The sequence below is a fragment of the Tenacibaculum soleae genome (genome assembly GCF_001693415.1).
GTDB classification, from domain to species: Bacteria; Bacteroidota; Bacteroidia; order Flavobacteriales; family Flavobacteriaceae; genus Polaribacter; species Polaribacter soleae.
Map to the genome: position 1 here is coordinate 173,015 of NZ_MAKX01000024.1, position 57,671 is coordinate 230,685.

General features: G+C 29.3%; 59 protein-coding genes, 1 other RNA gene and 1 riboswitch (2 of these 61 running past the window's edge). Of the genes, 31 read left to right on the forward strand and 29 right to left on the reverse strand.

Annotated elements, in window-relative coordinates; all coding sequences use genetic code 11:
- Together BA195_RS11845 and BA195_RS11850 are read left to right on the forward strand one after the other, a co-directional pair.
- Nucleotides 1-522, forward strand: partial view of a hypothetical protein gene (locus BA195_RS11845; RefSeq protein ID WP_068705747.1) — the 3' portion only. 675 nt of this gene lie to the left of the window's left edge; 522 of the gene's 1,197 nt are visible here — the last part of the coding sequence; its start codon lies beyond the left edge, outside the window; it ends in the stop codon at nt 520-522.
- Between the two features lie 54 nt (nt 523-576).
- Nucleotides 577-1,191 carry an alpha-ketoglutarate-dependent dioxygenase AlkB family protein gene (locus BA195_RS11850; RefSeq protein WP_068705749.1) on the forward strand — a complete coding sequence of 205 codons (615 nt, stop codon included), beginning with the start codon at nt 577-579 and terminating at the stop codon, nt 1,189-1,191.
- A gap of 4 nt (nt 1,192-1,195) precedes the next feature.
- Here BA195_RS11850 and BA195_RS11855 read toward each other — a convergent pair whose 3' ends face one another.
- Genes BA195_RS11855 through BA195_RS11875 form a run of 5 tightly spaced genes read right to left on the reverse strand, consistent with a single transcriptional unit; the run spans nt 1,196 to nt 5,149 of the window.
- On the reverse strand, nt 1,196-2,311 hold the full coding sequence (locus tag BA195_RS11855) for an ABC transporter substrate-binding protein (RefSeq protein WP_068705750.1): 1,116 nt from the start codon (nt 2,309-2,311) through the stop codon (nt 1,196-1,198).
- A 5-nt stretch (nt 2,312-2,316) separates the two neighbouring features.
- Nucleotides 2,317-2,844 carry an alpha-ribazole phosphatase family protein gene (gene cobC, locus BA195_RS11860; protein WP_068705751.1) on the reverse strand — a complete coding sequence of 176 codons (528 nt, stop codon included), beginning with the start codon at nt 2,842-2,844 and terminating at the stop codon, nt 2,317-2,319.
- Nucleotides 2,829-3,596, reverse strand: a complete 768-nt coding sequence (locus BA195_RS11865; RefSeq protein ID WP_068705752.1) for an adenosylcobinamide-GDP ribazoletransferase — start codon at nt 3,594-3,596, stop codon at nt 2,829-2,831. Before BA195_RS11865 ends, cobC begins: the two co-directional genes overlap by 16 nt.
- Nucleotides 3,597-3,600: 4 nt before the next feature.
- Nucleotides 3,601-4,641, reverse strand: coding sequence for a nicotinate-nucleotide--dimethylbenzimidazole phosphoribosyltransferase (gene cobT, locus BA195_RS11870; protein ID WP_068705754.1), 1,041 nt, complete (start codon nt 4,639-4,641; stop codon nt 3,601-3,603).
- A 4-nt stretch (nt 4,642-4,645) separates the two neighbouring features.
- The gene (locus tag BA195_RS11875; RefSeq protein WP_068705755.1) at nt 4,646-5,149 is read right to left on the reverse strand and encodes a bifunctional adenosylcobinamide kinase/adenosylcobinamide-phosphate guanylyltransferase; all 504 of its coding nucleotides are present in this window, start codon (nt 5,147-5,149) and stop codon (nt 4,646-4,648) included.
- Between the two features lie 99 nt (nt 5,150-5,248).
- Between BA195_RS11875 and BA195_RS11880 the strand changes: the two genes are divergently transcribed.
- The 3 genes from BA195_RS11880 to BA195_RS11890 all read left to right on the forward strand — a co-directional run bounded on the left by BA195_RS11880 (nt 5,249) and on the right by BA195_RS11890 (nt 9,408).
- Entirely contained in the window at nt 5,249-6,187 is a 939-nt protein-coding gene (locus BA195_RS11880; RefSeq protein ID WP_068705757.1) for an ABC transporter substrate-binding protein, read from the forward strand.
- A 12-nt stretch (nt 6,188-6,199) separates the two neighbouring features.
- Nucleotides 6,200-6,397, forward strand: a riboswitch (cobalamin riboswitch).
- Nucleotides 6,398-6,427: 30 nt separating this feature from the next.
- The gene (locus tag BA195_RS11885; RefSeq protein ID WP_084443197.1) at nt 6,428-8,308 is read left to right on the forward strand and encodes a TonB-dependent receptor plug domain-containing protein; all 1,881 of its coding nucleotides are present in this window, start codon (nt 6,428-6,430) and stop codon (nt 8,306-8,308) included.
- A 5-nt stretch (nt 8,309-8,313) separates the two neighbouring features.
- The gene (locus BA195_RS11890) at nt 8,314-9,408 is read left to right on the forward strand and encodes a YncE family protein (protein ID WP_068705761.1); all 1,095 of its coding nucleotides are present in this window, start codon (nt 8,314-8,316) and stop codon (nt 9,406-9,408) included.
- A gap of 97 nt (nt 9,409-9,505) precedes the next feature.
- Here the strand turns inward: BA195_RS11890 and BA195_RS11895 are convergent, their stop codons facing one another.
- Complete coding sequence (locus BA195_RS11895) at nt 9,506-9,919, reverse strand: thiol-disulfide oxidoreductase DCC family protein (RefSeq protein WP_068705766.1); 414 nt, start codon at nt 9,917-9,919, stop codon at nt 9,506-9,508.
- 141 nt (nt 9,920-10,060) lie between these two features.
- Here BA195_RS11895 and BA195_RS11900 point away from each other — a divergent pair, with 141 nt between their 5' ends.
- Genes BA195_RS11900 through BA195_RS11915 form a run of 4 tightly spaced genes read left to right on the forward strand, consistent with a single transcriptional unit; the run spans nt 10,061 to nt 14,357 of the window.
- Nucleotides 10,061-10,750, forward strand: coding sequence for an ABC transporter ATP-binding protein (locus BA195_RS11900; protein WP_068705767.1), 690 nt, complete (start codon nt 10,061-10,063; stop codon nt 10,748-10,750).
- A gap of 2 nt (nt 10,751-10,752) precedes the next feature.
- Entirely contained in the window at nt 10,753-11,982 is a 1,230-nt protein-coding gene (locus BA195_RS11905; RefSeq protein WP_068705768.1) for an ABC transporter permease, read from the forward strand.
- 2 nt (nt 11,983-11,984) lie between these two features.
- A complete protein-coding gene (locus BA195_RS11910; protein WP_068705769.1) occupies nt 11,985-13,205 on the forward strand; it encodes an ABC transporter permease in 1,221 nt (406 codons plus the stop codon).
- A 36-nt stretch (nt 13,206-13,241) separates the two neighbouring features.
- The gene (locus BA195_RS11915; RefSeq protein ID WP_068705771.1) at nt 13,242-14,357 is read left to right on the forward strand and encodes an efflux RND transporter periplasmic adaptor subunit; all 1,116 of its coding nucleotides are present in this window, start codon (nt 13,242-13,244) and stop codon (nt 14,355-14,357) included.
- Between the two features lie 73 nt (nt 14,358-14,430).
- Here the strand turns inward: BA195_RS11915 and gcvT are convergent, their stop codons facing one another.
- Nucleotides 14,431-15,513: a glycine cleavage system aminomethyltransferase GcvT gene (gene gcvT, locus BA195_RS11920; protein WP_068705773.1), complete on the reverse strand. Its 1,083-nt coding sequence runs from the start codon at nt 15,511-15,513 to the stop codon at nt 14,431-14,433.
- Nucleotides 15,514-15,748: 235 nt separating this feature from the next.
- Between gcvT and BA195_RS11925 the strand changes: the two genes are divergently transcribed.
- The 3 genes from BA195_RS11925 to priA all read left to right on the forward strand — a co-directional run bounded on the left by BA195_RS11925 (nt 15,749) and on the right by priA (nt 19,391).
- Nucleotides 15,749-16,294 (forward strand): TlpA family protein disulfide reductase, encoded by a 546-nt coding sequence (locus BA195_RS11925; protein WP_068705775.1) that lies wholly within the window; start codon nt 15,749-15,751, stop codon nt 16,292-16,294.
- Between the two features lie 30 nt (nt 16,295-16,324).
- Nucleotides 16,325-16,543, forward strand: a complete 219-nt coding sequence (locus BA195_RS11930; protein WP_068705777.1) for a VF530 family protein — start codon at nt 16,325-16,327, stop codon at nt 16,541-16,543.
- Nucleotides 16,544-16,943: 400 nt separating this feature from the next.
- Entirely contained in the window at nt 16,944-19,391 is a 2,448-nt protein-coding gene (gene priA, locus BA195_RS11940; RefSeq protein ID WP_176714998.1) for a replication restart helicase PriA, read from the forward strand.
- 8 nt (nt 19,392-19,399) lie between these two features.
- On the opposite strand, the gene BA195_RS11945 is transcribed toward priA, so the two are convergent.
- From BA195_RS11945 to ruvX, 6 genes are all read right to left on the reverse strand, one after another.
- Entirely contained in the window at nt 19,400-19,795 is a 396-nt protein-coding gene (locus BA195_RS11945) for a VOC family protein (protein WP_068705781.1), read from the reverse strand.
- A 30-nt stretch (nt 19,796-19,825) separates the two neighbouring features.
- Nucleotides 19,826-20,551, reverse strand: coding sequence for an SDR family NAD(P)-dependent oxidoreductase (locus BA195_RS11950; protein WP_068705783.1), 726 nt, complete (start codon nt 20,549-20,551; stop codon nt 19,826-19,828).
- 147 nt (nt 20,552-20,698) lie between these two features.
- Nucleotides 20,699-21,478 carry a nucleoside triphosphate pyrophosphohydrolase gene (gene mazG, locus BA195_RS11955; protein ID WP_068705784.1) on the reverse strand — a complete coding sequence of 260 codons (780 nt, stop codon included), beginning with the start codon at nt 21,476-21,478 and terminating at the stop codon, nt 20,699-20,701.
- Between the two features lie 3 nt (nt 21,479-21,481).
- Nucleotides 21,482-21,907 carry a DUF5606 family protein gene (locus BA195_RS11960; protein ID WP_068705785.1) on the reverse strand — a complete coding sequence of 142 codons (426 nt, stop codon included), beginning with the start codon at nt 21,905-21,907 and terminating at the stop codon, nt 21,482-21,484.
- Between the two features lie 28 nt (nt 21,908-21,935).
- Complete coding sequence (def, locus tag BA195_RS11965) at nt 21,936-22,523, reverse strand: peptide deformylase (protein WP_068705786.1); 588 nt, start codon at nt 22,521-22,523, stop codon at nt 21,936-21,938.
- A gap of 54 nt (nt 22,524-22,577) precedes the next feature.
- Nucleotides 22,578-22,988 (reverse strand): Holliday junction resolvase RuvX, encoded by a 411-nt coding sequence (gene ruvX, locus BA195_RS11970; RefSeq protein ID WP_068705787.1) that lies wholly within the window; start codon nt 22,986-22,988, stop codon nt 22,578-22,580.
- A gap of 116 nt (nt 22,989-23,104) precedes the next feature.
- On the opposite strand from ruvX, the gene BA195_RS11975 reads away from it, so the two are divergent.
- Nucleotides 23,105-23,920 (forward strand): 2,3,4,5-tetrahydropyridine-2,6-dicarboxylate N-succinyltransferase, encoded by an 816-nt coding sequence (locus BA195_RS11975; protein ID WP_068705788.1) that lies wholly within the window; start codon nt 23,105-23,107, stop codon nt 23,918-23,920.
- A gap of 38 nt (nt 23,921-23,958) precedes the next feature.
- Here the strand turns inward: BA195_RS11975 and BA195_RS11980 are convergent, their stop codons facing one another.
- The gene (locus tag BA195_RS11980) at nt 23,959-24,720 is read right to left on the reverse strand and encodes a glycosyltransferase family 2 protein (protein WP_068705790.1); all 762 of its coding nucleotides are present in this window, start codon (nt 24,718-24,720) and stop codon (nt 23,959-23,961) included.
- A gap of 44 nt (nt 24,721-24,764) precedes the next feature.
- Between BA195_RS11980 and BA195_RS11985 the strand changes: the two genes are divergently transcribed.
- The 5 genes from BA195_RS11985 (at nt 24,765) to BA195_RS12005 (ending at nt 30,643) form a co-directional block, all read left to right on the forward strand.
- Nucleotides 24,765-25,523 carry a glycosyltransferase family 32 protein gene (locus BA195_RS11985; protein WP_068705792.1) on the forward strand — a complete coding sequence of 253 codons (759 nt, stop codon included), beginning with the start codon at nt 24,765-24,767 and terminating at the stop codon, nt 25,521-25,523.
- Between the two features lie 33 nt (nt 25,524-25,556).
- Nucleotides 25,557-26,399 carry a glycosyltransferase gene (locus BA195_RS11990; RefSeq protein WP_068705794.1) on the forward strand — a complete coding sequence of 281 codons (843 nt, stop codon included), beginning with the start codon at nt 25,557-25,559 and terminating at the stop codon, nt 26,397-26,399.
- Nucleotides 26,400-26,663: 264 nt separating this feature from the next.
- Nucleotides 26,664-28,661 carry an LTA synthase family protein gene (locus BA195_RS11995; RefSeq protein WP_068705795.1) on the forward strand — a complete coding sequence of 666 codons (1,998 nt, stop codon included), beginning with the start codon at nt 26,664-26,666 and terminating at the stop codon, nt 28,659-28,661.
- Nucleotides 28,662-28,671: 10 nt separating this feature from the next.
- Nucleotides 28,672-29,220, forward strand: a complete 549-nt coding sequence (locus BA195_RS12000) for an L-threonylcarbamoyladenylate synthase (RefSeq protein WP_068705796.1) — start codon at nt 28,672-28,674, stop codon at nt 29,218-29,220.
- A gap of 4 nt (nt 29,221-29,224) precedes the next feature.
- Nucleotides 29,225-30,643 (forward strand): CCA tRNA nucleotidyltransferase, encoded by a 1,419-nt coding sequence (locus BA195_RS12005; protein WP_068705801.1) that lies wholly within the window; start codon nt 29,225-29,227, stop codon nt 30,641-30,643.
- 39 nt (nt 30,644-30,682) lie between these two features.
- Here the strand turns inward: BA195_RS12005 and BA195_RS12010 are convergent, their stop codons facing one another.
- The 4 genes from BA195_RS12010 to BA195_RS12025 form a co-directional block, all read right to left on the reverse strand.
- A complete protein-coding gene (locus BA195_RS12010; RefSeq protein WP_068705802.1) occupies nt 30,683-32,512 on the reverse strand; it encodes an ABC transporter ATP-binding protein in 1,830 nt (609 codons plus the stop codon).
- On the reverse strand, nt 32,513-34,222 hold the full coding sequence (locus tag BA195_RS12015; RefSeq protein ID WP_068705803.1) for a phospho-sugar mutase: 1,710 nt from the start codon (nt 34,220-34,222) through the stop codon (nt 32,513-32,515).
- A gap of 32 nt (nt 34,223-34,254) precedes the next feature.
- The gene (locus BA195_RS12020; RefSeq protein ID WP_068705805.1) at nt 34,255-35,211 is read right to left on the reverse strand and encodes a glycosyltransferase family 2 protein; all 957 of its coding nucleotides are present in this window, start codon (nt 35,209-35,211) and stop codon (nt 34,255-34,257) included.
- A 79-nt stretch (nt 35,212-35,290) separates the two neighbouring features.
- Complete coding sequence (locus tag BA195_RS12025) at nt 35,291-35,812, reverse strand: DUF4199 domain-containing protein (RefSeq protein WP_068705806.1); 522 nt, start codon at nt 35,810-35,812, stop codon at nt 35,291-35,293.
- A gap of 164 nt (nt 35,813-35,976) precedes the next feature.
- Between BA195_RS12025 and ffs the strand changes: the two genes are divergently transcribed.
- An RNA gene (gene ffs / locus BA195_RS12030) (signal recognition particle sRNA small type) lies at nt 35,977-36,075 on the forward strand.
- A gap of 28 nt (nt 36,076-36,103) precedes the next feature.
- On the opposite strand, the gene BA195_RS12035 is transcribed toward ffs, so the two are convergent.
- The gene (locus BA195_RS12035) at nt 36,104-37,036 is read right to left on the reverse strand and encodes a tyrosine recombinase (RefSeq protein WP_068705808.1); all 933 of its coding nucleotides are present in this window, start codon (nt 37,034-37,036) and stop codon (nt 36,104-36,106) included.
- Between the two features lie 113 nt (nt 37,037-37,149).
- Between BA195_RS12035 and BA195_RS12040 the strand changes: the two genes are divergently transcribed.
- The 4 genes from BA195_RS12040 (at nt 37,150) to aroQ (ending at nt 39,584) form a co-directional block, all read left to right on the forward strand.
- Entirely contained in the window at nt 37,150-37,635 is a 486-nt protein-coding gene (locus BA195_RS12040; RefSeq protein WP_068705809.1) for an outer membrane beta-barrel protein, read from the forward strand.
- Nucleotides 37,636-37,853: 218 nt separating this feature from the next.
- On the forward strand, nt 37,854-38,327 hold the full coding sequence (locus BA195_RS12045) for an outer membrane beta-barrel protein (protein WP_068705810.1): 474 nt from the start codon (nt 37,854-37,856) through the stop codon (nt 38,325-38,327).
- A 180-nt stretch (nt 38,328-38,507) separates the two neighbouring features.
- On the forward strand, nt 38,508-39,092 hold the full coding sequence (locus tag BA195_RS12050; RefSeq protein ID WP_068705812.1) for a porin family protein: 585 nt from the start codon (nt 38,508-38,510) through the stop codon (nt 39,090-39,092).
- A 75-nt stretch (nt 39,093-39,167) separates the two neighbouring features.
- Entirely contained in the window at nt 39,168-39,584 is a 417-nt protein-coding gene (gene aroQ, locus BA195_RS12055) for a type II 3-dehydroquinate dehydratase (protein WP_068705814.1), read from the forward strand.
- Here aroQ and BA195_RS12060 read toward each other — a convergent pair.
- Nucleotides 39,561-40,745 (reverse strand): lipoprotein N-acyltransferase Lnb domain-containing protein, encoded by a 1,185-nt coding sequence (locus BA195_RS12060; RefSeq protein ID WP_068705815.1) that lies wholly within the window; start codon nt 40,743-40,745, stop codon nt 39,561-39,563. The two genes, aroQ and BA195_RS12060, sit on opposite strands and share 24 nt — an antisense overlap.
- A gap of 35 nt (nt 40,746-40,780) precedes the next feature.
- Nucleotides 40,781-41,755, reverse strand: coding sequence for a YheT family hydrolase (locus tag BA195_RS12065; protein WP_068705817.1), 975 nt, complete (start codon nt 41,753-41,755; stop codon nt 40,781-40,783).
- 101 nt (nt 41,756-41,856) lie between these two features.
- On the opposite strand from BA195_RS12065, the gene BA195_RS12070 reads away from it, so the two are divergent.
- Nucleotides 41,857-42,591, forward strand: coding sequence for a CDP-alcohol phosphatidyltransferase family protein (locus tag BA195_RS12070; RefSeq protein WP_068705821.1), 735 nt, complete (start codon nt 41,857-41,859; stop codon nt 42,589-42,591).
- Between the two features lie 71 nt (nt 42,592-42,662).
- Here the strand turns inward: BA195_RS12070 and lptB are convergent, their stop codons facing one another.
- The 4 genes from lptB to BA195_RS12090 form a co-directional block, all read right to left on the reverse strand.
- Entirely contained in the window at nt 42,663-43,397 is a 735-nt protein-coding gene (gene lptB / locus BA195_RS12075; protein ID WP_068705822.1) for an LPS export ABC transporter ATP-binding protein, read from the reverse strand.
- A gap of 73 nt (nt 43,398-43,470) precedes the next feature.
- Nucleotides 43,471-43,821, reverse strand: a complete 351-nt coding sequence (locus BA195_RS12080) for a carboxymuconolactone decarboxylase family protein (RefSeq protein ID WP_068705823.1) — start codon at nt 43,819-43,821, stop codon at nt 43,471-43,473.
- Nucleotides 43,796-44,620 carry a twin-arginine translocase subunit TatC gene (tatC, locus tag BA195_RS12085; protein ID WP_068705825.1) on the reverse strand — a complete coding sequence of 275 codons (825 nt, stop codon included), beginning with the start codon at nt 44,618-44,620 and terminating at the stop codon, nt 43,796-43,798. The genes BA195_RS12080 and tatC overlap by 26 nt, the downstream gene beginning before the upstream one ends.
- Nucleotide 44,621: 1 nt before the next feature.
- On the reverse strand, nt 44,622-45,590 hold the full coding sequence (locus BA195_RS12090) for a KpsF/GutQ family sugar-phosphate isomerase (RefSeq protein WP_068705827.1): 969 nt from the start codon (nt 45,588-45,590) through the stop codon (nt 44,622-44,624).
- 144 nt (nt 45,591-45,734) lie between these two features.
- On the opposite strand from BA195_RS12090, the gene BA195_RS12095 reads away from it, so the two are divergent.
- Nucleotides 45,735-47,933, forward strand: coding sequence for a RecQ family ATP-dependent DNA helicase (locus BA195_RS12095; protein WP_068705829.1), 2,199 nt, complete (start codon nt 45,735-45,737; stop codon nt 47,931-47,933).
- Between the two features lie 569 nt (nt 47,934-48,502).
- On the opposite strand, the gene BA195_RS12100 is transcribed toward BA195_RS12095, so the two are convergent.
- From BA195_RS12100 to porX, 4 genes are read right to left on the reverse strand one after another with little or no spacing between them, the layout of a single operon-like run.
- Entirely contained in the window at nt 48,503-48,874 is a 372-nt protein-coding gene (locus BA195_RS12100) for a DUF4258 domain-containing protein (RefSeq protein WP_068705831.1), read from the reverse strand.
- A 39-nt stretch (nt 48,875-48,913) separates the two neighbouring features.
- The gene (locus BA195_RS12105; protein ID WP_068705833.1) at nt 48,914-50,110 is read right to left on the reverse strand and encodes an alanine dehydrogenase; all 1,197 of its coding nucleotides are present in this window, start codon (nt 50,108-50,110) and stop codon (nt 48,914-48,916) included.
- Between the two features lie 6 nt (nt 50,111-50,116).
- Complete coding sequence (tsaE, locus tag BA195_RS12110; protein WP_068705835.1) at nt 50,117-50,530, reverse strand: tRNA (adenosine(37)-N6)-threonylcarbamoyltransferase complex ATPase subunit type 1 TsaE; 414 nt, start codon at nt 50,528-50,530, stop codon at nt 50,117-50,119.
- Nucleotides 50,531-50,569: 39 nt separating this feature from the next.
- Nucleotides 50,570-52,117, reverse strand: coding sequence for a T9SS response regulator signal transducer PorX (gene porX, locus BA195_RS12115; protein WP_068705837.1), 1,548 nt, complete (start codon nt 52,115-52,117; stop codon nt 50,570-50,572).
- 150 nt (nt 52,118-52,267) lie between these two features.
- Here porX and BA195_RS12120 point away from each other — a divergent pair, with 150 nt between their 5' ends.
- The 6 genes from BA195_RS12120 to BA195_RS12145 all read left to right on the forward strand — a co-directional run.
- Nucleotides 52,268-53,494, forward strand: coding sequence for an HD domain-containing protein (locus BA195_RS12120; RefSeq protein ID WP_141677710.1), 1,227 nt, complete (start codon nt 52,268-52,270; stop codon nt 53,492-53,494).
- 67 nt (nt 53,495-53,561) lie between these two features.
- Nucleotides 53,562-54,602 (forward strand): UDP-3-O-(3-hydroxymyristoyl)glucosamine N-acyltransferase, encoded by a 1,041-nt coding sequence (lpxD, locus tag BA195_RS12125; protein ID WP_068705841.1) that lies wholly within the window; start codon nt 53,562-53,564, stop codon nt 54,600-54,602.
- Nucleotides 54,595-55,986, forward strand: coding sequence for a bifunctional UDP-3-O-[3-hydroxymyristoyl] N-acetylglucosamine deacetylase/3-hydroxyacyl-ACP dehydratase (locus BA195_RS12130; RefSeq protein ID WP_068705843.1), 1,392 nt, complete (start codon nt 54,595-54,597; stop codon nt 55,984-55,986). Before lpxD ends, BA195_RS12130 begins: the two co-directional genes overlap by 8 nt.
- 2 nt (nt 55,987-55,988) lie before the next feature.
- Nucleotides 55,989-56,774 (forward strand): acyl-ACP--UDP-N-acetylglucosamine O-acyltransferase, encoded by a 786-nt coding sequence (lpxA, locus tag BA195_RS12135; protein ID WP_068705845.1) that lies wholly within the window; start codon nt 55,989-55,991, stop codon nt 56,772-56,774.
- Between the two features lie 52 nt (nt 56,775-56,826).
- Nucleotides 56,827-57,393 carry an elongation factor P gene (efp, locus tag BA195_RS12140; RefSeq protein ID WP_068705847.1) on the forward strand — a complete coding sequence of 189 codons (567 nt, stop codon included), beginning with the start codon at nt 56,827-56,829 and terminating at the stop codon, nt 57,391-57,393.
- 36 nt (nt 57,394-57,429) lie between these two features.
- Nucleotides 57,430-57,671, forward strand: partial view of a UDP-3-O-(3-hydroxymyristoyl)glucosamine N-acyltransferase gene (locus BA195_RS12145; RefSeq protein ID WP_068705849.1) — the start only. 685 nt of this gene lie beyond the right edge of the window; the window shows 242 of its 927 coding nt (coding positions 1-242); its start codon is at nt 57,430-57,432; its stop codon lies beyond the right edge, outside the window.

Sequence of the window (57,671 nt, forward strand, 5' to 3'; positions counted from 1 at the left end):
TGGACAGTATATCATTCTGAAAAAATAAGACAGATTAAGTATGATTTTGATTTGGAATTAAACATTAGAAGAATTGATATTTCTCCTGAACAAATTCGTGAAAAAGAAATTATTAAAGAAAAACAAATTAAAGATGGCTTTAAGTATTTAAAAAATAACAAAGGTATTTATGTAAAAGACAGTTTAGGAAATAAAATTAAAGTTGATAAATTTAGAAAAATAAGATGTAAATTATATCGTTTTACTCAATTTAAAAGTAGTAGAGTATCTGGGGTTGTTAAATATTTTAATAATACTACAAATCAATTATTAGAGAGTTACCCTATAGAAAGTGAATTTATTTTTGAACATAGCTATGCTGATTACGATGGAGATAGAAGAGCTTTAGATAAAACTTTTTATGGTTTAACAAAACTAAAATCTGTAGGTTTTCCATCAAATGAACAAATGGTTTATGATACTGGTAGTGATTTAAAAGAAAAATTAAAATATATTATTACACGAAATAAATTTAGGAATTAATAATAAATAAAAAATCTCCTATTATGAACAGGAGATTTTTTATTTTTAGTCATTATGGATTTATTTTCACAATTTGATAAAGAGCCTCAAAATTTACTTCCTAAAGATGGAACAGTAAATTATTATGGGATTGTTTTATCTAGAAAAAAAGCTGACAAATATTATAATCATCTTTTAAGTACAATTGCATGGAAAAATGATGAAGCTATTATTTTTGGAAAATTGATAATAACTAAACGTAAAGTAGCATGGTACGCTGAAATACCTTTTGAGTATTCATATTCTAATCGTACAAAAACAGCTTTAATTTTTACTAAAGAACTACTAGAATTAAAAAAAATAGTAGAAAAAGAAACAAACGAAACCTACAATTCATGTTTATTAAATTTATATCACGATGGTTCAGAAGGTATGGCATGGCATAGTGATGGAGAAAAAGACTTAAAAGAAAACGGCGCAATTGCATCATTAACCTTGGGAGCTGAGCGTAAGTTTGGTTTTAAACATAAAACAACCAAAGAAACAGTTTATAAGGTGTTAGAACACGGATCTTTGTTGGTGATGAAAAACGAAACACAATCGCATTGGTTACACCGTTTACCACCAACAAAAAAAGTACATCGACCTCGAATTAATTTAACTTTTCGAACCATTGAAGAAAATAAATAATAGATTATTTCATTTTCTCAAAAAAAGTTAATTCGTAATTAGGTAGTAATTCTGGATTGGTAATCTTAATCATATCTTTTAAAACTAAATCTGGTCTTATAGGTGCTAATTCAAAATAAATAAGCCCACCAGTTTTTCCTTTTTTTGTTCCAATAGTAAAAACTTTATACTTGTTTACCGCATCAAACTCTTTGTAATGTTTGTTAGCACTTAAAAGCTGTTCTTTTGTTTCGTATAAACCACAACCAATCCAAAAATCAGCATTTTTACCTTTGTCTAAAACACTTTCAAAACTTAATTGTAAACTTCCAGTTCCCTTAGTATCTTCCCATAAATATTTTAAGTTAGCATCCCTAAAAAAAGTAGCAACAAAACTTTCGCCTCCAGGAACATTCCATATATCTTTAAACATACTTCCTGATAATATTGTTGGAGAATTAATTTTTTTAGCTGCAATTTTTTTAGCTTTCAGATAATTTTTTTCAATAGCATTAAAAATACTATCAGCTTCTTTCTCTTTATTAAGAAGGACACCAAAAAATTTAATCCATTCAGCTCTACCTAACGGAGTTTCTTCAAGCCATTCGCCGTTAAAAACTACAGGAATTCCTGCTTTCTTAATATTATCATATAATTTACTGTTAGGATGTAAAGAAAAACCAACAACTAATTCTGGCTGTAAATCCATTAGTTTTTCGGTATTCATACTTTGTTCAGATCCAAGTTCAACTACTTTACCAGCTTCAATTCTTTTTCTAGTTTTTTCTGATGAAATGTATTTAGCATGTGGAAAACCAATCAACTTACCTTCACTATTTAAAAGTTCTAACATTGGCACGTGAGTTGTGCTGGTGACTACTAATTTATTTACAGGAACTTTAATTTGATTCTTAGCAATATTAGTTTTGTTGGTAAGTGTAAATTTAAACTGCTTTTCGGAGTTTTGAAATACTTTTTTAATGATTAATTTCTTTTGATTATTTTCAGAAACAATATCAAAACCTTTGGCATATTTTATAGTATATGAAGAGGTTTTTATGGCTAAATTTTCTTTTTTTTCTGATTTTTTACATTGAATAAAAAATAAAGAAAAAATTATTAAGGATAATAAATATTTCATGGTTGTTATAAGGTAAATTTTATGATAGCCCCGTAATTTAGTTTTAAATCAAAAGAATTTTCTAAAGCACTTTTATTAATGTATGACCATAAGCTTCTAATAATTCCTGCATGAGTAATTATTACAACGCGTTTTTTGTTTAAAGTTTTTATTTCTTCTAAAAACTTAACAGCTCTAGCGTGTAAATCTAAATAAGATTCGCCATTTGTGGTAGTAACATTCACAAAATCTTTCATCCAAATATCTAATTCTTTTTTGTTGATGTCATCCCATTTTTTAAACTCCCAATTTCCAAAATCAAGTTCTTTAAGTCTGTTATCATAAATAATAGTGTCAGAAAGTTTTTCAGCTAAGAGTTTACAGCGCTGTAACGGACTTGAATAATAAGGTGTTTCTATATCGTTTACAGGAATTTCTTTTAAAATAGGTTTAATTTCATCATTAAAAGTATTAGTAACACCAATATTGGCTTGTCCGTAGCAAATACCTTTTTCAATATCGGGAGTGGTATGTCTAACTAAAATAATTTCCATATAGCAAGTAATGATAAATAAAATATAACTTCAGAAGCTTGTTGTAAAGCTCCTGCACAATCGCCTGTTTGTCCGCCAATCCATTTTTTAAATAAACGACTCATATATAAATAAGTTAAAAATAACGGAATTAAAACTCCGAATACTTTAACATCTTGAAAGAAGATTAGAGGAGTTATTCCGAAAACTCCAGAAATAACCAGTGCTTTTGTGCTCATTTTTTGTGTTGTAGGCTTCACTTTAGCAGTGTCAATATCTCTAACATATTCATGAGTATATAGTAAAAAAGTGGCTACAAACCGACTAATAGCATGACCAGAGATAAGTATTAACGGAATTTTATTTAAGTGATTATGCAACTCGTTTAAACTGACTATTTTTATTGATAAAATAGAAATTAAGCCTATAACACCATAAGTTCCTAAGCGAGAGTCTTTCATGATGGTTAATATTTTCTCTTTCGTCCATCCGCCACCAAAACCATCGCAAACATCAGCAAAACCATCTTCATGAAAAGCACCAGTTGTCCAGATAGAAGTGATACAACTTAAAATAATAGCTATTAGAGGATTAAAAATAAAAGAAGCTCCGTAAAAAGTAAGTGCTGAAATTGTACCTACAAGAATACCTACTAACGAGAAATAACGACTACTTTTATTTAAAATTTCAGGAGAATGATTTACCCATTTAGGGCAAGGTATTCTTGTAAAAAACAAAACAGCAGTTAAAAAATAATGGATTTGATTTTTCATAAAATTAAGCTTCAGATACATTTGCACTTTTAAAAGTAGCCATTTCATTTAAAAAATTTACAGCTGCTTGTACTATCGGAAAAGCAATGGCACTACCAGTTCCTTCACCTAAACGTAATCCAATATTTAATAATGGTTTTGCATTTAAAAAAGACAACATTTGTTCATGGCCTTGCTCACCAGAAGTATGGCAGAATAAGCAATAATCTACAATGTTTTTATTAATGGCTTGAGCAGCTAATAAAGCGGCAGTAACAATAAAACCATCAATTAAAATAGTCATTTTTAAAGATGCAGCTTCTAACATGGCTCCGCACATCATTACAATTTCAAAACCACCAAAAGTAGCTAAAGCATCCATCGGGTTTTTAATGTTTTTTTCATGTAAATCTAATACACCTCTAAGAATTTGTCCTTTTTTAGTAACACCATCATCATTTAAGCCTGTTCCTTTACCAACACAATCTTCAATTGGCGTATAGGTAAAATAACTCATTAATAAAGCAGCAGATGAAGTGTTACCGATTCCCATTTCGCCAAAACCAATGGTATTTGTACCTTCTTTAAATAATTTAGCTACTATTTGTTTCCCTTTATTTAAAGCTAACAAACAATCATTTGTTGTCATGGCTTGTGTAATACTATAATCTTTTGTGCCTTTTGCTATTTTAGCATGTATTAGATTCTCATTTTCCTTAAAATCAGCATTTACACCAGCGTCAACAATAGTTAAATCAATATTATTTTGATTACAAAACACGTTAATAGCAGCTCCGTTATTCAAAAAATTTAACACCATTTGTTGGGTTACCTCTTGTGGATAAGGACTTACAGATTTTGATTTTACAATTCCATGATCTCCTGCAAAAACAACAATACTAGGTTTCTTTAAAATAGGGGTAAGGGTGTTTTGAATTTGCCCAACTTGTAAAGCAATCGTTTCTAAAGCTCCTAAAGAGCCGATTGGTTTCGTTTTAAAATCTATTTTTTCTTGTAGTGCTTTTTTTATGGTTGCAGAAACTGGTAATATGCTAGTAGAATACATGTTTTTATTTTAAAGTTAAAGGTAATCCAGATACCATAAAAGTAGCCTTATTTGCTTTTTTAGCAATGTATTGATTTACCCAACCTTGTAATTCAGTAAATTTTCGGCCAATTTTAGTATCAGCATGCAAACCCATTCCTATTTCATTAGAAATAATAATAATATTGGCATCTATTTCAATCAATTTATCTATTTCATCGGTCGCTAAACGTAAACTTTCTTCTACATTATTTTTAGTGTCTACATAAAAATTTGTTAGCCATAAAGTAACACAATCAATAACTACGGTTGCTTTTTTAGGAATTACGGTACTTATATTTTTTTCCTCTTCAATAGTTGTCCAACGTTCATCTCTGTCCGAAACATGTCTATCTACACGTTTTTTAAAATCAGCATCCCAAATTCTTGAAGTAGCTAAGTAAAAAGGTGAATCCGATAATGATTCAGCCAACTGTTGTGCGTAACTACTTTTTCCTGAACGCTCTCCGCCACTTATATAATACATCATAATAAAGAAGTAATTTAAAAGCAAAGATTAGAAAGATTTTTTAGAAAAAGAAAATAATACTAGATAACTATGTATTTTAGCAGCTTAAAATATTTTTTTATGAAAGTTTCTTCATTTATGCCTGCAGTAACCCAAATGATTTATGATATGGGATTACAAGATTATTTACAAGGTATTACCTTTGAGTGCCCTGCAATTGCGCTTGATGAAAAACAAGTTGCTGTGCGTTATAAATTAGAAGGACAAACCTTAACTAGTGAAGAAATAAATACTATTTTTTCTAAAACTAAAGCTGAAGGAGGTACTTTATATTATGTTGATGAACCTGTTTTAGAAAGCATCGCACCTGATATTATTTTTACACAAGATGTATGTGATGTTTGCCAGATTGATACAGAGTCTGTAGCTAAATCTGCATTAAAATTAGCTAAAACACCAGAGTTAATTTCTATTACACCAAATTCTTTAGAAGATGTTTTTGATAATGCTTTAACAATTGCAAAGGCAATGAACAAAGAGGAGATAGGTGTTAAATATGTGAATGATTTAAAAGAACGTATTTATAAAATAGTAGATACACAACGCGCAAACAGACTGCAATCTAAAAGTGTGATGCTTTTAGAATGGATAGATCCTTTATTTAACTGCGGACATTGGATTCCGCATCAAATTGGGTATGCTGGTGGAGTTGATTTATTATCGCATCCATCAGGAGATAGTATTGTTATTTCTTGGGATAAAATTGTAAAATATAATCCTGAAGTTTTAATTATTGCTCCTTGTGGTTATGGTATTGAAAGAACCATGGAGGATATGCGTTTTTTAGAAGATAAACCTGAATGGAGTTCTTTAAGAGCTGTAAAAAATGGCGAGGTTTATATTGCCGATTTTGCCATGTTTACGCAATCGTCTGCAAGTACTTTAGTTGACGGAATAGCGTGTTTAGCAGCAATGATTCATCCTAAGAACTTTAATATACCAGACAATTTAAAAGTTAAATTTTCTAATTATAATGATTTATTGGTATTAGATAATTAAAAAAATAACATACATTTGCGCAAAATTTTAGGTTTTGATGTTTAGCAACATAGCATCAAATTAAAAGGGAATTCGGTTAAATACCGAAGCTGTTCCCGCAACTGTAAGCTATTAAGCTTGTAATTAATCTTTAAGTCACTGTTTATTTATAAATGGGAAGACCAATTACAAGACGCAAGCCAGGAGACCTGCCTAGATTTTAAATAATTCAAACTTTCGGGATAAAGGTTTAATATATTTATGAAAACAATATTAAGTATCTTCTTGTTATTTTTTGTTAACACTCTTTTTTCTCAAAAAGACACAATTTCTGTCAATAAACTTAAAGAAGTTATTGTAAACGGAAAAATAAGAACAATTGGAAAACGTATTGGTGCAGAGTCAATTACAATTGATGAAAAACAAGTAGTTAAAAACCCAATTAATTTTACAAATCTTTTACGTTATAATAGCCCTATTTCATTTAGAGATTATGGTAATGGAGGAGTTAGCACAGCTAGATTTAGAGGAACTTCAGCTTCTAATACCTTAGTGTTATGGAACGGGATACCCATTAATGCAATAGGAAGCGGACAAACAGATTTTAATTCTTTATCAGCCAATATTAGTGATAATATAATTGTTCAAAGTGGTGGTAATAGTACCGAATTTGGTTCGGGAGCTATTGGTGGAACAGTTCGTTTAAATGATGAGTTAAATTTTAAAAAGCATAAAAAGTTCCATTTATTTTCTTCTTTCGGAAGTTACAATACAACGTCTAATTTTTTTAAAAGTTCTTTTGGAGATGAAAAATGGAGTGTAAAATTAGCTTCTACCGTTAATTATTCTGATAATAATTATACTTTTATTGACGATAGATATAAAGATAATAATGGAGATTTATTAAAAAACGAAAACGGGACTTATAAAAATTATGGTGTTAGTTTTAATATAGCTCATAAATTTAGTTCAAAAAATACATTAGCCTTTTACACAACAGGCTATTATGGTAATCGTTTATTTTCAGACGGATTACCTAATCCATCAGCTGGTAGTGAAAGAAATGAAGATTTTAATCAACGTAATTTATTACAGTGGAATTATAGTTATTCATCACAATTTAAACAACTAATAAATATTGCTTATTTAACACAAGAGTATCGATATTATGATAATAAAAATGCTGACAATTTTAGTTTTGGGAAATCTAAAACCATTCACGCTAATTATTCATTAACTTACAAACCTTCTAACATAATATCTTTTAATTACAAAACAACTTTTGAAAACATAACAGGTAGTAACTCTCAAATAACTACTAAAAAAAGAAATTCGGTAGCTTTTATTGGAAATATAAAATATAAACCGTTTGAAAAGTTACTTACAAACTTACAAGTAAGAAAAGAATTAAACTCTGATTTTAATGTGCCAACTTCAATATTTATTGGAAGTGAATATAAAGTATCACCCAAATTTACTGTTTTAAGTAATTTTTCTACAAATTATAGAACACCTACTTATAATGAAAGTTACTGGCCTATTGTAGGTAATTTAAATTTAAAACCAGAAAATTCACTTCAGGGAGAAATAGGTATTTCATATAAAAATAAAAACGTAGTATTAAAATCAACCGTATTTTATATACATACAAATGATAAAATCCTTTGGTTGCCAGCAGGAGGAAGTAATTTATGGATACCAAAAAATGTAAGTGATGTAGTAAATAAAGGGGTAGAATCTTTTATTAGTTATCAAAAAAAAATAGGAGAACATATTATTGATATTTCATCTAATTACACTTATACAAAAGCGACAAATAAAGAAACGGCTAAAATATTACCATATGCTCCTTCGCATTTGTTAAACTATACTGTCAATTACAAATACAAACGAGCAACTATTTTTTTACAAGGTTTATACCAAAGTAAAACATATACTAACGAAACAAATTTAAGTTTTTATTCTCTAGAACCTGTTAATGTACAGAATATAGGAATGACTTATAATTTGTCAACAAAAAAAATAAAATTACCAATAATTGGGCTAACCGTAAATAATATATTTAATAAAGTATATTATTTTTCAAATTTACGCCCTATGCCTGGTACAAACTTTAACATCAACATAAATTATAAATTTTAAACAAAATGAAAATTACAAAATTAATTTTACAACTTTTTTTAGTTAGTATACTTGTTACTTCTTGTTCTGATAATGAGAAAATAGTTGAAGTGCTAAAAGATGAATATACCAAAGGGATTATAATTAGCGCAGAAGGTGTTTTTAATGATAAAGATGGTTCAATTTCCTATATAAACAATGAATTAACTGAATCTCAAAACTTTATTTATGCAGGTAAAAATGGGGCTTTATTAGGAGGTTTAATACAATCAATTACGTTTACAGATACAGATGCTTATATTATTTTAAATGATGTGAACACAATTGTAGTTGCAGATAGATATACTTTTGAGAAAAAAGGGCAAATTACTACTGACTTAAAAAACCCTAGATATATGACAATTGTTAATGGAAAAGGATATGTTACGAATTGGGGAGAAACAAAATGGGGAGATGATATAGATGATGATTATGTAACAGTTATTAACTTAAACACATTAGAAGTTGATTCTAAAATAGATGTAGCTATTGGTCCTGAACAAATATTAAATAAGAGCAATAAATTATATATTTCACATAAAGGAGCTTATGGTTCAAACAATATTGTTTCTGTAGTAGATTTAAATGCTAATAATAGTATTTCAACGATTACTGTTGATGATAATCCTGATGAAATGGTTTTTGACAATGCAGGTAATTTAATTGTTTTATCGGAAGGTAATACAACTTATGATGCAGATTTTAATGTTGTTGATAAAACAACATCTGCTATTTCTTTTATTGATTTATCAAGTAATACTATTTCTAAGAAATTAGAATTTCCTTCAATGGAAAGCGCTGCTTATATGACTTACCAAAATGGAAAAGTATATTATTATAAAGGAGCTGATAGTAAGGTATATACAATTGATGAAAGTGCTACAGTTTTAGCAACCGAAGGTATAGATGTAGGAGGTATTTATGGAATGAATGTTAGAGATAATAATCTTTTTACTGTTAGTTACGAGTTTTCTACAACTACAACTTTATCTAAATTTAAAGTTCATGATTTAAATACAAAGTCAGAAGTTTATACTTCTTTAGTAGGTATTGGAGCCTCAAAAATTTATTTTAATAATTAATTATAAACAATATTACCAGTTTATAATTAAAGGGAGAATTGCAAGCATAAACATAGAAAAAGAAGAAAAAATCCTACCTTATTTGGTGGGATTTTTTTTATAAAAATTTGTCGCTTATGTTTTTAGTAGGAACCATACACGCATCTTTTTTACCAAACCATCTATAACGATTTTTAGCAATAAAATCATAAATAAAGTTTCTAAAACTTTCAGGAAATAGCCAAAAAATTGATGTTAGTTTCCATAAGCCATTAAAATGATTCATAATTTTTATAGCTGCAGACGATTTTATATCATAACTAATATTTGGTTCATATAAAATGATAGAATCAACTTTAGCAGTATCAATGCCTAAATAATCAATAATTTCTTTTCCTTTTTTAGATTGTATGGAAGCAAAAATAAATAAATTCTTTTTATCAAGAGTAATAATTTTTAATATCGCTTGGTTACAAAAATTGCATACTCCATCAAATAAAATTATTTTTTTATCTCTTGGTAAATCAGTCATTATATTTTTTTTAAAAAGATTAAAACAAAAATATAGATAAATTATGTAACATTTTAAAACAAGAAGCGTCTAGTAGGTAAGTAAATAAAGATTTTAAATATAAAATCAATATTTATTTTGATATAACAATTAACCAATACTATGATTCGAATAGAAAACCTACACAAATCTTATCCAATAGGAAAAGATAAACTTCATGTTTTAAAAGGATTAGATTTACACATTAAAGAAGGTGAATTTGTATCGATTATGGGATCTTCAGGATCTGGAAAATCTACCTTATTAAATATAGTAGGGTTATTAGACACACACGATGAAGGTAATTATTATTTAAACGGACAATTAATTGAAAATTTAAATGAAAAAAAAGCCGCTATCTTGCGTAATAAATTTTTAGGTTTTATTTTTCAATCATTTAACTTAATATCCTATAAAACAGCTTTAGAAAACGTTGCGTTACCCTTATATTATAAAGGAGTAGCTAGAAAAGAACGTTTAGAAATAGCCTTAAATTATTTAGATAAAGTAGGTTTAAAAGATTGGGCACATCATTTACCAAATGAACTTTCAGGAGGACAAAAACAGCGTGTAGCAATTGCCAGAGCTTTGGCAACCAAACCAAAAGTAGTATTGGCAGATGAGCCAACAGGAGCTTTAGATTCATCAACAACCGACTCGGTAATGGATTTGTTGAAAGAAATTAATGATGAAGGAATGACGGTTTTTGTAATTACTCACGAAGAAGAAGTAGCAGAGCAAACAAACAGAATTGTACGTTTAAAAGATGGTGTAATTATTAGTGATGAGTACACCAATGCAAAAGCAATTTAATTATGTTTGATATAGATACTTGGAGAGAAATTTTTCAAAGCATTAGCAAAAATAAACTACGCTCTATTTTATCAGGATTTACAGTAGCCTTTGCTATTTTATTGTTTACATTACTTTTTGGTATTGGTAATGGACTTCAAAATACATTTAAAAATGAATTTGCAAAAGACGCTATAAATTCAATCTACATCAGTTCAAACCTAACAACAAAGGCATATAAAGGACATCAGGTAGGACGTAGAATTCAATTTAAAAATGATGATTTTGAATTTATAAAGGAAGAGTATTCTGATAAAATTCAAATGATCAGTCCGCGTATTCAAAGAAGTTCAAAAGTTGTTTACAAAACAGAAGAAGATAATTATACAATTAGAGGTGTATATCCTAAATATGACATATTAGAATCTGCCGAAGTAACTGAAGGACGTTTTTTAAACATAAGAGATTTAAAAGAAAAAGCAAAAGTTGTGGTTATTGGTCGTATGGTTGAAAAAGATTTATTCGGTCAATTAAGTGCTTTTGGCAAGCAATTAAATATTGGTGGAATTATGTATAAAGTTATCGGTGTTTTTTCTGATCCAGGGGGCGATAGTGATGAGCGTTATATTTATATGCCATTTACCACCATACAACAAATTTATGGTAATAACGATTATATTGGAGATTTTGGATTAACATATAATCCTAAATTAAGTATAGATGAAGCTATTGCATTTGGAAATAAAATGCGAAGAGAATTAAAAAAGAAGCACGAAATAGATCCAAACGATCAAAGAGGAATTAGAGTAAATAATTATGCCTCAGATAATAAAGAGGTATCTAGTATGATGGTTGGTTTAGGTATTCTAATTTTAATCATCGGTTTAGGAACTTTAATCGCAGGAGTAGTTGGTATTAGTAATATAATGGTATACGTTGTAAAAGAACGTACTAAAGAACTAGGAATTAGAAAAGCAATTGGAGCTAAACCAAAATCGATTATTACAATGATTATGTTAGAGTCAATTTTAATAACAGCTTTGGCAGGTTATTTAGGATTGGTGATTGGTGTAGGTATTTTAAAAATAGCCGGACCAAGTTTAGAACAATATTTTATTTTAAACCCAGGTGTTTCACAACCCGTAGTAATAGGTGCTACAATTACTTTGATATTAGCAGGTATGATAGCTGGATATTTACCAGCAAAAAGAGCAGCACAAATTAAACCAATAGTAGCTTTAAGAGCAGATTAGTTATGAAATTTCTATTTGATAAAGATGTATGGCAAGAAATTTACGAAAGTATTCGTAAAAATAAAACAAGAACTGCAATTACTATTTTTGGAGCTTTTTGGGGGATTTTACTTCTTGTAGGGTTATTAGGAGCCGCCAAAGGAATTGAAAATGGTTTTAATAGCATGTTTGGTGATTTTGCCACTAACAGTGTTTTTATGGCTGGTGGCAGAACCTCTAAAGCTTTTAAAGGTTTTCAAGAAGGACGACAAATACAATTAACCACTAGCGATGTTGAAAAAATTAACAGTGAGGTTAAAGGTGTAGAGTTTGTAGTGCCAAGAAACGCTACAGGAGGTTTAGTTGTAAACGGATTAAAAACAGCAAATCTTACTATTTTTGGAGATTACCCGTTACTAGATAAAGTACAAAAGAAAAACTTAATTGAAGGACGTTTTATTAACCAAAATGATATTAACCAAAACAAAAAAGTTTGTGTAATTAGTGATGATGTTTATGAACAGTTATATGATAAAGATGAAGAGGTTTTAGGCACTTATTTAAAAATAAATAACATTGGTTATAAAGTTATAGGTGTTTATAAACCTGGTAGAATTGGAGGTAGAGGAAATACAGTTCACATTCCATTTAGTACCTTTCGTTTAGTATACAACACAGGTAATAAGTTTGAGTGGATGATGGTAACAGGTAAAGCTGGTTTTGACATTGAACAAGTTGAAATAGATATAAAAGGTTTGTTAAAAAGTATTCATAAAATTCATCCAGATGATACTAGAGCTTTTAACGGATTTAACTTAGGTAAAGAAATTGCTAAAGTCACAGGTTTTTTAACCGGAATGCAATTTTTAACATGGTTTGTTGGTATAGCTACCTTAATAGCAGGAGTATTTGCTATTGGTAATATATTATTAATTACGGTAAAAGAACGTACTAAAGAAATAGGAATACGAAGAGCATTAGGAGCAACACCTATTATGATTCGTCAACAGATTATACTAGAATCAATTTTTTTAACCTTATTAGCAGGGTCATTAGGTATTATTGCAGGAGGTTTAATTTTAATGATTATCGATAAAGCAGATATTTTAACAAACCCAACAGTAAATATACCAATTGTGTTAATTGCTTATGCAGTATTAATTATATTAGGAACCTTTATAGGGTTTATACCTGCATACATGGCAACAATCATACAACCAATTGAAGCATTAAGAGAAGAATAAAACAAAATCAATTAACAAGAATATAAATAGATAAAAATGAAAAAAGTAATCATCTTTGGCGGAATAGCGTTAGCATTAATACTAGTGTTAGTATGGTTTGGAAAAAAGAACAGCGCTTCACCAATAGAATATAAAACTGAAAAAGCATTTAAAGCAACGATTGTTAAAAAAAGTGTAGCAACTGGTAAAGTTGTTCCTTTAGAAGAAGTTGAAATTAAACCACAAATAGCAGGTATTATAGATAAAATAGTTGTTGAAGAAGGGGCAATTGTTAAGGCAGGTGATTTAATAGCTACGGTAAGAGTTGTACCAAATGTAGCATCGTTAAACAGAGCAAATGGAGTTGTAAAAAATGCAAAATTGTCATTTAATAATGCAAAAACACAATTTCAGAGAACAAAAAATTTATTTGATAAAGGAGTAATTTCTCGCCAAGAATTTGAAAATGCAGAATTAAGTTATAACAATTCAAGACAAAACTTAGCCAATGCACAATCTGATATGGATATTATTAAAAAAGGTACTACATCAGGTTTAGGGAATGCAGCAAACACTAGTATTAGAGCTACCACATCAGGTATGATTGTTGAAATTCCTGTTAAAAAAGGATATCAAGTAACACAAACAAACGATTTTAATGCAGGTACAACTATTGCCCGCATTGCAGATATGACTAAAATGATTTTTGAAGGTCAAGTTGATGAGTCAGAAGTTGGTAAACTAGTAAAAGGAACAAATATTGAAGTAGCTTTAGGAGCTATTGAAGATAAAAAGTTTCCAGCAGTTTTAAACTTTATTGCACCTAAAGGAACTGATGAAGGAGGAGCTGTACAGTTTAAAATTAAAGCAGATGTTACTTTAGATGAATCTCATTTTATTAGAGCTGGTTACAGTGCAAATGCAGAAATAGTTTTAGCTAAAAAAGATAGCGTTTTATCAATTAAAGAAGCATTATTACAATTCGATAGGAAAACTGAAAAACCTTATGTTGAAATAAAAACTGGCGATCAGGAATATGAAAAGAAAGATGTGAAATTAGGATTGTCTGACGGAGTTAATGTTGAAATTTTAGAAGGAGTTACCGCTACAGATGAGATAAAAATATGGAACAAAGTTTCTAAAGAAGAAAATAAAACAAATAGAAATAACTAGTGATTTTAGTTTAATATCATAAAAAAAGCAACTCAAATGAGTTGCTTTTTTTATGATATTAAATATTTTAAATTTATCCTTTGTAAAAAGGTAATTTAACTACTTTAGCAGGTATTTGTTTTTTACGAACTTGAATAAAAATTTCAGAATCTACTTTAGAGTTTTCTTTAGTAACGTATCCTAAACCGATTCCTTTACCTAAAGATGGACTCATAGTACCAGAAGTAACACGACCAATTACAGTACCTTCACTATTAACAACATCATAACCTTGGCGAGGAATTCCACGCTCTGTCAATTCAAAAGCAACTAATTTTTTAGTAACACCAGCTTCTTTTTGAGCCTTTAAAGCTTCAGCGTTTACAAAATCTTTGGTAAACTTGGTAATCCAACCTAAACCAGCCTCTAAAGGAGAAGTAGTATCATCAATATCATTACCATATAAGCAATAACCCATTTCTAAACGTAAAGTGTCTCTTGCTGCTAAACCTATTGGTTTAATACCAAAATCTTTACCAGCCTCAAAAACTTTTTTCCATACAGCTTCTACATCTTCATTTTTAACATAAATTTCAAACCCACCAGAACCTGTATAACCAGTTGCCGATACTATAACGTTTGGTAAACCAGCAAAATCAGTAATTTCAAAAGTATAAAATTTAATAGTTTCTAAATTTACTGAAGTTAACGATTGCATTGCTTCAACAGCTTTAGGCCCTTGAATAGCAAGTAACGACCATTCTTCTGAGCGGTTTTCCATTTCAACCTTTAAGTCATTATGAGAAGAAATCCAGTTCCAATCCTTTTCAATATTAGACGCATTTACAACTAGCATATACTCATTTTCGGCAATCATATAAATAATTAAATCATCTACAATTCCGCCATCAGCATTTGGCATACAGCTATATTGAGCCTTTCCCGGTGTTAATTTTGAAGCATCATTAGAAGCTATTTTTTGAATTAAAGCCAATGCATTTTCTCCTTTTAAAAAAAACTCTCCCATGTGGCTTACATCAAAAACACCAACACCGTTTCTTACGGTTTCGTGTTCTAAATTTACACCTTCGTATTGTACAGGCATGTTATAACCCGCAAATGGAACTAGTTTAGCACCTAATGCTTCATGTATATGTGTTAATGCAGTATTTTTCATTTTAAAATTGTTTGTTTTAAAGTAATTGCTAAAATATTGAAAATATGACAAACAAATAGCGTGATTTTGTTTAATATTTTGATGATTTATTAACCAAAAAAGTGCTAATATTTTCTAGTTCTTGTTAAAGAGTCTTATTTTTGAGTTCTAATTAAATTTATACTACCTGTTTTAGATAAATTGTTTTTTGTGTAAATTAGATGATAAATTAGCGACATATTAAGAAAATAATTAAATGAAATTATCAAGAAAAAGTATATTTAATATTGCATTTGTAGTTATAATAGGATTGTTATTATATCCGCCAACTAAAGTTTATTTTATAAGATTAATTTCTTTTTCACCTTCAGTTATCACTGAAGATGAACAAGTAAATTTAACTGATTATAACTGGAATTTAAAAGGATTAAATACCTCAAATATCGATTTTAACGACACTAAAAATAAGGTGATTTTTGTAAATTTTTGGGCAACTTGGTGCCCGCCTTGCATTGCCGAAATGCCGAGTGTCCAAAAATTATATAACGATTATAAAGATAAAGTAACTTTTGTTTTTGTAAGTAATGAAAAATGGACGGTTATTAATGATTTTTACCTAAAAAACAATTATAATTTACCAACTTATAACTCGTTAAGTAAAATACCTGAACAATTAAAAAGTAATTCGATTCCTGCTACTTTTATTATTGATAAAAAAGGAAATATTGTTACCGATAAAAAAGGTGCTGCCAATTGGAACAGTGCTAAAGTTAGAGCGTTATTAGATAATTTAATCAAGTAGAAGCTTTACTTTTGTAGCTTTATATAAATTATGAGTCAAGAACAACCTAATAATCCGCTTCACGGAATTAAATTAGCTACCATGTTAGAAGAACTATATTTAGAATATGGTTTGGAAGAAATGGGAGAAATTTTAAGTATTAATGCCTTTAAAAAGAATCCAACGTATAAATCGAGCTTAAAATTTTTAAGAACAACTCCTTGGGCAAGGGCAAAAGTCGAAAAGTTGTATTTAGAGTATATTAGTTAATTTAAGTCATATTTCTTATTTTCAGCGTCATTCCAAATTTATTTCGGAATCATAACTTGACAAGAAGCTTGTTATTTGTTAAGAGAAGCTGAAATAAGTTCAGGTTGATACATTCAGTATATCGTTAATAAAGGATAATCATAAATAAATTTCATTTAGAATCTAAATAACTTTGTCTTTTAAAACCAATTTCACTCCATTTTTTTGGATTTTCACATAGTTGAAGTCATAAATACCTTTGTTTTTCTGTTTATAATGTAGTGATTTTTGTGTAGTTTTGAATTTATCAGTTCCTGTAAAAAATATTTGAACAGATAAGAGAAAATTAAATTTATATTGAGAACTAAATAAAAAACTTCTAGATATAATTTTATTCATTTCAATCATAAAATCACTCGAAGTGACACCATATTTCATCGACGTTATATTACCTATTCCGTTAAAAAAAACATTTACGTATTCGGTAAATGAAGCAGAATTTTCATTTCTTAAAAAAGGAATGCGCGTAGCAGTATCTTTCGGAAAAAGTAAAATTTATACCGCTTTGGTGTTTAATATTCATCAAAATGCACCAGAATTATACGAAGCAAAAGATATTCATCAAATTTTAGATGAAAAACCGATTGTAACTGAACCTCAATTAAAGCATTGGCAATGGATTTCTAACTATTATATGTGTTCTTTAGGTGATGTTTATAGAGCTGCATTGCCTTCAGCATTTTTGTTAGAAAGTGAAACTATTATTTATAAAAATGAAACTTTTTCGGATGAAAAAAGTTTAACTGATGAAGAGTTTTTAATTTTTGAAGCCTTACATCATCATTCGCAATTAACCATTCATCAGGTTTCAGATATTTTAGGCAAAAAAACAGTTTTACCAATTATTAATGGTTTAATAAATAAAGAAGCTGCTTTTATTAAAGAAGAAATTTACGAAACATATAAACCTAAGCTGGTTAAATATGTTCGTTTAAATGCAAAATATACCTCAAACGAAACACTACAAAATTTATTAGAGGAACTTTCAAGAGCAAAAAAACAACGAGAAGCGGTATTAGTTTATTTTCAGTTGGCGGTTTCCAAAAAACCGATAAAAGCAAAAGATTTAGAAGAAAAATCAGGGGTTTCATCCGCAGTTTTAAAAGCGTTGGTTAGTAAAGATATTTTTGAGTTTTACGAAATTCAAACAGATCGTATTAATTTTAAGGGAGAAGCGAATCTATTAAAAGAGTTGAATGAATTTCAACAGCAATCTTTCAACGAAATTAAAACTTCTTTCGAAACTCAAAATGTAACCTTATTACATGGTGTTACAGGTTCTGGAAAAACAGAAATATATGTAAAACTGATAAAAGAGGTTATTGCAGAAGGAAAACAAGTGTTGTTTTTACTACCTGAAATAGCTTTAACCACCCAAATAATTACGCGTTTACAACATTATTTTGGAGAATTTATATCGGTATTTCACTCAAAATACTCGATGAATGAGCGTGTAGAAGTTTGGAATAATGTGTTAGAAAACAAACCCAAAGCACAAATAATTTTAGGAGCTAGATCGTCAGGTTTTTTACCTTTTAATAATTTAGGATTAATAGTTGTTGATGAGGAGCACGAAAGTTCGTACAAGCAATTTGAACCCTCGCCACGTTATAATGCTCGTGATGCAGCAGTAGTTTTGGGACATTTACATACAGCAAAAGTTTTATTAGGTTCGGCTACACCATCATTAGAAAGTTATTATAACGCGAAGCAGAACAAGTATGGTTTTGTTGAGTTAACAAGACGTTTTGGAAATATTCAATTACCAAAAATTGAATTGATAGATGTAAAAGAAAAACATCGAAAAAAGGAAATGAAAGGTCATTTTTCTGATCGATTATTAAAAATGATTACCGAGGCTTTAGAAGAAAAGGAACAAGTAATTTTATTCCAAAATCGTCGCGGATTTTCTCCAGTTGTTGAGTGTACCACTTGTGGTGTTTCTCCACAATGCCCAAATTGTGATGTTAGTTTAACATTTCATAAATTCCGCCGAGAATTAAAGTGTCATTACTGCCATTACCAACGTTCAATGCCTAATAGTTGCGGAGCTTGTGGTAGCAATACTTTAGATACCAAAGGTTTTGGAACAGAACAAATAGAGTTAGAATTAAAAGAACTTTTTCCGAAATATAAAATCGGAAGAATGGATTTAGATACGACACGCGGTAAATATGGATATCAAAAAATAATTGGCGCTTTTGAAGCACAAGAGATTGATATTTTAGTGGGTACGCAAATGTTATCGAAAGGATTAGATTTTGAAAACGTATCATTAGTAGGGGTTTTAAGTGCCGATTCTATGCTAAATTTCCCCGATTTTAGGGCGCATGAAAGAGCGTACCAATTAATGGTGCAAGTATCGGGTAGGGCGGGACGCAGTAAAAAACAAGGTAAGGTAGCGATACAAACGTATAATCCGTATCATCAAATTTTACAGCAGGTTTCTACAACAAACTATGCAGAAATGTATAAAGAACAGTTGCAGGAACGCTGGCAATTTCAATATCCGCCTTATTATCGATTGATAAAAATAACCTTAAAACACAAAGACTATAATCGTGTAGAAAACGGTGTAAATTGGTTAGCAAAATCGTTACAAAATGTGTTTCAAGAAAACGTGTTAGGTCCAACAGCTCCAGCAGTTTCCAGAGTTCGGAATTTATATATTAAAAATTTAACGATTAAGATTCCTCCAAAACAATCGTTAGTTAAAACAAAGGAACAGTTACATAAAATTAAAAATACGTTTGAAGCAGTAAAAGATTTTAGACCTATTCGTTTTATTATTGATGTAGATGCTTATTAATAATTGTTTTATAACATTTCTACAAGTTGGATGTTGTTACCACAAGTATCATTAAAAATAGCGTATTTTACAGTTGGTGTTTCGGTTGGTTTTACGCTAAAATCTACATCAAGTTTAGTAAGCCGTTCGTATTCTTTATCAAGATTTTCAACATTAAATTGCGTGTAAGGTATGCCAGCTTCCATTAAAGCGTTTTGATAAGCTTCAGAAGGTTTAAAGTGCAGCGGAGCAGGTTCTAACGATAATTCAGGACCATCTAAAGCATCTTTTGAAACTACAGTTAACCATCTATTCTCTCCACCAACAGGAATATCATGTTTTTTAATAAAACCCAATTTTTCAGTGTAAAAGTTTAAAGCCTTTTCTTGATTTTGAACAGGAATGCTAATTAATGCTATTTTCATTGATATTATTTTTTAAGCTTGTTGTTTATATTAAAAGTTTCTAATGTCAACAACAGCTCCGTTTTGTAATTGATTTTCAGTATCAATTTTATAAATTGTTTCTGCAACAAAATCTGGAGTGTATAAATCGTTGTTTTCTTTTAAATCAACAAAACGTTGTACGCTATTAAAATCAGTTTTACTAGTGTTTCTTATTTGAGATTGCATATTGGTATCTACAACGCCAGGATAAATTGAAACGCACTTTACACCGTTTTCTATTTCAGTTTGTTCAGTAGCAATTGCCTTGGTCATCATATCAATAGCAGCTTTTGATGTGCAATAAATAGCCCAACCTTGATACGGGTTTACCGCTGCGCCAGATGAAATATTAATAATTTGTTTTTTGCAGATTAATTGCTGTGTTAATTTGATAAATAAACCAGATAAAATAAGTGGAGTAGTGGTGTTTAATTGTATGGTTTTAGAAATATCGTTAGCTTTTAAGTTTTCTAAATTTGATATTTCGCCTAAACGGCCTGCATTATTAATTAAAGTAATTGAGGCTATTTTAGGCGTTATAATTTCTTTTAAAAGATGTGTAAAAGTGTTTTCTGTAGCTGTTATGTCTGATAAATCTATGGCAACATCAGTTATGTTTTCTAAACCAGATGATGTTCTTGCTAAAGAGCATACTTTGTATTTTTTAGCAATATATTTTTTAGCCAATGCTTTTCCAATTCCTTTGCTTGCTCCTGTGATTAATATAATATCCATAAAGGTAAAAATACAAAATGAAACATTATTACGAGAAAGAAGAAGGAGGAAATCTTTTTACCAGAGAAGATTAAAAGAACGGTTTAAAGAAAGTTGATTTCTTTATTAATAGAATGATTACTTCACTACGTTGGCAATGATAAAATGTTATCTAAAAAATTCTTTTGATTTTTCCCAATATACATCCATTTCAGTTAAAGACATGTCAGATAAATCTTTACCTTCATTTTTAGCAGCTTTTTCTAAATACTGAAAACGATTAATGAACTTTTTATTTGTTTTTTCTAATGCATTTTCTGGATTTACCTTAATAAAGCGTGCGTAGTTTATCATTGAAAATAATACATCACCAAATTCTTTTTCGATATTTTCTTGGTTTCCCGCTTTAATTTCGTCATTTAGTTCGGTAAGTTCTTCCTGTACTTTTTCCCAAACTTGTTGTGGCTCTTCCCAATCAAAACCAACACCAGCAACTTTATCTTGAATTCTATTTGCTTTAACAAGGGCAGGTAAACTTTTAGGAACTCCTTCTAAAACCGATTTGTTACCTTCTTTGAGCTTTAGTTTTTCCCAGTTTTGCTTAACTTCTTCTTCATTTTTAACTTCAACATCTCCATATATGTGTGGATGACGATCAATTAATTTATCAGAAATTGCATTGGCAACATCGGCAATATCAAAAGCTTGTTTTTCGCTACCTATTTTAGCATAAAAGACGATGTGTAACAACACATCGCCTAATTCTTTTTTTATTTCTTGTAAATCATTGTCTAGAATGGCATCTCCTAGTTCGTAAGTTTCTTCAATTGTTAAATGGCGCAGACTTTCTAAGGTTTGTTTTTTATCCCACGGACACTTTTCACGAAGGTCGTCCATGATATCTAACAAACGGTTAAAGGCGCTTAATTGTTGCTTACGAGTATTCACGGTTTATTCTTTTTCAGTAGTTGTAGCTTCTTCTTGTTTAGTTAAAGCACTAAAATCAAAATCAGATGAAGCTAATGTATTATACCATTGAATTACTTTTTTTATGTTTGAAGCATATACACGCTCTTCGTCATAACCTGGTAAAATTTCACCAAAATAAGCGGTTAATTTAGCAGCACTTTCTTTATGAGAAATAGCTTCTTTACCATCTTCTTTATCAGCAATGTTTTTAAGAACAATTGCTAAAGGTACTTCCTCTTCATAAGTATAAATAGCTATGTTTTCTAATAAACTTACATTGTGTGTAGCGGTAATAGGAAAACGTTTTCCGTCTACAATCGATTTTACGATTACACCTGTTTTAGTTTGTGATAAGATTTGAAATAATCCTGGTTTACCAGTAACGGCAATAATTTTGTTAAATTCCATATTATAATATTTTTAATGTCTTGATAGACTATTTTCTTTTAACTTTAGGAAAACGCATTCTGTAACCTGCGTTAACTTTTCCTTTAGCTATGTTTTCTAATTTCTTTTTAATTAATCGTTTTTTTAATGAAGATAATTTATCGGTAAACAAAACTCCATCAATATGATCGTATTCGTGTTGAAAAACACGTGCTGCCAATCCGCCTAAAACTTCGGTATGACTTTCAAAATTTTCATCTTGATATTCAATCGTAATTGTTTCTTGACGAAAAACATCTTCACGCACATCAGGTATACTTAAACACCCTTCGTTAAAAGCCCATTCATCACCTTCTTCTTTAATAATTTTAGCATTGATAAATACACGATTAAAGTTTTTTAACACCTCTCTATCTTCTTCAGATAAATCTTCATCATCGGCAAAAGGAGAAGCATCAATTAAAAACAAACGAATGTCTTTTCCTATTTGTGGTGCTGCTAATCCTACACCTTGTGCGTTATACATTGTTTCTTTCATATCGGCAATTAATTTTTCTAACTGCGGATAGTCTTTATCGATTTCTTTTCCTACTTTACGTAATACGGGATCTCCGTAAGCAACAATGGGTAAAATCATGTTTTTAAATTTTTTAAGGAATGCGAAAATACAAAGAATCGTTTTGCAATAAAATTATTTGTTATATAAATATGACTGTAAAATAATTGTAGCACTAATTTCATCAACCAAAGCTTTGTTTTGACGTTGTTTTTTATTTAAACCACTATCAATCATTGTTTGAAAAGCCATTTTAGAGGTAAAACGTTCATCTTCACGCTTTATAGGAATGTTTGGAATTGATTTACTTAGTTTTTGTAAAAAAGGAATAATTAAAGTTTCACTTTCGCTATCAGAATTATCCATTTGTTTAGGTTTACCAATAATAAATAACTCAACGTTTTCTTTTTTAACATAATCTTTTAAAAAAGGAATTAGTTCTTTAGTTGTAATTGTTGTTAATCCAGAAGCAATAATTTGTAATTCATCAGTAACAGCAATTCCTGTTCTTTTTTTTCCGAAATCAATGGCTAATACTCTTCCCAAGTGTGTTGTTTTTTAGCAAAAATAAGCATTTTAAACAATGATAATACATCTGTTTAAAAAATGTATCTTCGCATTATATTGAGATAGAGATTTTATATTTGTAGAAAATTTAAAAGATGACAGAATTACAATCTATTATAGAAAAAGCATGGGATAACCGTGATTTATTACAAGAAGAGACTACTATAAACAGCATTAGAAAAGTTGTTGATTTATTAGATGCAGGAGAATTACGAGTAGCTGAGCCTACCGAAAATGGGTGGCAAGTAAACGAATGGGTTAAAAAAGCAGTTGTATTGTATTTTCCAATTCAGAAAATGGAAACTTTAGAAGCTGGTATTTTTGAGTATCATGATAAAATTCCGTTAAAAAGAAATTTTAAAGAAAAAGGTATTCGTGTAGTACCAAATGCCGTAGCACGTCATGGAGCATACATTTCGGCAGGAACAATTTTAATGCCTAGTTATGTAAATATAGGTGCTTATGTAGATGAAGGTACTATGGTTGATACATGGGCAACAGTTGGTTCTTGTGCTCAAATAGGTAAAAATGTACATTTATCTGGTGGAGTAGGAATTGGTGGTGTTCTAGAGCCATTACAAGCAGCTCCAGTAATTATTGAAGATGGTGCTTTTATAGGTTCTCGTTGTATCGTTGTAGAAGGTGTTAAGGTAGAAAAGGAAGCTGTTTTAGGAGCAAATGTTGTATTAACAATGAGTACAAAAATTATTGATGTTACTGGTGATACACCTGTTGAAACGAAAGGAGTTGTTCCTGCTCGTTCAGTTGTAATTCCAGGTAGTTATACTAAAAAATTTGCTGCAGGTGAGTACCAAGTACCATGTGCACTAATTATTGGTAAACGTAAAGAAAGTACTAATAAGAAAACTTCGTTAAATGATGCTCTTAGAGAGTATGATGTAGCGGTGTAATAAGTTATATAAGAGGATGAATAAAAAGGTACGATATTTTAAATCGTACCTTTTTTATTTTCTTCATATAGTTTTCTAAGTTTGGCATATTTCATATAAGAAAAGAATGCTTGCATCATAGAAAATGTTATTCCATCTAAACCATGAAAAATCCCTTTTTTTAGAATATAACATCGAATAAAAGACCATATTCCGTGAGTAATAGGCGTAAAGAAGTTAACTTTTTTATTTTGTTCAAAATATTCTTCTGATTGCCAGGTAGTGTATAAATTATATTTACCTATAATCTGATGAAAGTCTTTCCATCCATAATGTAATAAATGTAATTTTGTTGTTTTTAAATTTGTAGCTTGTATACTTTGATGAACCTTGGTTGTAGCTGGTTTTGCAGTTTGTTTATTAAAAAAACGACAAGTATATGAAGGGTACCAACCAGCAAAATTAATAGGTTGCTTTTTTAAGAAATTTTTTCTTCTAAAATTATAAGCATCATAAGGTTCTTTTAAATAATCTTTACTCTTAATAAATTGATAACTGTCTTCATCTAAACGCTCATCAGCATCTAAATTTAAGATCCAGTCGTTTTTACAAAATTGTAACCCGTGTACTCTTTGTAATCCATCACCTAAAAATTCTTGAGAGTATACTTTTGCTCCCATAGATTCTGCAATTTCAATAGTTTTATCTTTACTAAAAGAATCAATAATAATAATTTCATCACAAACTCTATTTAAAGAAATTATACAGTCTTTAATGTTTGACTCTTCATTAAAAGTAATTACTAACCCGCTTATGTTCATAAATATTATTGTAATTTTGTGTGGTCAAAAATACAATTATATAAATGATTCCAAAAATTATTCACTTCTGTTGGTATGGAAAAGGAGAGTACAACGAAACAATAAAGAAATGCATAGCTTCTTGGGAAGAAAAGTTACCTGATTATACAATTAAAAGATGGGATGAAACAAATACACCGTTTGATAAACTTCCTTTTCTAAGATTGCTTTACAAGCAAAAAAAATGGTCTTTTATTACCGATTATGTTCGGTTATATGCTTTGTATAAAGAAGGAGGAGTTTATATGGATACAGATATAGAGATGTTAAAAAGATTTGATGAGTTACATAAAGAAGAAGCTTTTACAGGTTTTCAAACAGATATGATTTCTTCTCCTTTTCCTGTAGCAGCTGGTATTATTGGAGCAAAAAAAGGTAATTCTTTTATATTGGATTGTATTAAAGAAACGGAAAAGAAGCAACGTTTGAAATTTAATGGAATGGGAGGGCCTCCTATTTTAACAAAAGTATTAAAAGATTATGGTTTGAAAGTATATAAAACGCAAACTATAAAAGATGTATTAGTATTGGATAAAAAATATTTTTACCCATTTTATATTACTGAAAAGTTTACAGAAACTTGTATTAAACCTGAAACAATTTGTATTCATTGGTGGCAAGATTCTTGGGGTAATAAGAAAAAAGGAGGGACGTATATTTTAGATAGTTTAAGTAGAAAATTACAAAAATTGCCGCTAATTTTGTTAAATAGGATAAGATTTAATTTTTTTAAAAAAAGTTTTTATCTAATAAATAATTTATAAGATAAATAAAAAAACACTTTTTAATATACATATATGTTTTTATCTATTGTTATTCCTGTTTATAATACGCCTATAGCTTTTTTAAGTGAATGTATTGAAAGTTTAGATCACATTCCATTGTCAATTGCTTACGAAGTCATAATTGTAAATGATGAATCTACAAATGAAGATACACTAAATTATTTATCAAATTTAGATAAAAAAAAGTATCATATAATTTATAAAAAAAATGGAGGACCAGGCTCGGCTAGAAATGTAGGAATTAAAAAAGCGAAAGGAGAATATATTTTTCCTTTAGATGCTGATGATATACTAAATGGCGATTTTAGTTTATTTGTTACTTACCTTAAAGAAAACGATAGTGTAGATGTATTGTATGGAGATTTATTATATTTTGGAGATGTAAATAAAGTAGAAAAAAATCATGAATTTAATAAGATAGCATTATGGTTTGAAAATAACATAGTACCTATGTGTTCTTTTGTTAGAAGAAGCCTTTGGGAAAAAGTTGAAGGATTTGATGAGAACTTAAAGACTTTTGAAGATTATGATTTTTGGATTCAATGCGCTGTTAAGGGAGGAGAATTTAAATATTTACCGATGTCTACTTATAAATACCGCGTTATTGATGACGGAGCTTCACGATATCAAAATACAAGAGAGTTGCATAAAAAATATTTTAAAATTATTAGAGATAGAGTACCTGTAAAGGAAATTACTTTTTTAGGTTTAATAAAATTTATGAAAGGATATTATTTAAAAAAAAGAAAAAAGAAAGATTCTTTTTTTACAAAAGTTATTAATTATGTCCGTACTTTTCTCAAAACAATAGAAATTTTAAAAAGAATTAGTTTATCTCTTTTTAGGAGAGTTTAAATTATAATAGATTATTTTCATTAAGCTTTTTACTAGATATTAATTATTTTTAAGTAGATTTTATATTATAAGAGAAGAAAATACTTGAAAATAAATAAGGATTTAATCTTTAAGATATTAAATATATTTATAAGATGTAGCTAGAAGAATAATGTATATACTTAAAAGTATTATTATTTTAAATGGTATGATTTGGTCTTTTAATATCATTTTAATTACTGTATAATATATAGTAGATTTGCGAAAAAGATAAAAAAACAATTTATGCGCTTTAAACTCCCTAATTATTTAAGATTTTTATTCATAAACATTTTTTGTTTGTTTGGATTTCTATTCTTATTAAGAATAATTTTTTACTTTTTATTTATAAGTGATTTAACTATAAATTCAGATGAAATTAACAAATCTCTTTTTTTAGGATTGCGTTTTGATTTAAAGTTGGCTATAATTGCATTTATACCATTAGCTTTATTTTACATATTAGTAAGGAATTTTTTTAAAAAAGGAATTTTCAAAAATATATATATAGTATATACAACTGTCATATATATAATACTATTAGCATTTTATCTATTTGATTATGGGCATTATGCTTATTTAGATTTACGCTTAAATGCTAATGCTCTGCGTTTTTTAGGTAATTTAAATATCTCAACTCAATTTGTTTTTGATACATATCCGGTATATAAAGGGGCTATTGGTTTTATTATATTCATTTATATAATAATAAAAATTAATAATTTTATTTATCAAGCTTTTAAGAAAAGAGATTTTATATCCTCAAAAAAAAGTAAAATAGTATTTTCAATAATAACAACACTTCTTTTAGCTTTTGGTATTTTTAGTAGTGTGCAGCATTACCCATTACGTTGGAGCCAGGCTTTTTTTTCAAAAAATAAAAGTGTAAATCAATTTACTTTAAATCCTGTATTGTACTTTTTTGATAGCTTTAAATTTAGAAACGAAAGTTATGATATAAACGAAACAAAAAAATATGCTGGAGTAATTAATAAACATTTAGGAATACCATCTGATAGTTTACTATTTAAAAAGAGTTTTACTTTTTCAGATAGCCTTAAAGTAAAAAAGCCTAATGTGGTTTTTGTAATGTTAGAATCCCTAGGAAATGCTTCATTGGGATATTACGGAAACCCACTTAAAGTTACTCCAACAATAGATAGCCTATTAAATAATAGTGTTAATTTTACGAATCATTATGTACCTAAGGTATCAACGGCAGCATCAGTTTTTGGGAGTATTACGGGATTACCTGATGTTGTTAATGTACGTACAGCTTCAAGAAACCCAATGATTATAAACCAACGTGTTTTATTTGATCAGTTTAAAGGTTATAAGAAGCTATATTTTATTGGAGGAAGTGCAAATTGGGCTAATATACGTGCGGTTTTCCAGTCTAATATAAAAGGATTAAAAATTTATGAAGAAGGAGCTTATAAGCATGAAGATAGAGCCGATGTTTGGGGAATAGATGATTATGATTTATTTAAAGAGTCTAATAAAGAGCTTGAAGAATTACACAAAAAAGAAGAACCTTTTGTTGCTTTTATACAAACAGCCACTAATCACCAACCATTTACAGTACCAGAAAAAAGAGATAGTTTTGTACCTATAAAAGAAATTGATGAATCAGTATTAAAAGAAGCAGGCTCGCGTACTTTAGCTCAAGTAAATGGTATTCGTTATTTAGATTTTAACATAAAACGATTTTTAGAAAGAGCAAAGAAATCAGGTTATCATGATAATACCATATTTGTTTTTTTTGGTGATCATCAAGATCATCAGATGGGAGTAGGCTTAGTAAAACATTACAAACCAACTGAAAGTAAATTAGGCGTTTTAACACATAATGTACCTTTGTTTATACATGCTCCTAAATTACTAAAGCCAAGAGTATTTACTAAACACATGAACTTAGTAGACATGTTTCCAACAACAATGGCGTTAGCAAAAATTAATTATACAAACTATACTTTAGGTGTTAATGTTTTAGATACAATACCACGTACTAATTTTTCTTTTATATACAGATATTTAAACGGAGAACCTGCCTCTGGGGTTGTTCAGGATTCGTTATTTTATTATCAAACGGTTTTAAGCAAAAAGTCAAAATTAATAAACCTTAATGATACAAGTTTAAATGATATAAGTGACAAACATCCAAATAAAAATAAAGAAATGGATAGTTTATTAAATGCCTTTTATCAGAGTACAAAATATCTTTATTTTAACAATAAAAAATAATTAATTTCTGATGTTTAAAAACATTCTTAAAAAATTAAATGCAGGAAAAATTATTTTGTACCCAACAGATACTGTTTGGGGAATAGGATGTGATGCTACAAATGAAGCAGCTGTAAAAAACATCTATCAACTAAAAGAAAGAGAAGAGTCTAAAAGCCTTATAATTTTAGTTTCTTCAATAGATATGTTAAAGGAATATGTTTTAGAAATTCCTGATGAAGCTATTAAAATTTTAAATAGATTTAAAAAGCCAACAACTATAATATATAATAATCCGATAAGGTTGGCTAAAAATACTATTGCTTCTGATAATTCAATAGCTATTAGAATACCTAAAGATGAGTTTTGTATTGAAATGATTGAAAGATTTGGTAAACCTATTGTTTCTACATCGGCAAACGTAAGTGGAGAACCAACACCCAAATCGTTTTCAGAAATAAGTAAAGCTATTTTAAATAATGTTGATTATACAGTACCTTTACATCAAAATAGAATTAATAAAAAGTCGTCTACTATTTTAAAAATTGAAGATGATCAAATAAAGGTTATTAGAGAATAATTAAATGCAAGAACAATATTTTAAAGAAGCAATTTCTGCTGAAATATTTCAATATATAAGTAAAGCAGCCGAAGAATTACAATTAGAAAGTTATGTGATTGGAGGTTTTGTACGAGATTTTATTTTACAAAGAGGTACCGCAAAAGATATTGATGTAGTTGCTATTGGTAGTGGAATTGAGTTGGCTGAAAAAGTAGCTTCTTTGTTACCAAACAAACCAAAAGTTCAAGTTTTTAAAACGTACGGAACAGCAATGTTACGTTTTAAAGAGATTGAAATAGAGTTTGTAGGGGCTCGTAAAGAATCTTATAAAGAAAATAGTAGGAATCCAGAAGTGAAGTCAGGGACTTTACAAGATGATCAAAATAGGCGTGATTTTACAATAAACGCATTAGCTTTAAGTTTAAATAAAGACAATTTCGGGCTATTACTAGATCCTTTTAATGGAATAGCTGATTTACAAGCTAAAATTATAAAAACACCGTTAGATCCAGATATTACCTATTCTGATGATCCTTTGCGAATGATGAGAGCCATTCGTTTTGCTACGCAATTAAACTTTAAAATAGAAGCAGAGTCGTTAAGTGCCATTGCTAAAAATGCAAAAAGAATCGATATTATTACCAAGGAAAGAATAATCGTTGAGTTGAATAAGATTTTAGAAGCCAAAAAGCCTTCAATTGGTTTTTTACTTTTAGAAGAAACAGGGTTATTAAATAGAATTATTCCTGAATTAATTGCATTAAAAGGAGTAGAGGAAGTTGAAGGTCAAAAGCATAAAGATAATTTTTATCACACCTTAGAGGTTGTTGATAATATAGCTGTAAACACTGAGGATGTTTGGCTACGTTGGGCAGCTTTATTACACGATATAGGTAAAGCACCTACAAAACGTTATCATAAAAAACAAGGATGGACGTTTCATGCACATGAGTTTGTAGGTTCTAAAATGGTATTTAAATTATTTAAACGCTTAAAAATGCCCTTAAATAATAAAATGAAATTTGTTCAAAAAATGGTCATGTTAAGTTCACGACCAATTGTGTTAGCAAGTGATGTAACAGATTCGGCTGTTCGTAGATTAGTTTTTGATGCTGGTGATGATGTAGATTCTTTAATGACTTTATGTGAAGCTGATATTACAACCAAAAACGCTAAGAAATTTAATCGTTACCATAAAAACTTTGAACTTGTTCGTAAAAAAATTAAAGAAGTAGAAGAGCGAGATAAAGTGCGTAATTTTCAACCACCAATTACAGGAGAGGAAATAATGAAAGCTTTTAATTTAACCCCATGTAGAGAAATAGGAGTAATAAAAGAAGCTATAAAAGAAGCTATTTTAGAGGGCGAAATAGCTAATGAACATGAGGTTTGTTATGAGTATATGCTAACTAAGGGGCAACAATTAGGATTAAAAAAATAAATCAATAAAAAAGGGAAGTTTTAAAACTTCCCTTTTTTATTATGTTAATGACTGCATGGAAACTAACTTAAAATATTCTCCTTTTTTGGCAAGTAATTCATCATGTTTACCTTGTTCAACTATCTTCCCTTTTTTCATTACAACAATTAAGTCAGCGTTTTGAATTGTTGATAAACGATGTGCAATAACTAAAGAAGTTCTGTTTTTCATCATTTTTTCTAAGGCTTGTTGAACCAATTGCTCAGATTCAGTGTCTAAAGCTGAAGTTGCTTCATCTAACACCATTATAGGAGGGTTTTTTAAAACCGCACGAGCAATAGATAAACGTTGCTGTTGACCTCCTGAAAGAGAGTTACCTCCATCACCTATATTAGTATCATATTGATTTGGTAAATCTTTTATAAATTCATGTGCATTTGCAATTTTAGCAGCCTCTAATATAGTTTTGTCAATCGGGCTATCAATACCTAATGTTAAATTATTTTTAACAGAATCATTAAATAAAATAGATTGTTGTGTAACAATTCCCATTAACCCTCTTAACGATTTTTTAGACATTTCTTTAATATCTACTCCATCAATTTCTATAATACCATCATTTACATCATAAAATCGAGTAATAAGGTTTGCTAAAGTAGATTTACCACTTCCAGATTGTCCTACTAATGCTACAGTTTCCCCTTTTTTTATTGTTAGGGAAAAGTTTTTTAGTACATAATCATCTAAATATTTAAATGATATATTTTTAAAGGTGATTGCATTATCAAAGCTGTTTTTAATAAGAGCATTTTCTTTATCAATAATAGTGTTTTTAGTTTCTAAGATTTCTAAAACCCTCTGAGCTGATGCATCGCCTTTTTGAATACCTGAATAAGCTGTTGCTATGGCTTTTGCTGGGTTTAATACTAAATAAAATAAACCAATGTATCCAAAAAAGTCTTGTGGTTTCATTGTTCCTTCTCCGGTTAAAACCAATTTACCTCCAAACCATAAAATAGCTATAATGGTAGTTACTCCTAAAAACTCGCTTGTTGGAGAAGCTAAGGTTTTTCTATGAATAACTTTTGTCATCAAACTAGAATAGTTTTTTGTAGATTTTTTAAATTTTTTATCAATTTTATTTTCAGCATTAAAACCTTTAATAACTTTTAATCCAGTCAAAGTTTCTTCAATAAATGATAAAAAAAAGCCATTTTCTTGTTGTGCCAGTAACGAATTTGCTTTTAATTTTTTGCTAATTGATGATATTATAAAACCCGAAACAGGTAATAAAATAAAAACAAAAAGAGTTAATTCTGCACTAATAGCAAACATAGATGCTAATGTAAAAACTATGGTTAAAGGTTCTCTTACAATTGTTTCTAACGAAGTTAAAAAAGAGTATTCTATTTCAGTGACATCAGATGTCATTCTAGAAATAGTATCACCTTTTCTCTTTTCTGAAAAATAAGAAATAGGTAATTCTAAAATTTTAGCGTATAAACTATCACGTAAATCTTTTACAACACCATTTCTTAAAAAAGCTAATACATATGATGCGAAATATCTAAATAGATTTTTAAAGAAAAATAAAATAAATGATAGCATACAAATAAACAGTAAAGCTGTTTCAATACCACCACTTTCAATCATTTGAGTAACTTTAAAGTTTAAAGAACCTTGCACGTAATCTGAAATAGAGGAAAGACCAGTGTATTTGGGCTGTGTAAATGTTTTTTCTGTTTTTCCGAATAAAATACCTAACACAGGAATAAATCCTAAGACAGATAACACATTAAAAATAGCATATAGGATATTAAAAAGAACATTTAATAGTGCGTATTTACGATAAGGTTTAGCGTACGCTAATATTTTTTTAAAATAATTCATTTAAAAGTTAAGTTCTTTTATAATTCTTTGAATTTTTATATCTAATTCTTTTTCGATAGCAACAGCATTATCAATTGCGTCTAATTTTGATTTTACACTAAAATAAAACTTAATTTTAGGTTCTGTTCCACTAGGACGAGCCGCAATTTTAGTTCCATCTTCAGTTTGATATATTAAAACGTTAGATTTTGGAAGATCTATAACCATTTTTTCACCAGTAATTAGATTCTTTTTAATAGATGATTGATAGTCATATAAAAATTCCACCTTAGCGTTATCTATTTCAGTAAACGGATTGTTACGTAAATCAACCATCATTTGTTTAATTTGCGCAGCACCATCCATTCCTTTTTTTACAATAGCAATTAAATGTTCTTTATAAAAATGATGACGGGTGTATAAGTTTAATAATTCGTTGTAAAACAAACTTTTATTTGCTTTTGAATGCGCAGCAATTTCACAAGCCAATAGGGCAGCGGTAACCGCGTCTTTATCGCGAACAAAATCACTAACCATGTATCCAAAACTTTCTTCACCACCACCAATAAAATTTAGTTCAGGGTGGTCTTTAATCATTTTAGCAATCCATTTAAAACCAGTTAAACCAACTTTTGTTTCAACTCCATATGATGCTGCAATTTCATTTACTAAATTCGTAGATACGATGGTAGATCCTACAAACTGTTTACCATTTAATTTTCCTTTATTTTTCCAATCATTAATTAAAAAGTCGGTCATCATACTCATGGTTTGATTTCCGTTTAATAATTTCATATTGCCTTCTAAATCACGAACAGCAATACCAATTCTGTCCGAATCTGGATCGGTACCAATAACAATGTCAGCATCAATTTTATTTGCCAACTCAACTGCCATTTTTAAAGCTGCTGGTTCTTCTGGATTTGGAGATTTTACCGTTGGGAAACTTCCGTTAGGCGCTTCTTGTTCCTTTACAATATGAACTTGCGTGTAACCAGCACGTTTTAAAACTTCTGGAATTAATTTAATAGCTGTTCCGTGTAAATTAGTAAAAACAATTTTTAAATTTTCACGCCCTTTTACATCAAAAGTTCCGTTTTTAATAGATGCTTGCCAAAAGGCCTCATCTACTTCTTTACCAATTAATTCAATTAAGTTTTCTTGTGCCTCAAATTTAATTTCAGAAAAAGCTAATGAATTTACTTCGTTTATAATTTTTGTATCATGTGGTGGTACAATTTGCCCTCCGTCATTCCAATATACTTTGTAACCGTTATATTCTGGCGGATTATGAGAAGCTGTTAAAACAATACCAACATCGCAACCTAAATGATTTACCGCAAATGATAACTCGGGAGTAGGACGTAGGTCTTCAAAAAGAAATACCTTAATATTATTAGCAGAAAACACATCGGCAACTACTTTTGATAACCATTTACTATCGTGACGACAGTCGTAACCAATGGCAACTTTTATTTCTTTATTAGGATAAGTTTGATGTAAATAATTACTTAAACCTTGTGTTGCTTTACCTAAAGTATATTTATTAATTCGGTTGGTTCCTGCACCTACAATTCCGCGCATTCCTCCTGTACCAAATTCTAAATTTTTATAAAAACGATCTGCTAAATCATCAGAATTAGTATCGATTAATTGTTGAATTTCATTTTTGGTTTCTGTATCAAATGTATCAGATAACCATAATTTTGCTTTGTTTAAAATCTCTTTCATTTGTCAAATTAAAACGTACAAAGATACGCGTTTTATAAATTTAGTTTTTGTTTGATTTTATAATGTTTTTGTTGTGGATTACTTTTAATAATTAATTCTCCTAAAAAACCTGCCAAAAACAATAAAGTTCCTAAAACCATTGAGGTTAAAGCAATATAAAACCAAGGATTACTGGTTACTAAGATGGTTTTTATTCCGGTTGATAATCGGTATATTTTCATAGCTCCAATAAAAAAAGCAGCAAAGAAACCGAAGATAAACATTAAGCTACCCCAAAGGCCAAAAAAATGCATTGGTCGTTTGCCAAATTTTGATAAAAATGAAATAGTAATTAAATCTAAAAAACCGTTTACAAAGCGATCCATTCCAAATTTTGTAACGCCGTATTTTCTTGCTTGATGTTGTACTACTTTTTCGCCAATAATATTAAAGCCTTCGTTTTTTGCTAAAACAGGAATGTAACGATGCATTTCGCCACTTACTTTTACGGTTTTAACAACTTCATTTTTATAAGCTTTTAATCCGCAGTTAAAATCATGTAATTTTAAACCAGATGTTTTACGAGCAGCCCAATTAAATAATTTTGAAGGAATGTTTTTAGTTACCACATTGTCATAACGTTTCTTTTTCCATCCAGAAATTAAATCGAAGTTTTCGTTAATTATTAAATTGTATAATTCAGGAATTTCATCAGGACTGTCTTGTAAGTCGGCATCCATAGTAATTACAACTGCTCCTTTAGCTAAATTAAAACCAGCATCTAATGCTTGTGATTTACCGTAGTTACGTTGAAAACGAATCCCTTTTACAGCACTGTTTTTTGTTGATAATTGCTCAATTACTTGCCAAGAAGTATCGGTGCTACCATCATCAATAAATATTATTTCATATAAATAACGATTGGATTGCATAACGTTTGCAATCCAATCATGTAATTCTTGTAAAGATTCATCTTCGTTAAGAAGTGGTATTACTACCGATATATCCATATTATAGGTGCAAAATTTAAAAAAGGTAAAGTTACAAAGTCTTTTGTAAACTTTATAGCTTTACCTTTTTAAAGTATTCTTAATATTGATCTTCTTCTGTTTTTTTCATGATTGCGCCTCCGATAGCAGAAATAATAAAACCAAAAAATGCTGAAACAACAATTGATACAGGTATTGTAATTGCTGGGCCTCCAAATTTTTTAGCCATTTCTTCAGATGCTTCAATCTGCTCGTCATTCATGCCAGCATCTAACCAAGCTTGTTTTTGAATTTCCATCATTTGTGCTTCAAAACCAGGTTCAATTACATTGATAAATATTAAAGTGTAAACAGCACTAATAACAGCACTAAATACGGCAATTCCTACACCTACTTTTAAAGCTTCTCCAAAAGTTAAAAAACCTCCAGTATTAGCTTTAAATTTTTTAATACCTAAAATGATTAAGGCAATCATGGCCACAAAACCTAAAACACCGGTTATCCATTGAAATTTAATTAAGTTACCTGTTGCATAAAATATTAAATGAATGAATATGCCGATTAAACCTAAGTATAATCCATAATTTAAAATAATGTTTTTACTGTTTGCTTGATTTTCCATTGTTTGAGTTTAGTTAGTTAACAAATATATTATTTTGTTTTCGAATCGGGTTGTTGTAAAAAAAAGATTCTTAACAATAGGTTAGTATTCAAAGAGTTAAAAAAGTTACAAAAAAAAGCTTTTTTTTTTCATTGTTTTTATCAAAAAAGGCTGTAAATTTGCAGCGGCAAGTTCTACACAACTAGCTCCCTTTGAATCCCCCAGGGTGGGAACGCAGCAAGGGTATTAGGTTGTAGCAGTGTGATGTAGGTAGCTTGCCATTTTTTGTACCCAATAGTTTCGTAAAACTATTTACTTTTCTTGTTTTTTATCATCATTTAAATTAATATCACTTCTTGGGTGATGTAATTCTACTACTTCTTTCAAATAGCTAGTATCTAAATGTACATAAATCTCAGTAGTTGTAATACTTTCATGTCCTAGTAATTGTTGTATCACTCGTAAATCGGCACCGTGTTTTAATAAATAAGTAGCAAAAGAGTGTCGTAATGTGTGTGGACCAATATTTTTTTTAAGATTTATTTTTATAGCCAATTCTTTTAAAATAATAAAAATCATCTGACGGGTTAAACGTTTGCCACGTCTGTTTAAAAAAACAATATCTTCATCATCCTTTTTTGGGGTTATTTTAGAGCGAATATCATAAATATAGAAGTTTAAATAATTAATGGTGGTTTTATGAATAGGTACAAAACGGAATTTATTCCCCTTTCCTAAAATACGTATGTAACCATCATCAAAAAATAAATCAGATAATTGTAGGTTTATTAATTCACTAACACGCAAACCACAACTAAAAATAGTTTCGACAATTGTTTTGTTTCGTTCGCCTTGCGGATGACTTAAATCGATGGCAGCAATTAAAGCATCAACTTCTTCTTTTTCTAACGTATCTGGTAGTTTTCTGGTAATATTAGGACTTTCAATTAAATCGGTAGGGTTGTCTTGGCGATAGTCTTCAAAAATCAAATAATCAAAAAAACTTCGCAAGCCTGAAATTAAACGTGCTTGACTTCTGGGGTTTATTGTTTTACTACTTTCATAAATAAAGGTTTGAATAATGTCAGAAGATATATTTATTGGAGCATATTTTTTTTTAAGAGTATCAATAAATAAAACGAGTTTTTTAATATCTCTATGATAACTATCAATAGAGTTTTTAGAGAGCCCTCTTTCTATTTTTAAATAATTAATATAATCGTATGTTGCTTGTTTCCAGTTCAAACCGTAATAATTTAAAATATACCCAAAATTGGGTATATTTAGTTTTCTGATTTTTTTTTTCAAAAATAAGCTTTAATTTGCAGGAACAATTAAACAGAACATAAATTAAAATTATGAAAAAATTATTATTTTTAGTAGCAGTAGTTGCAGCATCATTTACTGCAAATGCACAAGGACAATTTAATGCAGGTGTTAATTTAGGTTTACCAGTAGGTGATGCTTCAGATACGTCTTCATTTGCTTTTGGAATTGAAGCGAATTATTTATTTGAAGTTTCTGACGAATTTAAAGTAGGCCCAACAGCATCTTACGTACATTTTTTAGGAAAAGACGGTCTTGATGCACCTTCTTTCTTACCTTTAGGAGGGGCTGCAAGATACAGTGTGTCTGACGAGTTTGTTGTAGGAGCTGATTTAGGTTTAGCTTTAGGTATGGCTAACGCATCAGGATCATCATTTTTTTATAGACCAATGGTAGGTTATAACATCAGTGAAACAATGATGGTACAAGCTTCATATATGGGTATGTCGGTAGATTCAGGTTTAGGAGGTTCTTCAACATTTGCGACTTTTAGTGCAGGACTAATGTTTGCATTATAAAAAAAATAAGATATAATAAGTTAAAGGGAGCAATATTGCTCCCTTTTTTTATGTTTTAAAATTAAAAAACAATAATTTTATTTATAAGTTTTTGATAATTTGATGCTTAGGTTTTTTGTGTGTGTTTAGCTTATATTTATTTTATAAAAAGTGTTGTGTAGTATAAAAATAGGCCTATTTTTGCAGCTCAAATTTATAAAATAAAAATTTAAAGGATTATGAAAAAATTATTATTAGTTGCTATGATGGCATTTGGTATTGCTGTTAACGCACAAGAAGGACAACTTAATGTAGGGGGTACAATTGGTTTACCAGTAGGTGACGCAAGTGAATCTAATGTTACTGGAGCAATTGAAGCTAACTATTTATTTACTGTTTCTGAAGGATTTAAAGTAGGGCCATCTGTATCTTATTTACACTTTCAATCAGAAGGAGCTGATGGTGCTTTTTTACCTTTAGCTGTTGCTGGTCGTTATGATGTATCTGATAAATTCGTAGTTGGTGCTGATTTAGGATATGGAATTGGAGTAAGACCTTCTGGTTATACTCAAGATGGTTTTTACTATAGAGCTTTAGTAGGATATAAAGCAACAGAAAAAATTACAATTCATGTTGATTATTCAGCTGTTTCTCTAGATAATTCTAGTCCAGCTGCTATCGGTTTAGGTGGAACTTATTCTTTCACTTTATAGTAAGAAGCTACGATTATAATTATATATAAAAGTGCTGTTATAGAAATATAGCAGTACTTTTTTTTGTATATAATTCTAGCGAAAAAACAATAATAATAAAAGGTAATTTATTTTAGTAATATAAGTTTGTTATACTTTAAAAAGATATTTATTTTTCTGGACATTTTAAAAATTAAAATTATGAAAAAAGTATTATTAGTAATTACAATAATTACAGCAGGATTTACAGTAAATGCTCAAGATGTAAAATTTGGAGTAAAAGCAGGTTTAAATATTGCTAATGTATCTGGAGAAGGTATAGAAAATAACGATGCAAGAACATCTTTTCATGTTGGAGCTGTTGCAGAAATTGAAATTTCTGAAAAGTTTACGATTCAACCTGAATTAGTGTATTCAGCTCAAGGTGCTAAAACTAAAGAAGATAATGTAGATGTGACTATGAAATTAGATTATTTAAACGTTCCTGTTATGGCTAAATACTACGTAGCTGAAAGTTTTAGTTTAGAAGTTGGACCTCAAATAGGTTTTTTATTGTCTGCAAAAGCTAAAGCAGAACAAGGGGGTCAATCTCAAGAAGCAGATATTAAAGATGAAGCTAAAATAAAAAGTGTTGATTTTGGTTTAAACTTTGGTGCTGGTTATAAATTAGAAAATGGTTTAAATTTTGGAGTTCGTTATAATTTAGGTTTATCTAAAGTTTCTGATATTCCAGATTCTACTGGAAAGAATGGAACTTTTCAAGTATCTGTTGGGTATTTTTTCTAAATTAATTATATAAAAAATAAAAAAAGGGAAGCAAAACGCTTCCCTTTTTTTATTTTTACATTATAAATATACCAAATGAAAAAACTAATAATTATAAACGGTCCAAACTTAAATTTATTAGGCATACGCGAGCCTGAAATTTATGGGAGCAATTCTTTTAAAGACTTTTTTAATGAATTAAAAAAAAATTATAATACTATTGAGTTACATTATTATCAATCTAATATTGAAGGTGAAATTATTAATAAATTACATGAAGTAGGTTTTAATTTTGATGGTATAATTTTAAATGCAGCTGCTTACACACATACATCTGTTGGTATTGCAGATGCTGTTAAAGGTATTGAAACTCCTGTAATTGAAGTGCATATTTCAAATGTACATTCGCGTGAAGATTTTCGTCATGTAAGTTATATTGCTCCCAATGCAAAAGGTGTAATCACAGGTTTTGGTTTGCAAAGTTATGAATTAGCGATTCAGAGTTTTTTGTAAAAACCAATATCTAATACTTAGTAAAATTAATAGCGGAATTAAGGTTATTGAAAATAACTGAGTTGCTGTAATCCAAATAATAATGGCTATTATTAAAAAAAGGTGTAATACCAAACAATATTTAGCAATCCAATTGGGCGTATTTTTTTTAAATAAAAAGAAAGCAACAACTATATTAGGTAAAAATGCCCATAAGAAATTAAAATTATTAGGAGCGGTAGAATGATTGGTGTAAAACCATAAATAAACAATTAAAAGTCCTATGATACCTGTTGTAAAAAATAGTGTAAAATCGAGTAATTTAGTTCTTGTTTTGTTTTTATAATCTTTATAAGTAATATATAACCCAAATAAAGATAATAGTGAGAGTATTAAAAATGGCGAAAAAGAATCTCTTTTTGAGTCTTTTTCTTCAAAATCTAATAAAATACTTGTTTTTGAGACTAAATTTACTTTTTTTCCTTCTTTTAAAATCTTAGAGTTTTTTAAAGCTTTAAAAACATAGTCAGGTAAATATAAATATTCGTTTGCTGTTGCTATTTGGTCTAATCTGTTTCCTAAGGCAACATTAATACCCAAGCTTCCCCAAGTATTGGGATGAATTTCTTTATTCATCAATTGTCTTAAAGATAAATTTTTAGTAACAAAATCATCATTAAAAATTAAATTAGTGCCTACTACTTTTTTTATAATATCACGAGGTTTTGTGGCACAATTATCAAAAAAAGGATCGTATAAATATCCAGCATTTTTTGGTAGAGCATTTGTTTCTAAAATAGTAAAAAACTGTTGTTTCTGTTGTTGTGTTAAATTTAAAACTTGTTCTTTTACCCAGCGTTTATCTTGTTGATTACTTTTTAAAGCTAAGTAAAAAGGATATTTAGCCAACATATATTTCATATAACCTTTGGTAAAATCGGCATAAAAAGTAGGGTTGTCAAAATCAAAAATCCCGTAATTATAAATTAAATCTAATTGTAAGGCAGCATCCTTAACACGAATAGCAGTATGTCCAAATTTTTCATATAAAACTTCACCAGGACCAGAGGTGATAATACTTATTTGCGAAGCTGCGGATAATTTTTTTGTCGTAACTATTTGCGAAAAAATAATTTGATAACAAAAAAGTGTTATCAAAAAAGGAATGGTCTTTTTCATCATAATTTATAATGTATAAATGCTTTCAAATATCATAATTAAGAATGATTTAAAATATTTTCTTTTATAAAATGTGTAATATTTTTTTCTATCCATTTTTCTTGATCACTAAATGAACTTATAAAGCCAACGTGACCACCATAATTTGGAGTTAATAAATGAAATTTTGAAGAGTTTTCAGCTTCATCAAAAGGATAACATTCCTTTGATAAAAAACTATCATCTAATGAATTTATGAGTAATGTGGGTGCTTTTATTTTTGGTATATAAGGTTTAGAGCTTGCTTTTTGCCAATAATCTTCTGAGTTTTTAAAACCAAATACAGGAACGGTATATTGTTTTTCTAAATGACGAAATTTTGTAGCTTTAAATAACAGTTCTTTGTTTAAATTAAAATCAGGGAATTTATCTGCTTTTTCAAGCATTTTAAGTTTGATAGATTTTATAAATTCATTCAAATAAATTTTATTTTTTAGTTTTATTAGTTCTGCTTGCGAACTTGTTAAATCAATAGGAACAGAAATTGCAATTCCACCTTTAACTTGGGTAGGAATATCATTGTATTCACCTAAGTATTTTAACGTTAAATTTCCACCTAAGCTAAAACCGACAATGATAATATTTTGATAATTATAATTAGCAATAAGATGTTTAATAATAAAATCAACATCATCTGTTTTGCCGCTATGATAGGTTTTTAAAAGTAAATTGTCTTCACCACTACAACTGCGTAAATTCATAGAAACGGTGTCAAATCCATCTTTATTTAAATAATTAGATGTTGTAATCATATAATTAGAGTACGCGCTGCCCTCTAAACCATGAATTAATAAAACTAAAGAACTTGATCCTACTATTGAAAGATCTAAATCGATAAAATCAGCATCCCAAGTTGTAACTCTTTTGCGTTTATAATTAATAGTATCTTTCATAAATAAAGGACGATACATTGTATTAAAATGCGCATTTTTAAAGGGTAAACTAGGATTAAAATCCGAAGCAAGAATAGGCATGTTTTTTAGTTTATATCAAGTGTAAACAAATATGATAAAAAAAAAGTAAAAGCTAAAACTGATAAAAGGATTTCTTATTTTCGCTGTAAATATTGAAACTGATGAAAAAACATATTCCAAATTTATTAACACTAGGAAATTTATTATGTGGTACGATAGCCACCATTTTTGCTATTAAAGGAGATTTTGTAGGAACCGCTATTTTAGTAATAACAGGAATTGTTTTTGATTTTTTTGATGGTTTTGCAGCAAGAATGTTAAATGTTCAAGGAGAATTAGGAAAACAATTAGATAGTTTAGCAGATATGGTAACCAGCGGGGTAGTGCCTGGTATTGTAATGTTGCAGTTAATAATAAGTGCTTTAAATGTTGATGCCGCAAGTTATTTTGGAATCGATATGTACGGTGCAACTGGGAGTAATTTACCTTATATTGGTTTGTTACTAACTTTAGGTGCTTGTTATAGATTAGCTAATTTTAATATTGATACACGTCAGTCAGATTCTTTTATAGGTATTCCAACACCAGCAATGACTTTGTTTGTAATTTCGTTACCGCTAATTATTGAATTTTCAAAGCAATCATTTTTTATTGATTTAATAAATAATCAATATTTTTTAATAGCGATTACGTTTATATTAACTTTTTTAATGAATGCTGAAGTACCATTGTTTGCCTTAAAGTTTAAAACTTTTGGAGTTAAAGAAAATGCGTTAAAATATATTTTTTTAGCGTTATCTGTGGTGTTATTAGTGTTTTTAAAATTTGTAGCTGTACCTTTAATAATAGTATTATATGTAATAATGTCGGTAATTAATAATTTGAAAAAAGCATAAATTGTATTTTAAGTCATATAAAAAAAGGAGCTTAAAAGCTCCTTTTTTTTATGATTTAATAGTAAAGTTCGTTAAAATTTCTTCTTTTTTAACTCAAAATCTTTACCTAAATATACTCTACGTACAGTTTCGTCATCAGCTAATTCTTCTGGGGTTCCTTCTTTTAAAAAACCTCCATTGTACATCAAATAAGTTCTGTCAGTAATCGCTAAGGTTGCTTGCACATCATGATCGGTAATTAAAATACCGATATTTTTTGTTTTTAGTTTGGCTACAATTCCCTGAATATCTTCAACAGCAATAGGGTCAACTCCTGCAAAAGGTTCATCTAATAGAATAAATTTAGGGTCTGAAGCTAAACAACGAGCAATTTCAGTTCTACGACGCTCACCTCCAGAAAGTAAATCTCCACGGTTTTTACGAACATGACCTAAACTAAATTCATCAATTAATTCTTCTAAACGCTGCTTTCTTTCAGATTTAGATCTGTTAGTAAACTCTAAAACCGACATGATATTATCTTCAACAGAAAGTTTTCTAAATACGGATGCTTCTTGGGCTAAATATCCAATACCTTTTTGAGCACGTTTGTACATGGCGTCATCGGTAATTTCTTCATCATCTAAAAAAATACGTCCTGCATTTGGTTTTATCATCCCAACAATCATGTAAAAAGAGGTTGTTTTACCAGCTCCGTTAGGGCCTAATAAACCAATGATTTCTCCTTGTTCTACTTCTAAAGAGATTCCTTTTACAACCTTTCTGCTACCGTAAACTTTTTGAATATTATCTGCTCTTAATTTCATTGATATTGCTTTTTTTTAATAAATAGCGATACTAAATTACAGAAAAACTATAAACTTATAGCTTAATGATTTGTTAACTATTTTCTTCTTCAAGAGCTTCCCAATACTCAACAGCACGACGTAAATGAGGAATCATAATTGTACCTCCAACAAGTGTGGCAATGCTCATAGTTTCCATCATTTCTTCTTTAGTTACTCCGTTTTTATGAGAACTTTCTAAATGGTATGCAATACAATCATCACAACGTAAAACTGCAGAGGCAACTAAACCTAACAATTCTTTTGTTTTGGTAGGCAAATGACCTTCTTTAAAGGCATTGGTATCTAAATTAAAAATACGTTTGATAATTTTATTATCACCTGCTAAAATTTTATCATTCATTTTAGCTCGGTAGTCGTTAAACTCTTGGACTTTTTGAGACATTTTTTTTATTTTGTTTTTTTAAGACATATTGTGATACATAAATACTTATTTCATAAAGTATCATTATGGGTACTGAAACAATTACTTGACTAGCAACGTCTGGTGGTGTTATTATTGCTGATAATACTAAAACAATAACTAAGGCGTGTTTACGATACTTTCGTAAAAACTCAGGAGTTATTAAACCTATTTTGGTTAAGAAAAATATAATTACAGGCAGTTCAAAAAAAACAGCAACACCTATTAATGTGTTGGTAATTAAACTAATATAAGCTTCTAACTTAAAGTTGTTTTCAATAGCATCAGAAATTTCAAAATTATAAAAGAAATAAACCGACATTGGTAAAATAATGTAATAGCTAAATAATATTCCTAAAAAGAAAAGAGAAGAAGAGGTAAAAATAAAACCTTTTGATTTTTTTCTTTCAGAATCGTGTAAACCAGGAGCTAAAAAACGCCAAAATTCCCATAATATATAAGGAAAAGCAACTACGAAACCAAGAATTAATGACGACCATATTCCTGTCATTAATTGTTGTGTAGGGTTTAAAGCTTGTAATGTTTGTTTAAAATTGATGTTACAAAAACTACTATCAATACCAATAGCTGTAAATACTTTACAAAAAAACTGATAAGTAGCAAAATCTGGTTTTAAATGCGCTAGTAGAATTTCATTAAAAACAAAGTTAATATTAGCAAAAATAAGGATAGCAACAATAAAAATTGCAGCAAAACTTCTTACTAAATGCCATCTTAGTTCTTCAAGATGGTCTAAAAAGGACATTTCTTTTTCAGCCATTTTAAAATATACCTTCTTTAATTAAATCATGCAAATGCACAACACCAACGTAATTATTATCATTATCGGTAACTAAAATTTGAGTAATGCTACTATTTTCAAGCGTGTCTAAAGCTTCAACAGCCATCGCTTCAACATGTATAGTTTTAGGGTTTTTACTCATAATGTCATTTGCTGTTAACTTATCAATCTTAGTTGTTTTACTAAGCATTCTACGTATATCACCATCGGTAATAATTCCAACAATTTTAGAGTCTTCAACAACAGCAGTTACCCCAAGTCTTTTTTCAGAAATTTCAACAATAACTTGTGTTACTTTGTCTGTGCTATTAACTTTTGGTAATTGGTTGTTTTTAATTAAATCAGCCACTCGTAAGTATAATCGTTTACCTAAAGCACCACCAGGGTGATATTTAGCAAAATCACTACTTGTAAATCCTCGAAGGTCTAATAAACAAACCGCCAAAGCATCACCTAAAACTAATTGTGCTGTTGTACTTGTGGTTGGGGCTAAATTATTAGGACAGGCTTCTTTTTCAACAAAAGAGTTTAATAAAAAATCGGCATTTTTTCCTAAAAAAGAATCAGGATTACCGGTAATAGCAATAATTTTATTCTTTGAACTTTTAATTAAGGGAACCAGCACTTTAATTTCAGGAGTATTTCCGCTTTTAGAAATACAAATAACGGTATCATTATTTTGTACATTACCTAAATCGCCATGTATGGCATCTGCAGCATGCATAAAAACAGCAGGTGTACCAGTAGAATTAAAAGTAGCTACCATTTTGTTAGCAATGTTAGCACTTTTACCAATTCCGGTAACAATAACACGACCTTTTGAGTTGAAAATAAAATTTACAGCTTCAACAAACGAACTATTTAATAAATTTGCTAAATTAGCAATAGCATTACTTTCTAAAAGTATGGTTTCTTTTGCTGTTGAGAGAATTGCATTTGCGTCTTTCAAGTTAAAAAAGTTTTAAGTAATTTTTAAAGTGTAAAAATAGGAATATTTAAGAAGAAAAACTTTTTAATAAAAATAAAATTTACCTGAGTTAGTGTAAAGTTTTTTTGTAAATTAGTTTGCATTTTTAATTTTTGATATTAGAAGATGAATATAGAGCAGTCTGAGTTATATGGATCATTGAAAAAAATATTTGGTTTTAACCAATTTAAGGGTCTACAAGAAGAAGTTGTAAAAAGCATTTTAAACAACGAAAATACGTTTGTAATAATGCCAACAGGGGGTGGTAAATCGCTTTGTTACCAATTACCTGCATTAATGAAAGAGGGTACTGCAATTGTTGTATCACCATTAATAGCATTAATGAAAAATCAGGTAGATGCCATTAGAGGAATATCTGAAGAGCATGGTATTGCGCATGTTTTAAACTCATCATTAAACAAGTCAGAAGTTGCTCAGGTAAAGTCTGATATTGAAGAAGGAATAACAAAACTGTTATATGTAGCGCCAGAATCATTAATAAAAGAGGAGTATGCTGAGTTTTTAAGAAAGCAAACTATTTCTTTTGTTGCTATTGATGAAGCACACTGTATTTCTGAATGGGGACATGATTTTAGACCCGAATACCGTAATTTAAGAAATATAATCAAACAAATTGATAACGTACCTATTATTGGTTTAACGGCTACTGCTACTGAAAAAGTGCAAGAAGACATCTTGAAAACTTTAGGAATGAGTGATGCCAATGTATTTAAAGCATCCTTTAATAGAGCAAATTTGTTTTATGAAGTTCGTCCGAAAACAAAAGAAATAGAAAAAGATATCATTCGTTTTATAAAACAACGAATAGGTAAAACAGGAATTATTTACTGTTTAAGTAGAAAAAAAGTAGAAGAAATAGCACAGGTTTTACAGGTAAATGGTATAAATGCACTTCCGTATCATGCAGGATTGGATGCTAAAAAACGTGCAAAACATCAAGATATGTTTTTGATGGAAGATTGCGATGTTATTGTAGCAACCATTGCTTTTGGTATGGGAATTGACAAGCCAGATGTACGTTATGTAATTCATCATGATATTCCTAAAAGTTTAGAAAGTTATTATCAAGAAACTGGTAGGGCTGGTCGTGATGGAGGAGAAGGGTATTGCTTAACTTTTTACTCATATAAAGATATTGAGAAGCTTGAAAAATTTATGGCAAACAAACCTGTTGCAGAGCAAGAGGTTGGTCACGCACTTTTACAAGAAGTAGTTGGATATGCCGAAACATCAATGAATAGACGTAAATATTTGTTGCATTATTTTGGAGAAGAATTTGATGAAATAAATGGAGATGGTGCAGATATGGATGATAATATGAAAAATCCTAAAAAGCAGCATCAAGCAAAAGAAGAGGTTAAAACATTATTATCTGTAATTAGAGATACTAATGAAATGTATAAACCTAAAGAAGTTGTAAATACTATTATAGGTAAAGAAAATGCACTTTTAAAATCTCACAAAACAACAAGTCAGCCTTTTTTCGGTGTAGGTAAAGATAAAGATAATCATTACTGGATGGCGTTGATCCGTCAAATATTAGTAGTTGATTTTATCAAAAAAGAAATTGAGCAATATGGAGTTTTAAAGCTAACCAATAAAGGAAAGGAATTTATAGAAAATCCTACTTCTTTTATGATGACTGAAAATCATGTTTATGCAACAGATGATGACGGAACAATAATAACGACAGAAAAATCAAAAGGAGGTGGAGTAGATACTAAATTAGTAGCAATGCTAAAAGATTTACGTAAAAGTGTAGGTAAGCGTTTAGGTGTACCGCCTTTTGCAGTGTTTCAAGACCCGTCGTTAGATGATATGGCACTAAAATATCCAGTGAATTTAGAAGAATTATCAAAAGTTCACGGTGTAGGAGAAGGAAAATCTAAAAAATTTGGTAAAGATTTTGTAAAGCTGATAACCAATTATGTAGCTGAAAATGATATTGTACGACCAGATGATTTAATTGTTAAAAGTACAGGTGTAAATTCTGGATTAAAATTATATATAATTCAAAATACAGATAGAAAACTGCCTTTAGAAGACATCGCAAAATCAAAAGGATTAGAAATGTCTGAACTGATTAAAGAGATGGAAGCAATTGTGTTTTCGGGTACGAAATTAAATATTGATTATGCTGTTGAAGATTTGTTAGATGAAGATCAGCAAGAAGAAATACATGATTATTTTATGGAGTCTGAAACAGACAAAATTCAAGAGGCTTTAGATGAGTTTGATGGTGATTATGATGATGATGAATTACGATTGATGCGTATTAAATTTACCAGTGAAATCGCCAATTAAATGGACGAAAAAATTACAAATTACATACCAAAAAATGATTAATGGACGCAAGAGTAACCCTCTTGCGTTCTGTTTTATTAGGATTAAAATTAGAAGAGGCTATTAAATGGAAAGCACCTGTTTATGTAAATAAAGAGAAAATATAGTAGGTTTATCTGCTTTTAAAAATTATTGTGGCTTGTGGTTTTTTCAAGGTTCTTTTTTTAGTTGATGATAAAAATTGTAGCAAAATGCTCAAGAAGGAAAAACAAAAGCAATGCGATAATGGCGATTTTATAATTTGAAAGATATTAATATGTTTTAGAAGCTATTAAAAATTCAGAAGAAGGAAAAGCGTTAAAACCTAAAAAAAATATCGAGCCAATAGAACTTCCAGAAGAATTACAAATTAAATTTGACAGTAACAAAAAATTAAGAGAAAGTTTTAATCAGTTTACTTTAAATAAAAATAGCATACACAAATTATATATTTGAAGCAAAAAGAACAACAGCCAAACAAAAAAGATTAGAAAAAAATTATTCCGATGAATTTTAAATGGAGTTGGACTTTATGATAAGTATAAAAACTGTTAATTAATTGTAATTGTATTAATTGTAGCAGTTGAATCGCATCGAGTTATATATAAAACAATATGATTTAAACTATCTTTACCTGTAATAAAATACTCTGGACAAGGTTTTATACGCGGTTTACTTTTACTAAAATTAACATCTCCATTGTTTAAAATAGTAGATATAGTAGCAGAATCAATAGCTGTAGTTGCCATTACTTGTTTTGCTTTATCAGTAAATAAACGTTTTTTAATGCGAATTGTTTTTAACGTTCTGGCATCCATTCCATAATCAAAAGAAACATCTTTACCTTTCCATATAAAAAGTACAATTATAGCTCCGAAGCCTAATCCAATTGCATAATATCCAAAACGTTTTAATAATTGCATAATAATTTTTTAAGATTGCAAAAGTAAGTAAAAAACCTATTATAATATTAATAAATTAATATCATTATAAGGTAAATCAAACCAATCAGCAACCGTTTTATTGGTTAAAATACCATGGTAAAAATACATTCCGTTGCGTAAACTTTTATCAAAACGTGCTGCGTTTTCAAATCCACCTTCTTCAGCAATATTTAATAAGTATGGGGTAAAAATATTACTGATAGATACTGAAGCAGTTCGTGCGTATTTAGACGGTATGTTTGGTACACAGTAATGGATTACGCCATGCTGTGTAAAAGTAGGTTTACTGTGTGTAGTTATTTTTGAAGTTTCAAAACATCCACCACGATCAATACTAACATCAACAATAACGGCGCCGTCTTTCATTTGTTCAATCATAGTTTCAGTAACAATTACAGGTGAACGATCTTTACCTCTAATGGCTCCAATAACAACATCACAACGCATTAACGCTTTTGCTAATGTTTTAGGTTGTATTGTTGATGTGTAAATTGGTGATTGTACACAGTGTTGTAGTTTTCGTAATTTGGTAATAGAATTATCAAAAACTTTTACACGAGCACCTAAACCTATTGCCGATCGTGTAGCAAATTCACCTACGGTACCTGCGCCTAAAACAACAATGTCAGTTGGCGGAACACCACCAATATTACCTAATAATAAACCATTACCTCCGTTTGAGGTTGTCATTAATTCGGCAGCAATATGCATAGATGCAATACCTGCAATTTCACTTAATGATTTTACGATAGGATATACGCCATGTTCATCTTTTATATAGTCAAAAGCAATGGCCGTAATTCTTTTTTTAGCTAAGGCTTCAAAGTATTTTTTACTTTGTGTTTTTAATTGTAATGCCGATATTAAAACCGTTTGTGGGTTTAACATTTTAATTTCATCTAACGATGGTGGTTCAACCTTTAAAACAACATTACATCCAAAAGCTTCTTTAGTGTCATAGGTTATTTTTGCCCCTGCATCAGCGTATTCTTTATCACTGTATTTTGCACCATTACCAGCGCCGGTTTCTATAACTACTCGATGCCCGTGTGTTATTAATGCAGAAACAGCATCGGGAGACAAACTGATGCGTTTTTCTTCAAAATGTGTTTCTTTGGGTAAACCTATAAATAATTCACCTTTCTGCCTTTTTATTTCAAGCATTTCGGGTTGTGGCATTAATTGCTCTTTGGTAAAAGGTGAAGTTATGCTCATTAATTGTTATTTGATTGTTAGTTGAATATTACGCTGTTCGTTATCTAAAAGACTAATTTTTACAACAACAGCATCTAAAGGTAATAAATTTTTAACGTTTTCGGGCCACTCAATAAAACACCAATTATTGCTGTATAAATAATCTTCAACCCCCATATCGTAAGCTTCTTCTTCGTTTTCTATGCGATAAAAATCAAAATGATATACAGTGTCATTATTGCTTGTTTGATACTCGTTGACTAAAGAAAAAGTAGGTGAGTGGGCTACATCTTTAACACCTAAAACGTTACAAAGTTCTTTTATTAAAGTTGTTTTTCCTACGCCCATATCTCCATAAAAAAGTAATATTTTTTGCGGAGCATTTTTTAAAACATCTTTAGCTATTTGGGTTAATTCGTTTAAAGAATAATTTTTGTTCATAACTACAAAAATAGGTTTCTTAATTAAAATATCAAATAACTATTTTGGTTCATATATAGCACAAGGAATAATTACTTCTTCTAAGGATATTCCACCATGTTGATAGGTGTTTTTATAATATTTAACAAAGTGATTATAGTTGTTTGGATAAGCAAAAAACAAATCTTCTTTAGCAAAAATAAAAGGGCTATTGATACCGATGCTAGGTAAAAAAATATCTTTTGGATTTTTAACAGCATACACGTCTTTATCATCAAAACTTAAACTCCTTCCTGTTTTGTATCGTAAATTAGCGCTTATATTTTTGTCACCAATTACTTTTGTTGGGTTTTTAGCGTTTATTGTACCATGGTCGGTGGTTATGATTAATTTTTGACCTAATTTTTGAGCTTTTTGAATAATTTCATATAAAGGAGAGTTTTTAAACCAGCTAACCGATAAAGATCTATAAGCTTTATCATCGCCAGCAAGTTCTTTTATAACTTCCATTTCGGTTTTAGCATGCGATAACATGTCTACAAAATTGTAAACAACGACGGTTAAATCATTTTGCTTTGTACCATTGTAATTATCTGCCAATTCTTTTCCGCTTTTAAGCGATACAATTTTATAATACTCGTGTTTAATATTTAATTTTAATCTTTGTATTTGTGCTTCTAAAAAATCGGCTTCAAACAAATTTTTACCACCTTCATCGGTATCATTTTTCCAAAAACTAGGGTGTTTTTTTTCCATTTCAGATGGCATCAATCCTGAAAATATGGCGTTACGAGCATATTGAGTAGCCGTAGGTAGTATACTATAATAGGAGTGTTCTTCTTCTTTTTTGTAATAATTATTTATAAAAGGCTCTAATACACGATATTGATCATATCGAAGGTTGTCGATAACCACCAATAAAACACCTTGATTTTTAGAAAGCGTTGGTACTACATAGTTTTTAAATAATGTATGAGAAAAGGTAGGTTTATCATCAGAGGTAAGCCATTTTTGATAGTTTTTTTTGATGAATTTAAAAAAGTGAGCATTTGCTTCCGATTTTTGAGATTCTAAAATCTCTAACATTCCAGTATCATTTATGTTTTCAAGCTCAAGTTCCCAATGGACTAATTTTTTATAAAGATTAACCCACTCTTTGTAAGAGTTTACCATAGCTAAATCCATCGATATCTTTCGGAATTCTTGTTGATAATTAGCCGTTGTTTTTGCTGAAATTAAGCGTGAATGATCTAAGTTTTTCTTTAAGCTTAATAATATTTGATTTGGGTTTACTGGCTTTATTAAATAATCGGCAATTTTAGATCCAATAGCCTCTTCCATAATATACTCTTCTTCACTTTTAGTAATCATTACCACAGGAAGATTCGCATTTTTTTGTTTAATAGCTGCCAAGGTTTCTAACCCAGTAATTCCGGGCATATTTTCATCTAAAAAAACAATATCAAAATTTTGCTCATCAACAAAATCTATTGCATCAGCTCCGTTTGTAGATGTAGTTACTAAGTAATTTTTCTTTTCTAAAAATAAAATATGTGGTTTTAATAAATCTATTTCATCATCAACCCAAAGTATATGTATGTTTTTCATGTAATTTTAGTGTGTTTACAATAAAAATAACGCTCAAAAATTAATTTGTTGTGTTTTTAAAAGCTAAAAATACGTTAATAAAGCTTTTGTTAATTTGGTTTTGTTGATAAATTATGATTCTTTTGTTTAAAATTGAAGTATTTATACATTTTGAACAATCAAAAAACGAATAAATTAAAAATTATAAACGACCCTATATACGGGTTTATATCTATTCCAAATTCTTTAATATTTGATATTATTGAACATCCCTATTTTCAGCGGTTACGAAGAGTCTCACAAATGGGATTGTCAAATATGGTATATCCTGGTGCAAATCACACACGTTTTCATCATGCAATTGGCTGTATGCACTTAATGCAAAAGGCAGTATATGTTTTAAGAAATAAAAATGTTATTATTTCTGATGATGAAGCAAATGCTGTATACTTAGCTATTTTATTACATGATATAGGACATGGTGCTTTTTCGCATGCATTAGAACACAGTATTGTAAATGGCGTTTCGCATGAAGAAATTTCGTTAAAATTTATGCGTGCTTTAAATGAAGAGTTTAATGGTCAGTTAAGTTTAGCTATTCAAATTTTTGAAGGGAAATATCATAGAGAATTTTTATATCAGCTAATATCAAGTCAATTAGATATTGACCGATTAGATTATTTAAAAAGAGATAGTTTTTATACAGGAGTTGCTGAAGGTAATATTTCGTCGGATCGTTTAATTGCGATGATGAATGTAATAAATGACGAATTGGTTATTGAGCAAAAAGGAATTTATTCTGTCGAAAAATTTATTATAGCACGTCGTTTAATGTATTGGCAAGTATATTTACATAAAACAGGTTTAGTAGCCGAAAATACTTTGGTTAATGTTTTAAAAAGAGCCAAGGAATTAGCAACAAAAGGTATTGATTTACAAGCAGGAAGAGCTTTGAGGTTTTTTTTGTACAATCCTATTTCAAAAGATAATTTTACAAACGATACATTAAAAATATTTTCTGAATTAGATGATTATGATGTTATGTCAGCAATAAAAGAGTGGATACATCATAAAGATTTTATTTTATCTTCTTTATCCAAAATGATTATTCATAGAAATTTATTAAAAATTGAAATGCAAGATGAACCTTTTAAAGAAAGTTATAAAAAAACAATTTATAAAGCAGTTTTAGAAAATAATGTAATTAAAAAAGAAGATTTAAATTACTTTGTACTATCAAATAAAATAAAACATCAAGCATACAATACTAATAAACCAATAAAAATATATACAAAAAAAGGTAAGCTAAGAGATATAGCAAAAGCATCAGATCAATTAAACTTAAAAGCTTTATCAAAACCAGTGGTAAAATATTACTTATGTTATCCTAAAAAATAAAATTACTTTAATTGTTAAACAATTCTAATAAGAGGTAATTAAACAAAAATAATTACTTTTGCATTTAATGAAATTTACAACAAAACAAATAGCAGAAATTCTTGAAGGAGAAATTATAGGGAATCCTGAAGCAGAAGTGTCTAAGCTTTCTAAAATAGAAGAAGGTGAAAAAGGCTCTTTGACTTTTTTATCTAATCCTAAGTATAATCCATATATTTATTCTACAAAAGCTACTGTAGTTATTGTAAATAGTGATTTTGAGCTAGAAAAAGAAACCGAAACAACGCTAATAAAAGTTAAAGATGCTTATGAAGCATTTTCTAAATTATTAGCTTTTTATAATGAAGTTAAAAATAACAAACAAGGAAGAGAAAATCCTCATTTTATAGCTAAAACAGCTTTAATTGGAAGCAATGAATATATTGGTGCATTTAGTTATATCGGAGAGAATGTTGTACTAGGTAAAAATGTAAAAATTTATCCGAATTCATATATTGGTGATAACACGAAAATAGGAGATAATACTACAATTTATGCAGGGGTAAAAATATATTCTGAAACTGAAATAGGAACAAATTGTAAAATTCATTCAGGAAGCATTATTGGTTCAGATGGATTTGGTTTTGCACCTACTGAAAGTGGTATATATAAAACGATACCTCAAATAGGAAATGTTATTATAGAAGATAATGTTGACATTGGAGCAAATTCGACAATAGACAGAGCTACATTAGGATCAACAATTATAAAAGAAGGTGTAAAACTAGACAATCAAATACAGGTTGCTCACAATGTAGAAATAGGAAAAAACACAGTAATAGCATCACAAACAGGTATTGCAGGTTCGGCAAAAGTAGGAGAAAGCTGTATGATTGGCGGGCAAGTAGGTATAGTAGGTCATATTACTATAGGTAATAATGTTAGAATACAAGCACAATCAGGTATTGCTAAAAGCATAAAAGATAATGATGTAGTTCAAGGAACACCAGCTTTTGGTTATGGTGATTATAGTAAATCATACGTTTACTTTAAAAATTTACCAAAACTAGCATCAACAATACATAAAATTGAAAAAGAGTTAAATGCTCAAAAAATAAAAAATGAGTAAGCAACAAAAAACAATACAAAACGAAATTACATTATCAGGTGTAGGATTACATACAGGTAATGAAGTAACAATGGTATTTAAACCAGCTCCAGTAAATCACGGATTTGCATTTGTAAGAGTTGATTTAGAAGGAGCACCAATAATTCAAGCAAAAGCTGAATTTGTAACCGATACAGAAAGGGGGACTAATTTAGAAAATAAAGGCGTTCAAATACAAACATCAGAGCATGTTTTAGCAGCAGCGGTAGGATTAGAAATAGACAATTTAATTATTGAAATTAACGCTTCTGAACCACCAATAATGGACGGTTCATCAAAGTTTTTTATAAAAGCGTTAGAAGAGGCAATAATTGTAACACAAGACGCTCCTGTTGAAGAATACGTTGTAAAAGAAATTATTTCATTTAAAGATGAAGTAACAGGAAGTGAAATTATTTTAATGCCTGCTGATGAATATCAAATAACCACTATGGTTGATTTTGGAACTAAAATTTTAGGAACCCAAAATGCTACATTAAATAAAATTTCTGAATTTAAAGAACATTTTTCTGCAGCAAGAACTTTTAGCTTTTTGCATGAAATAGAAATGTTATTAGAACATAACTTAATTAAAGGAGGAGATTTAAATAATGCAATTGTATATGTAGATAAAGAATTATCAGAAAGTACAACTGAAAAATTAAAAAAAGCTTTTAATAAAGATGATATAAAAATTAAATCTAACGGAATTTTAGATAATTTAGAACTACACTGGGCCAATGAAGCTGCACGACATAAATTATTAGATGTTATTGGTGATCTAGCATTAGTGGGTACGCGTATAAAAGGTAAAGTTATTGCAAACAAACCTGGGCATGCGATAAATACATCATTTGCAAAAAAGTTAGCTAAAATAATAAAGTTAGAAAAACGAAATAATGTACCACAATATGATTTGAATCTTCCTCCATTAATGGATATTCATCAAATCATGGATGTACTGCCACACAGACCACCATTTTTATTAATTGATCGAATTATTGAGCTATCTGATAAACATGTAGTGGGAATGAAAAATGTAACAATGAATGAAAATTTCTTTGTAGGTCATTTTCCAGGAGCTCCAGTAATGCCAGGAGTATTACAAGTAGAAGCAATGGCACAATGTGGTGGGGTTTTAGTACTAAATACAGTACCTGACCCAGAAAATTATTTAACTTATTTTATGAAAATGGATAAAGTTAAATTTAAGCAAAAAGTACTACCAGGTGATACTTTAACCTTTAAATGTGAGTTAATTACCCCAATAAGAAGAGGTATTTGTCATATGCAAGCATACACATATGCAAACGGTAAAATAGTTGCTGAAGCCGAATTAATGGCACAAATATCAAAAGTAAAATAAATATGAATCAACCACTAGCATACGTACACCCTCAAGCAAAAATAGCTAGAAATGTGGTGATAGAACCTTTCACAACCATACACTCTAATGTAGAAATAGGTTCAGGAACGTGGATTGGGTCTAATGTAACAATTATGGAAGGTGCTCGTATAGGTAAAAATTGTAGAATTTTTCCAGGAGCAGTGATTTCAGCAATTCCACAAGACCTAAAATTTAATGATGAGGAAACTACTGTTGTTATTGGTGATAATGTTACAATAAGAGAATGCGTTACCATTAATAGAGGAACTTCGGATAGAATGAAAACAGTTATTGGTAACAACTGCTTAATAATGGCATATTGCCACATAGCACACGATTGTTTTGTTGGTGATAATTGTATATTTTCTAATAATACCACTTTAGCAGGACATGTAACTGTAGGCGATAATGTAGTGTTAGCAGGTATGGTAGCAGTACATCAATTTGCATCAGTAGGTAATCATGCTTTTGTAACAGGTGGGTCTTTAGTGCGTAAAGATGTTCCTCCGTATGTAAAAGCAGCACGTGAACCTTTATCATATGTAGGGATTAACTCAGTAGGATTACGTAGAAGAGGTTATACGACAGAAAAAATTAGAGAAATTCAAGATATATTTAGAATTTTATTTCAACAGAATTACAATAATTCACAAGCAATAGATATTATTGAAGCAGAAATGGAGGCAACTTCAGAACGTGATGAAATTATTCAGTTTATAAAAGACTCACATCGTGGTATTATGAAAGGATATTTTAAATCAAATTAAACATAAAAATTAAATAGTTGATTGTTTATCAACAAAATATAAAAATTATAAAATGGCTACAACATCAGATATTAAAAACGGACTATGCATGAGATATAACAACGATATTTATAAAGTTGTTGAATTTTTGCATGTTAAACCAGGAAAAGGACCTGCTTTTGTAAGAACAAAATTAAAAAGTGTAACCAACGGTAAAGTTGTTGATAATACTTTTCCTTCAGGAAGAAAAATTGATGATGTTAGAGTTGAAACACACAAGTTTCAATATTTATATAGAGAAGGCGAAACATTTCACTTTATGAATCAAGTTGATTACTCTCAAATTACTTTAGAAAAAAGTGCTTTAGATGCACCTGATTTAATGAAAGAAGGAGAAGTAGTTACCATTATTATTAACTCTGAAGATGAAATGCCCTTATCTGTTGATATGCCAGCGAGTGTAATTTTAGAAGTTACACATACCGAACCAGGTGTAAAAGGTAATACAGCAACTAATGCAACAAAACCGGCAACTGTTGAAACTGGTGCTCGTGTAAATGTACCTTTATTTATTAATGAGGGAGATAAAATTAAGATAGAAACTACAAAAGGAACCTATCAAGAACGTATTAAAGAATAAAACGATTCCCGCTTTAGCGGGAATTTCTTTTTAAAAATGAAATTTAAAGAAATACAAACTTTAGAGCAAATAGCAAATTTATTAAAAGTAACATTTGTTGGAGATAAAAATTTTCCAATTAAAGGGATCAATGAAATTCATGTTGTAGAATCAGGAGATATTGTTTTTGTCGATCACCCAAAATATTATGAAAAAGCATTAAATTCTGCAGCAACAACAATATTAATAAACAAAGAAGTTGATTGCCCAGATGGGAAATCATTATTAATATCAGATGA

Coding starts and splice junctions, on each gene's coding strand:
- BA195_RS12015 (WP_068705803.1), bottom strand. CDS start 34,222: ATGAAAGAGATTTTAAACAAAGCAAAATTATGGTTATCTGATACATTT.
- BA195_RS12045 (WP_068705810.1), top strand. CDS start 37,854: ATGAAAAAATTATTATTAGTTGCTATGATGGCATTTGGTATTGCTGTT.
- BA195_RS11995 (WP_068705795.1), top strand. CDS start 26,664: ATGCGCTTTAAACTCCCTAATTATTTAAGATTTTTATTCATAAACATT.
- gcvT (WP_068705773.1), bottom strand. CDS start 15,513: ATGAAAAATACTGCATTAACACATATACATGAAGCATTAGGTGCTAAA.
- BA195_RS11985 (WP_068705792.1), top strand. CDS start 24,765: ATGATTCCAAAAATTATTCACTTCTGTTGGTATGGAAAAGGAGAGTAC.
- efp (WP_068705847.1), top strand. CDS start 56,827: ATGGCTACAACATCAGATATTAAAAACGGACTATGCATGAGATATAAC.
- BA195_RS11925 (WP_068705775.1), top strand. CDS start 15,749: ATGAAATTATCAAGAAAAAGTATATTTAATATTGCATTTGTAGTTATA.
- BA195_RS12020 (WP_068705805.1), bottom strand. CDS start 35,211: ATGGATATATCGGTAGTAATACCACTTCTTAACGAAGATGAATCTTTA.
- BA195_RS11895 (WP_068705766.1), bottom strand. CDS start 9,919: ATGACTGATTTACCAAGAGATAAAAAAATAATTTTATTTGATGGAGTA.
- BA195_RS11945 (WP_068705781.1), bottom strand. CDS start 19,795: ATGAAAATAGCATTAATTAGCATTCCTGTTCAAAATCAAGAAAAGGCT.
- BA195_RS12060 (WP_068705815.1), bottom strand. CDS start 40,745: ATGATGAAAAAGACCATTCCTTTTTTGATAACACTTTTTTGTTATCAA.
- BA195_RS11890 (WP_068705761.1), top strand. CDS start 8,314: ATGAAAATTACAAAATTAATTTTACAACTTTTTTTAGTTAGTATACTT.
- BA195_RS12005 (WP_068705801.1), top strand. CDS start 29,225: ATGCAAGAACAATATTTTAAAGAAGCAATTTCTGCTGAAATATTTCAA.
- BA195_RS11880 (WP_068705757.1), top strand. CDS start 5,249: ATGAAAGTTTCTTCATTTATGCCTGCAGTAACCCAAATGATTTATGAT.
- BA195_RS12095 (WP_068705829.1), top strand. CDS start 45,735: ATGAATATAGAGCAGTCTGAGTTATATGGATCATTGAAAAAAATATTT.
- cobT (WP_068705754.1), bottom strand. CDS start 4,641: ATGTATTCTACTAGCATATTACCAGTTTCTGCAACCATAAAAAAAGCA.
- BA195_RS12025 (WP_068705806.1), bottom strand. CDS start 35,812: ATGGAAAATCAAGCAAACAGTAAAAACATTATTTTAAATTATGGATTA.
- BA195_RS11905 (WP_068705768.1), top strand. CDS start 10,753: ATGTTTGATATAGATACTTGGAGAGAAATTTTTCAAAGCATTAGCAAA.
- lptB (WP_068705822.1), bottom strand. CDS start 43,397: ATGAAATTAAGAGCAGATAATATTCAAAAAGTTTACGGTAGCAGAAAG.
- cobC (WP_068705751.1), bottom strand. CDS start 2,844: ATGGAAATTATTTTAGTTAGACATACCACTCCCGATATTGAAAAAGGT.
- BA195_RS11950 (WP_068705783.1), bottom strand. CDS start 20,551: ATGGATATTATATTAATCACAGGAGCAAGCAAAGGAATTGGAAAAGCA.
- BA195_RS12040 (WP_068705809.1), top strand. CDS start 37,150: ATGAAAAAATTATTATTTTTAGTAGCAGTAGTTGCAGCATCATTTACT.
- BA195_RS11980 (WP_068705790.1), bottom strand. CDS start 24,720: ATGAACATAAGCGGGTTAGTAATTACTTTTAATGAAGAGTCAAACATT.
- BA195_RS11855 (WP_068705750.1), bottom strand. CDS start 2,311: ATGAAATATTTATTATCCTTAATAATTTTTTCTTTATTTTTTATTCAA.
- BA195_RS12070 (WP_068705821.1), top strand. CDS start 41,857: ATGAAAAAACATATTCCAAATTTATTAACACTAGGAAATTTATTATGT.
- lpxD (WP_068705841.1), top strand. CDS start 53,562: ATGAAATTTACAACAAAACAAATAGCAGAAATTCTTGAAGGAGAAATT.
- BA195_RS12065 (WP_068705817.1), bottom strand. CDS start 41,755: ATGCCTATTCTTGCTTCGGATTTTAATCCTAGTTTACCCTTTAAAAAT.
- BA195_RS11990 (WP_068705794.1), top strand. CDS start 25,557: ATGTTTTTATCTATTGTTATTCCTGTTTATAATACGCCTATAGCTTTT.
- porX (WP_068705837.1), bottom strand. CDS start 52,117: ATGAAAAACATACATATACTTTGGGTTGATGATGAAATAGATTTATTA.
- BA195_RS11910 (WP_068705769.1), top strand. CDS start 11,985: ATGAAATTTCTATTTGATAAAGATGTATGGCAAGAAATTTACGAAAGT.
- BA195_RS11875 (WP_068705755.1), bottom strand. CDS start 5,149: ATGATGTATTATATAAGTGGCGGAGAGCGTTCAGGAAAAAGTAGTTAC.
- BA195_RS12080 (WP_068705823.1), bottom strand. CDS start 43,821: ATGTCTCAAAAAGTCCAAGAGTTTAACGACTACCGAGCTAAAATGAAT.
- BA195_RS12050 (WP_068705812.1), top strand. CDS start 38,508: ATGAAAAAAGTATTATTAGTAATTACAATAATTACAGCAGGATTTACA.
- BA195_RS12130 (WP_068705843.1), top strand. CDS start 54,595: ATGAGTAAGCAACAAAAAACAATACAAAACGAAATTACATTATCAGGT.
- tatC (WP_068705825.1), bottom strand. CDS start 44,620: ATGGCTGAAAAAGAAATGTCCTTTTTAGACCATCTTGAAGAACTAAGA.
- aroQ (WP_068705814.1), top strand. CDS start 39,168: ATGAAAAAACTAATAATTATAAACGGTCCAAACTTAAATTTATTAGGC.
- lpxA (WP_068705845.1), top strand. CDS start 55,989: ATGAATCAACCACTAGCATACGTACACCCTCAAGCAAAAATAGCTAGA.
- def (WP_068705786.1), bottom strand. CDS start 22,523: ATGATTTTACCCATTGTTGCTTACGGAGATCCCGTATTACGTAAAGTA.
- BA195_RS11885 (WP_084443197.1), top strand. CDS start 6,428: ATGAAAACAATATTAAGTATCTTCTTGTTATTTTTTGTTAACACTCTT.
- BA195_RS11930 (WP_068705777.1), top strand. CDS start 16,325: ATGAGTCAAGAACAACCTAATAATCCGCTTCACGGAATTAAATTAGCT.
- BA195_RS12000 (WP_068705796.1), top strand. CDS start 28,672: ATGTTTAAAAACATTCTTAAAAAATTAAATGCAGGAAAAATTATTTTG.
- BA195_RS12100 (WP_068705831.1), bottom strand. CDS start 48,874: ATGCAATTATTAAAACGTTTTGGATATTATGCAATTGGATTAGGCTTC.
- BA195_RS11900 (WP_068705767.1), top strand. CDS start 10,061: ATGATTCGAATAGAAAACCTACACAAATCTTATCCAATAGGAAAAGAT.
- BA195_RS11960 (WP_068705785.1), bottom strand. CDS start 21,907: ATGGAATTTAACAAAATTATTGCCGTTACTGGTAAACCAGGATTATTT.
- tsaE (WP_068705835.1), bottom strand. CDS start 50,530: ATGAACAAAAATTATTCTTTAAACGAATTAACCCAAATAGCTAAAGAT.
- BA195_RS12010 (WP_068705802.1), bottom strand. CDS start 32,512: ATGAATTATTTTAAAAAAATATTAGCGTACGCTAAACCTTATCGTAAA.
- BA195_RS11850 (WP_068705749.1), top strand. CDS start 577: ATGGATTTATTTTCACAATTTGATAAAGAGCCTCAAAATTTACTTCCT.
- BA195_RS12105 (WP_068705833.1), bottom strand. CDS start 50,110: ATGAGCATAACTTCACCTTTTACCAAAGAGCAATTAATGCCACAACCC.
- BA195_RS11865 (WP_068705752.1), bottom strand. CDS start 3,596: ATGAAAAATCAAATCCATTATTTTTTAACTGCTGTTTTGTTTTTTACA.
- BA195_RS11915 (WP_068705771.1), top strand. CDS start 13,242: ATGAAAAAAGTAATCATCTTTGGCGGAATAGCGTTAGCATTAATACTA.
- BA195_RS11975 (WP_068705788.1), top strand. CDS start 23,105: ATGACAGAATTACAATCTATTATAGAAAAAGCATGGGATAACCGTGAT.